This window comes from Aeromonas sp. SG16, assembly GCF_024436135.1.
In the GTDB taxonomy this organism is placed as follows: domain Bacteria; phylum Pseudomonadota; class Gammaproteobacteria; order Enterobacterales; family Aeromonadaceae; genus Aeromonas; species Aeromonas jandaei.
Map to the genome: position 1 here is coordinate 168,117 of NZ_JANFNW010000004.1, position 56,008 is coordinate 224,124.

50 protein-coding genes and 1 tRNA gene are annotated in these 56,008 nt (G+C 60.0%); 21 read left to right on the forward strand and 30 right to left on the reverse strand.

Annotated elements, in window-relative coordinates; genetic code table 11:
• Positions 1 to 90: 90 nt before the first annotated feature.
• Positions 91 to 166, forward strand: a tRNA-Val gene (locus NOM67_RS12575).
• Between the two features lie 275 nt (positions 167 to 441).
• Here the strand turns inward: NOM67_RS12575 and NOM67_RS12580 are convergent.
• On the reverse strand, positions 442 to 1,755 hold the full coding sequence (locus tag NOM67_RS12580; protein ID WP_255937525.1) for a sodium-dependent transporter: 1,314 nt from the start codon (positions 1,753 to 1,755) through the stop codon (positions 442 to 444).
• A gap of 416 nt (positions 1,756 to 2,171) precedes the next feature.
• Between NOM67_RS12580 and NOM67_RS12585 the strand changes: the two genes are divergently transcribed.
• A complete protein-coding gene (locus NOM67_RS12585; protein WP_255937527.1) occupies positions 2,172 to 2,891 on the forward strand; it encodes an ABC transporter substrate-binding protein in 720 nt (239 codons plus the stop codon).
• Between the two features lie 3 nt (positions 2,892 to 2,894).
• On the opposite strand, the gene NOM67_RS12590 is transcribed toward NOM67_RS12585, so the two are convergent.
• Positions 2,895 to 4,208, reverse strand: coding sequence for a sodium-dependent transporter (locus NOM67_RS12590; RefSeq protein ID WP_255937530.1), 1,314 nt, complete (start codon positions 4,206 to 4,208; stop codon positions 2,895 to 2,897).
• A gap of 211 nt (positions 4,209 to 4,419) precedes the next feature.
• Entirely contained in the window at positions 4,420 to 5,259 is an 840-nt protein-coding gene (locus tag NOM67_RS12595; protein WP_042030776.1) for an isopenicillin N synthase family oxygenase, read from the reverse strand.
• 207 nt (positions 5,260 to 5,466) lie between these two features.
• On the opposite strand from NOM67_RS12595, the gene NOM67_RS12600 reads away from it, so the two are divergent.
• On the forward strand, positions 5,467 to 6,030 hold the full coding sequence (locus NOM67_RS12600) for a DUF2799 domain-containing protein (protein WP_255937533.1): 564 nt from the start codon (positions 5,467 to 5,469) through the stop codon (positions 6,028 to 6,030).
• Positions 6,031 to 6,081: 51 nt separating this feature from the next.
• Here the strand turns inward: NOM67_RS12600 and NOM67_RS12605 are convergent, their stop codons facing one another.
• Together NOM67_RS12605 and NOM67_RS12610 are read right to left on the reverse strand one after the other, a co-directional pair.
• Positions 6,082 to 6,900 (reverse strand): Cof-type HAD-IIB family hydrolase, encoded by an 819-nt coding sequence (locus tag NOM67_RS12605; protein WP_139394914.1) that lies wholly within the window; start codon positions 6,898 to 6,900, stop codon positions 6,082 to 6,084.
• Positions 6,901 to 7,009: 109 nt separating this feature from the next.
• Positions 7,010 to 8,239 (reverse strand): MFS transporter, encoded by a 1,230-nt coding sequence (locus NOM67_RS12610; protein WP_255937537.1) that lies wholly within the window; start codon positions 8,237 to 8,239, stop codon positions 7,010 to 7,012.
• 106 nt (positions 8,240 to 8,345) lie between these two features.
• Between NOM67_RS12610 and NOM67_RS12615 the strand changes: the two genes are divergently transcribed.
• On the forward strand, positions 8,346 to 8,969 hold the full coding sequence (locus NOM67_RS12615) for a metalloregulator ArsR/SmtB family transcription factor (protein ID WP_255937539.1): 624 nt from the start codon (positions 8,346 to 8,348) through the stop codon (positions 8,967 to 8,969).
• Between the two features lie 318 nt (positions 8,970 to 9,287).
• Positions 9,288 to 9,764, forward strand: coding sequence for an Lrp/AsnC family transcriptional regulator (locus tag NOM67_RS12620; protein ID WP_005304871.1), 477 nt, complete (start codon positions 9,288 to 9,290; stop codon positions 9,762 to 9,764).
• Positions 9,765 to 9,826: 62 nt separating this feature from the next.
• On the opposite strand, the gene NOM67_RS12625 is transcribed toward NOM67_RS12620, so the two are convergent.
• A complete protein-coding gene (locus NOM67_RS12625; RefSeq protein ID WP_041210257.1) occupies positions 9,827 to 10,144 on the reverse strand; it encodes a hypothetical protein in 318 nt (105 codons plus the stop codon).
• Positions 10,145 to 10,449: 305 nt separating this feature from the next.
• On the opposite strand from NOM67_RS12625, the gene NOM67_RS12630 reads away from it, so the two are divergent.
• Positions 10,450 to 10,905 carry an NUDIX hydrolase gene (locus NOM67_RS12630; RefSeq protein WP_255937542.1) on the forward strand — a complete coding sequence of 152 codons (456 nt, stop codon included), beginning with the start codon at positions 10,450 to 10,452 and terminating at the stop codon, positions 10,903 to 10,905.
• 72 nt (positions 10,906 to 10,977) lie between these two features.
• The gene (chrA, locus tag NOM67_RS12635) at positions 10,978 to 12,126 is read left to right on the forward strand and encodes a chromate efflux transporter (RefSeq protein WP_255937545.1); all 1,149 of its coding nucleotides are present in this window, start codon (positions 10,978 to 10,980) and stop codon (positions 12,124 to 12,126) included.
• Between the two features lie 316 nt (positions 12,127 to 12,442).
• Here chrA and msrB read toward each other — a convergent pair whose 3' ends face one another.
• The 4 genes from msrB to malQ all read right to left on the reverse strand — a co-directional run bounded on the left by msrB (position 12,443) and on the right by malQ (position 19,503).
• Complete coding sequence (gene msrB, locus NOM67_RS12640; protein WP_255937548.1) at positions 12,443 to 12,829, reverse strand: peptide-methionine (R)-S-oxide reductase MsrB; 387 nt, start codon at positions 12,827 to 12,829, stop codon at positions 12,443 to 12,445.
• 68 nt (positions 12,830 to 12,897) lie between these two features.
• Entirely contained in the window at positions 12,898 to 15,054 is a 2,157-nt protein-coding gene (glgX, locus tag NOM67_RS12645; protein ID WP_255937550.1) for a glycogen debranching protein GlgX, read from the reverse strand.
• Positions 15,054 to 17,231, reverse strand: a complete 2,178-nt coding sequence (gene glgB, locus NOM67_RS12650) for a 1,4-alpha-glucan branching protein GlgB (protein ID WP_255937552.1) — start codon at positions 17,229 to 17,231, stop codon at positions 15,054 to 15,056. The genes glgX and glgB overlap by 1 nt, the downstream gene beginning before the upstream one ends.
• A gap of 82 nt (positions 17,232 to 17,313) precedes the next feature.
• Positions 17,314 to 19,503, reverse strand: coding sequence for a 4-alpha-glucanotransferase (gene malQ, locus NOM67_RS12655; protein WP_255937554.1), 2,190 nt, complete (start codon positions 19,501 to 19,503; stop codon positions 17,314 to 17,316).
• 347 nt (positions 19,504 to 19,850) lie between these two features.
• On the opposite strand from malQ, the gene gap reads away from it, so the two are divergent.
• Both gap and NOM67_RS12665 read left to right on the forward strand, forming a co-directional pair.
• Positions 19,851 to 20,846, forward strand: a complete 996-nt coding sequence (gap, locus tag NOM67_RS12660; protein WP_033113224.1) for a type I glyceraldehyde-3-phosphate dehydrogenase — start codon at positions 19,851 to 19,853, stop codon at positions 20,844 to 20,846.
• An 85-nt stretch (positions 20,847 to 20,931) separates the two neighbouring features.
• Positions 20,932 to 21,798 (forward strand): D-hexose-6-phosphate mutarotase, encoded by an 867-nt coding sequence (locus NOM67_RS12665; protein WP_255937558.1) that lies wholly within the window; start codon positions 20,932 to 20,934, stop codon positions 21,796 to 21,798.
• Positions 21,799 to 21,868: 70 nt separating this feature from the next.
• On the opposite strand, the gene nadA is transcribed toward NOM67_RS12665, so the two are convergent.
• Positions 21,869 to 22,942, reverse strand: a complete 1,074-nt coding sequence (gene nadA / locus NOM67_RS12670) for a quinolinate synthase NadA (RefSeq protein ID WP_255937561.1) — start codon at positions 22,940 to 22,942, stop codon at positions 21,869 to 21,871.
• A gap of 142 nt (positions 22,943 to 23,084) precedes the next feature.
• Here nadA and NOM67_RS12675 point away from each other — a divergent pair, with 142 nt between their 5' ends.
• Positions 23,085 to 25,190 carry a methyl-accepting chemotaxis protein gene (locus NOM67_RS12675; protein ID WP_104016395.1) on the forward strand — a complete coding sequence of 702 codons (2,106 nt, stop codon included), beginning with the start codon at positions 23,085 to 23,087 and terminating at the stop codon, positions 25,188 to 25,190.
• 63 nt (positions 25,191 to 25,253) lie between these two features.
• Here NOM67_RS12675 and NOM67_RS12680 read toward each other — a convergent pair whose 3' ends face one another.
• Positions 25,254 to 25,709, reverse strand: coding sequence for an NfeD family protein (locus NOM67_RS12680; RefSeq protein ID WP_198505759.1), 456 nt, complete (start codon positions 25,707 to 25,709; stop codon positions 25,254 to 25,256).
• A complete protein-coding gene (locus NOM67_RS12685) occupies positions 25,706 to 26,626 on the reverse strand; it encodes an SPFH domain-containing protein (protein WP_203977851.1) in 921 nt (306 codons plus the stop codon). Before NOM67_RS12685 ends, NOM67_RS12680 begins: the two co-directional genes overlap by 4 nt.
• A gap of 198 nt (positions 26,627 to 26,824) precedes the next feature.
• Between NOM67_RS12685 and cysG the strand changes: the two genes are divergently transcribed.
• The 4 genes from cysG (at position 26,825) to cysC (ending at position 31,466) form a co-directional block, all read left to right on the forward strand.
• The gene (gene cysG / locus NOM67_RS12690) at positions 26,825 to 28,261 is read left to right on the forward strand and encodes a siroheme synthase CysG (RefSeq protein WP_255937570.1); all 1,437 of its coding nucleotides are present in this window, start codon (positions 26,825 to 26,827) and stop codon (positions 28,259 to 28,261) included.
• A 66-nt stretch (positions 28,262 to 28,327) separates the two neighbouring features.
• On the forward strand, positions 28,328 to 29,266 hold the full coding sequence (gene cysD / locus NOM67_RS12695; RefSeq protein WP_255937729.1) for a sulfate adenylyltransferase subunit CysD: 939 nt from the start codon (positions 28,328 to 28,330) through the stop codon (positions 29,264 to 29,266).
• A gap of 12 nt (positions 29,267 to 29,278) precedes the next feature.
• Complete coding sequence (gene cysN, locus NOM67_RS12700; protein ID WP_255937573.1) at positions 29,279 to 30,706, forward strand: sulfate adenylyltransferase subunit CysN; 1,428 nt, start codon at positions 29,279 to 29,281, stop codon at positions 30,704 to 30,706.
• Positions 30,707 to 30,875: 169 nt separating this feature from the next.
• Positions 30,876 to 31,466, forward strand: coding sequence for an adenylyl-sulfate kinase (gene cysC / locus NOM67_RS12705; protein WP_255937575.1), 591 nt, complete (start codon positions 30,876 to 30,878; stop codon positions 31,464 to 31,466).
• A 422-nt stretch (positions 31,467 to 31,888) separates the two neighbouring features.
• Here cysC and NOM67_RS12710 read toward each other — a convergent pair whose 3' ends face one another.
• The 11 genes from NOM67_RS12710 to NOM67_RS12760 all read right to left on the reverse strand — a co-directional run bounded on the left by NOM67_RS12710 (position 31,889) and on the right by NOM67_RS12760 (position 42,605).
• Positions 31,889 to 33,607, reverse strand: a complete 1,719-nt coding sequence (locus tag NOM67_RS12710; protein WP_255937577.1) for a DUF262 domain-containing protein — start codon at positions 33,605 to 33,607, stop codon at positions 31,889 to 31,891.
• Positions 33,608 to 33,677: 70 nt separating this feature from the next.
• Complete coding sequence (locus NOM67_RS12715; protein WP_255937580.1) at positions 33,678 to 34,373, reverse strand: hypothetical protein; 696 nt, start codon at positions 34,371 to 34,373, stop codon at positions 33,678 to 33,680.
• Between the two features lie 321 nt (positions 34,374 to 34,694).
• Entirely contained in the window at positions 34,695 to 36,323 is a 1,629-nt protein-coding gene (locus tag NOM67_RS12720; RefSeq protein WP_255937583.1) for a PAS domain-containing methyl-accepting chemotaxis protein, read from the reverse strand.
• A gap of 270 nt (positions 36,324 to 36,593) precedes the next feature.
• On the reverse strand, positions 36,594 to 37,466 hold the full coding sequence (locus NOM67_RS12725; RefSeq protein ID WP_033113048.1) for a TIGR03899 family protein: 873 nt from the start codon (positions 37,464 to 37,466) through the stop codon (positions 36,594 to 36,596).
• 104 nt (positions 37,467 to 37,570) lie between these two features.
• Entirely contained in the window at positions 37,571 to 38,050 is a 480-nt protein-coding gene (locus NOM67_RS12730; protein WP_124241686.1) for a DUF3299 domain-containing protein, read from the reverse strand.
• Positions 38,051 to 38,081: 31 nt separating this feature from the next.
• Positions 38,082 to 39,329, reverse strand: coding sequence for an ABC transporter permease (locus NOM67_RS12735; RefSeq protein WP_201909092.1), 1,248 nt, complete (start codon positions 39,327 to 39,329; stop codon positions 38,082 to 38,084).
• Positions 39,323 to 40,012, reverse strand: a complete 690-nt coding sequence (locus NOM67_RS12740; protein ID WP_041210239.1) for an ABC transporter ATP-binding protein — start codon at positions 40,010 to 40,012, stop codon at positions 39,323 to 39,325. Before NOM67_RS12740 ends, NOM67_RS12735 begins: the two co-directional genes overlap by 7 nt.
• A gap of 4 nt (positions 40,013 to 40,016) precedes the next feature.
• Positions 40,017 to 40,601 (reverse strand): DUF2796 domain-containing protein, encoded by a 585-nt coding sequence (locus NOM67_RS12745; RefSeq protein WP_255937593.1) that lies wholly within the window; start codon positions 40,599 to 40,601, stop codon positions 40,017 to 40,019.
• A gap of 30 nt (positions 40,602 to 40,631) precedes the next feature.
• Positions 40,632 to 40,931 (reverse strand): DUF2607 family protein, encoded by a 300-nt coding sequence (locus tag NOM67_RS12750; RefSeq protein ID WP_182926207.1) that lies wholly within the window; start codon positions 40,929 to 40,931, stop codon positions 40,632 to 40,634.
• Positions 40,932 to 40,974: 43 nt separating this feature from the next.
• Positions 40,975 to 41,517: a YtfJ family protein gene (locus tag NOM67_RS12755; RefSeq protein WP_255937598.1), complete on the reverse strand. Its 543-nt coding sequence runs from the start codon at positions 41,515 to 41,517 to the stop codon at positions 40,975 to 40,977.
• Between the two features lie 209 nt (positions 41,518 to 41,726).
• Positions 41,727 to 42,605, reverse strand: coding sequence for a hypothetical protein (locus tag NOM67_RS12760; protein ID WP_255937600.1), 879 nt, complete (start codon positions 42,603 to 42,605; stop codon positions 41,727 to 41,729).
• A gap of 138 nt (positions 42,606 to 42,743) precedes the next feature.
• Between NOM67_RS12760 and NOM67_RS12765 the strand changes: the two genes are divergently transcribed.
• Entirely contained in the window at positions 42,744 to 43,094 is a 351-nt protein-coding gene (locus NOM67_RS12765) for a hypothetical protein (protein WP_033113056.1), read from the forward strand.
• A gap of 27 nt (positions 43,095 to 43,121) precedes the next feature.
• On the opposite strand, the gene ppa is transcribed toward NOM67_RS12765, so the two are convergent.
• From ppa to NOM67_RS12780, 3 genes are all read right to left on the reverse strand, one after another.
• Complete coding sequence (gene ppa / locus NOM67_RS12770; RefSeq protein WP_005335667.1) at positions 43,122 to 43,652, reverse strand: inorganic diphosphatase; 531 nt, start codon at positions 43,650 to 43,652, stop codon at positions 43,122 to 43,124.
• A 197-nt stretch (positions 43,653 to 43,849) separates the two neighbouring features.
• On the reverse strand, positions 43,850 to 45,430 hold the full coding sequence (locus tag NOM67_RS12775; protein WP_139396191.1) for a DUF3369 domain-containing protein: 1,581 nt from the start codon (positions 45,428 to 45,430) through the stop codon (positions 43,850 to 43,852).
• A gap of 107 nt (positions 45,431 to 45,537) precedes the next feature.
• Positions 45,538 to 46,419 (reverse strand): LysR family transcriptional regulator, encoded by an 882-nt coding sequence (locus NOM67_RS12780; protein ID WP_255937602.1) that lies wholly within the window; start codon positions 46,417 to 46,419, stop codon positions 45,538 to 45,540.
• 159 nt (positions 46,420 to 46,578) lie between these two features.
• Between NOM67_RS12780 and NOM67_RS12785 the strand changes: the two genes are divergently transcribed.
• Both NOM67_RS12785 and NOM67_RS12790 read left to right on the forward strand, forming a co-directional pair.
• On the forward strand, positions 46,579 to 46,983 hold the full coding sequence (locus tag NOM67_RS12785; RefSeq protein WP_255937603.1) for an SMR family transporter: 405 nt from the start codon (positions 46,579 to 46,581) through the stop codon (positions 46,981 to 46,983).
• Entirely contained in the window at positions 46,971 to 47,291 is a 321-nt protein-coding gene (locus NOM67_RS12790) for an SMR family transporter (protein WP_156853567.1), read from the forward strand. The genes NOM67_RS12785 and NOM67_RS12790 overlap by 13 nt, the downstream gene beginning before the upstream one ends.
• Before the next feature lie 69 nt (positions 47,292 to 47,360).
• Here NOM67_RS12790 and NOM67_RS12795 read toward each other — a convergent pair whose 3' ends face one another.
• The 3 genes from NOM67_RS12795 to hrpB form a co-directional block, all read right to left on the reverse strand.
• A complete protein-coding gene (locus NOM67_RS12795) occupies positions 47,361 to 47,762 on the reverse strand; it encodes a VOC family protein (RefSeq protein ID WP_156853566.1) in 402 nt (133 codons plus the stop codon).
• 59 nt (positions 47,763 to 47,821) lie between these two features.
• Entirely contained in the window at positions 47,822 to 50,140 is a 2,319-nt protein-coding gene (gene mrcB / locus NOM67_RS12800; protein WP_255937604.1) for a penicillin-binding protein 1B, read from the reverse strand.
• A 73-nt stretch (positions 50,141 to 50,213) separates the two neighbouring features.
• Positions 50,214 to 52,661, reverse strand: a complete 2,448-nt coding sequence (gene hrpB, locus NOM67_RS12805; RefSeq protein WP_255937605.1) for an ATP-dependent helicase HrpB — start codon at positions 52,659 to 52,661, stop codon at positions 50,214 to 50,216.
• A gap of 179 nt (positions 52,662 to 52,840) precedes the next feature.
• On the opposite strand from hrpB, the gene thpR reads away from it, so the two are divergent.
• The 4 genes from thpR (at position 52,841) to gluQRS (ending at position 55,755) form a co-directional block, all read left to right on the forward strand.
• A complete protein-coding gene (gene thpR / locus NOM67_RS12810; protein WP_255937731.1) occupies positions 52,841 to 53,413 on the forward strand; it encodes an RNA 2',3'-cyclic phosphodiesterase in 573 nt (190 codons plus the stop codon).
• Positions 53,410 to 54,153 carry a DNA/RNA nuclease SfsA gene (gene sfsA / locus NOM67_RS12815; RefSeq protein WP_255937606.1) on the forward strand — a complete coding sequence of 248 codons (744 nt, stop codon included), beginning with the start codon at positions 53,410 to 53,412 and terminating at the stop codon, positions 54,151 to 54,153. The genes thpR and sfsA overlap by 4 nt, the downstream gene beginning before the upstream one ends.
• A 119-nt stretch (positions 54,154 to 54,272) precedes the next feature.
• Complete coding sequence (dksA, locus tag NOM67_RS12820; protein ID WP_005335644.1) at positions 54,273 to 54,722, forward strand: RNA polymerase-binding protein DksA; 450 nt, start codon at positions 54,273 to 54,275, stop codon at positions 54,720 to 54,722.
• Positions 54,723 to 54,846: 124 nt separating this feature from the next.
• Complete coding sequence (gluQRS, locus tag NOM67_RS12825; protein ID WP_255937733.1) at positions 54,847 to 55,755, forward strand: tRNA glutamyl-Q(34) synthetase GluQRS; 909 nt, start codon at positions 54,847 to 54,849, stop codon at positions 55,753 to 55,755.
• Positions 55,756 to 56,008: the final 253 nt, after the last annotated feature.

Sequence of the window (56,008 nt, forward strand, 5' to 3'; positions counted from 1 at the left end):
TCGTTAGCTCAGTCGGTAGAGCAGTTGACTTTTAATCAATTGGTCGCTGGTTCGAATCCAGCACGACCCACCATCATTTCAAGAATCCCAGGTCGTTTAGCTCAGCTGGGAGAGCACCTCCCTTACAAGGAGGGGGTCACTGGTTCGATCCCAGTAACGACCACCATATTCGCAAGCGAGGCTGAGATATCAGCTGCGGTTGCAGAGAAAGTCCCCACTCAGATGGGGTTTTTTTTTGCCTGAAATTCAGTGATCAGCATTTTCTATTGCTCGATCTCTTAACTTGTCCCGTCTGCTCCCGTCTTATCCAAGCGCCCTTTTCCACTCCAGCTCTTAGTTTGCTGATGCCTGCTCATCTTATTGCCGCTTCTTGACTGCCGCCTCTGGCGAGCGGCAAGAAAAAGGGCAGGCCAGAGCCTGCCCTCATCGCGATGATCGACGTTACATAATCCCGCGGATCAGGATCCCGCTGATCAGCAGCGGCGCCACCACGCGCCAGCACCAGAGCAGCGCAAGGCGCAAGGTGGGTGACAGGCTTGCAGGCAGAATGGCATCACCCAGTCGCCAGCCCAGCAGCAGGGTCAGTACCAGACCAAACAGCGGCATCATCAGGTTGGAGGTGAGGTAGTCGAGTAGCTCGAAAATGGTCTTGCCAAACAGGGTCAGATCGCTCCAGGGGCCGAACGACAGGCTGACCGGAATGCCGGAAGCCATGATGAGCAGGGTCAGCACCCGACAGGCGCCACGGCGCGACCAGCCCCACTCCTCGGTGGTGAAGCGCACCAGATGCTCCAGCATGGAGATGGAGGAGGAGAGAGCGGCGACCAGCAGCAGCAGGAAGAAGACGACGCCGAGCCCCTGACCGAACGGCAGATGGCTGAAGACGGCGGGCATGGTCATAAAGGTGAGCCCTGGCCCGGCAGTCGGGTCGATGCCGGTGGAGGCCAGCGCCGGGAAGATCATCAGCCCAGCCAGTACCGAGATCAGGCTGGCCAGGGTAACGACCCAGACGCCGGAGCGCACCACGCCGTCGCTATTGGGCAGGTAGGCGCCATAGGTGGTGTGTACCCCGAGCCCGATGGAGAGGGAGAAGAAGGCCAGTCCCAGCGCATCCAGCACGCTCTGGCCGGTCAGCATGGAGAAGTCCGGCAGCAGCAGCTGGCGCACACCCGCCATGGAGCCGGGCATGGAGAGGCCAACCCCCACCAGCAGCAACATCATGATGAAGAGCGCTGGCATCATCCAGCGCAGCGCCCGCTCCACCCCTTTCTGAATGCCGCCCTGCACGAACCACCAGGTGAGCCCGGCAAAGATCAGATGGGTCAGCACCGGCCACCAGGGGTTGCTGACATAGCCGTTGAACAGGGCGGTGAGGGCGCTCCCTTCGCTCAGGTTGAGCTTGCCAGCCATCGCCAGCGCGGCGTAACCCACGGTCCAGCCGCCCACCACGCTGTAGAAGCTGTAGATAAAGAAGCCGCATGCGATCCCCATATACCCCATCCAGCGCCAGTTCGGCCCCACCAGCTTGCTGAAGGCGCCGAGCACCCCGCGCTGGCTATGGCTACCGAGCAGGGTCTCGCCGACCTGTACCGCTACCCCCAGGGTGAAGCTGAACAGCAGAAACACCAGCAGGAAGGCGCCGCCGCCATTGGTGGCGGTCACATACGGAAACTTCCAGATGGCTCCAAGGCCAATCGCTGTACCTGCTGCGGCCAACACATGACCAAGACGGGAAGACCACTGAACCTGGCTCATACAACCTCCGGGTAACACGACATCGAAGCAATACTCCTCTGTAGCAATAAACGACAGACAGCAAAAAGGCCGCCCGAGGCGACCTTTGCAATGAACATTCAGAAAACTGTGCGTGCAAGGTCACCTCTCTTGCGAGATAAAAAATCGACCAAACAGCACGAGGATGGCAGACATGGGTGACAGCCTGAATAGTGAATGAGGGGACAGCCTAAACCATGGAAAGAAAAATTGACACATAAAATAAAATTTTTTTGATGGCGATGGGCTGCATTCATGATTCACCGCAGAGGCGGGGCTGGTGTGCCCTATCTTTTATCCCCTTTCACCCGTTACTGGGCGATAATCCAGCTAGCTTCTTGTGGAACTTGCGGTCATCAGCTGACTTTGCAGGTGCCAAACATGAAACAGGATGTCGTATGAGATGGATGGTTTTGCCCTGGCTGTTGTTGAGTCTGAGCTTGTCGGCCCAGCCGGGATTAACGCTGCTAAGTCATGATCTCCCCCCCTTTACCGAGTCCCGCGACGGCAAGCTCGACGGTCTGGCCATTCGACTGGTGCAGCAGGTGCAGCATGAGCTGGGTAGTGACTATCCCGTCCGGCTTTATCCGCTCAAGCGCGCGCTGGCGCTGACTCAGGTCGAGCCGGGTTACGCGCTCTTTGTGGTGCAGCGGATCCCGGAGCGGGAGGCGCTGTTCAAATGGGTGGGCCCGCTTTTTATCAACCGGGTCTTAATCTATCAGGCTCCGGGCAGTGCCCGGCCGCTGACCGAACTGGCCCAGCTGCGTCAACTGCCGAGAGTCGGGGTGGTGCTTGGCAATGCGGATGATGTGCGGCTGACCCACGAGGGCTACACCAATCTGGTGCGCTACAAGACGGTGACAGAGGCCATCGAGCGGCTGATGCTGGGCAAGATAGATGCCTTGCCGATGGCGGAGAGAGTCATGGATGCCACCCTCGACAAGATGGGGTTATCCCGTCACAGCGTGGCCAGCAGTGGCGTGCTGCTCCATGAGGCTGGCCTCTACATCGCCTTCTCCAGAGCCACTGACGATGGTGAGATAGTCCGTTGGCAACGAGCCCTGGACAAGGTGAGAGCCATAGATGGGCGAGCCGGTGAGCCCACCCATCATCATTGATCCTCAGATAAGACCGCGAACCAGGATCCCGCCGATCAGCAGCGGAGCAATCCAGCGCCAGCAGTTCATCAGCAGGTGATGCCAGTGGGCAGAGAGCCCTTGCGGCAGCGCCTTGCGCCCCAGTTTCCAGCCCAGCAGCAGCGTCAGCATCAGGCCGAACAGCGGCATCATCAGGTTGGAGGTGATGAAGTCGAGCAGTTCAAAGATGGTTTTGCCAAACAGGGTGACATGTTGCAGCGGGCCAAACGACAGGCTGACCGGAATGCCGCACACCATGACGAACAGGGTGATGGCGCTGCAGGCGTTACGACGCGACCAGCCCCAGGTTTCGCACAGGAAGCACTGCAGGTGCTCCAGCAGCGAAATGGCGGAGGAGAGCGCGGCAAAGACCAGCAGGGAGAAGAAGATCACCGCCAGGCCCTGACCGAAGGGCAACAGCTGGAACACCGCCGGCATGGTCATGAAGGTGAGGCCCGGGCCCGCAGCAGGATCGATACCGGTCGATGCCAGTACTGGGAAGATCATCAAGCCTGCCAGTACCGCCACCATGCTGGCCAGCAGCACCACCCAGAGGCTGGAGCGACCAACCCCTTCACTGGAGGGCAGGTAGGCGCCGTAGGTGGTATGAATGCCCAGACCGATGGAGAGAGAGAAGAAGGCCAGCCCCATGGCGTCGAGCACGCCGGACATCCCCAGCTTGCTGAAGTCGGGCATCAGGAAGTGGCGTACCCCCGCCATGGCGTTGGGCAGGGTGAGGCCAAAGGCGACCAGCATCAGGATCATCACGAACAGGGCCGGCATCATCCAGCGCAGAGTGCGTTCCACCCCTTTCTGGATCCCGCCCTGCACCACCATCCAGGTCAGTGCGGCAAACAGCAGATGAGTGAGAATGGGCCAGACGTCACCGCTGACATAGTCATTGAAGCGGGCGGTGAGGGCCGCCGCATCCCCATGATTGAGCTGGCCGGCAGCGGCCATGCCGGTATAACCCAGGGTCCAGCCGCCCACCACGCTGTAGAAGCAGAAGATCAGCAGGGTGCTCAGCACCCCCATCACACCGACCCAGCTCCAGCGCTTGCCGAGCAGCTCGCCAAACGCACCCGCAACGCCGCGACGACTCATGCTGCCAAGCAGGGTCTCGCCCATCAGCACCGCAACCCCCAGGGTGAAGCTGAACAGCAGAAAGACCAGCAAAAAGGCACCACCGCCGTTGACGGCAGTGACATAGGGAAACTTCCAGATTGCGCCGATACCGACGGCGGAGCCGGCGGCGGCGAGAACATAGCCGAGGCGGGAGGACCATTGGGACTGCATCATTTGAACTCCAATCGAGGGCCCATGGCTGGGCCAGAATGGCGCTCATATTACGGAAAGGGGTCCGCAATCACTACGCAGCTTGTCAGCCGTAAATACGATTTATTGGCACGATTGCCTAATAAAATTCGCTTATTTGCGTGATTATGCCAACAAATAAAAACCGGAGCATTTTTGCTCCGGTTTTGGGGTGATGCCAGACTGGCAGGGCAGGTCAGATGACGCCCAGCTCGCGCAGCCGCTCCATCAGGTAGCTGTGGGCGGTATGACGCTCGGAGAGCACCACCTCGGGCCGCGGATGGAGGAACAGTGGCAGGGAGATGCGTGACTTGCTGGCGCTGCCGCCGGTCGGGTTGATGACGCGGTGGGTGGTGGAGGGGTAGTAGCCGCGGGAGGCCTCCTGCAGCATGTCACCGATGTTGATGATGAGGGTGCCAAAGTCGCACGGCACATCCATCCACTCGCCGTCGGAACCCTTCACCTGCAGACCGGGCTCGTTGGCGGCGGGCAGAATGGTGAGCAGGTTGATATCCTCGTGGGCGGCGGCGCGGATGGCACCCGGCTCCTCGGTGCCGTTAAACGGCGGATAGTGCAGCACCCGCAGCAGGGTCTTCTGGCTATCGTCGATCATCGAGGAGAGGGGGCAGCTGTAGTTGGCGGCGATATCGGCCGGGGTATGCTGTTCGACCCAGCCCAGCAGCTCGGCGGCCAGACCATTGGCCAGACGATAGTACTCCATCGCCTGCTCTTTCAGCTCTGCCGGCATCTGGCCCCAGGGGTAGATGTGGAAGTACTCCTTGATGTCTTTCTGGCTATGGCCCTTGGCCACCTCGGACACCGATGGCGGGAAGTAGCCATCCTGGGTTTCGCGGTTGAACAGAAAATCCTGTTTCTGCTCGCTCATGAAGAAGCGATACCAGTTGTCGTAGATGGATTGCACCAGCTCTTTCGGGATGGGGTGGTTGGTCAACACGCCAAAGCCGGTAGTACGCAGGGATTCGGTGAAGCGTTGGGCCGCATCGGGTGAGCGGTAATCGACGGTCAGGACTTTCATTGTTTTTGTTGCGCGCCAGTTAAAAGATGGCGCAGTTTACCCTGCAAGCCGTAACAAGGAAAGGGACGCGGTCTCCAGCTGCCGCCCCGTGCCTGATAGTGATAAAAACATCAGATAAAAGAGGCGGATAGTGGCGAGAGTGGCTCCCTTGTCCTGCCTGCCCATCCTCACTAGAATGCCAGCCACTGTCTTTTCCGGAGTCTGTCCATGTCCTCGAAGATCCTGTTGCTCACCCTGCCACTGCTGCTGGCCGGATGCAGCTCCCTGTCGGAAGATGAGTGCCGCACCATGAGCTGGTACAACCTTGGCTATCAGGATGGTGAGCAGGGCAAGACCCGCAATCAGGCGCGGGACTACGTCTCCACCTGCGGCGAGTATGGCCTCAAGGTGGACGAGGCGGAGTGGAAACGGGGTTACAACAAGGGGCTGGAGCTCTACTGCATCCCCGAGCTGGCCTACAGCAAGGGCAAGGAGGGGCAGGAGTATCGCGGTGTCTGTCCCAATGACGCCAGCTTCCTCAAGCAGTACCAGCGCGGCTATGAAGAGTACAAGCTGGCGACCCGGCTGCGGGAGATCAGCGACGAGTTGGAGCGCACCGAGCGGGATATCGACGATCTCGAGCGCAGCATCCGCAACGAGACCAACAGCGAGCAGCGCGACTACTACCGCGCCAAGCGCAATCGTGCCATTCGCCACTATGAATCCCTGCGCCGCGAATATGACCGGCTACGCTACCCGGATCGGGTGATCCAGTTCTCCTTCGGCAACTAAGCCATCTCTTGTGGCCAGCCATCTCGGCTGGCCATCTTGCATCCTGTCCGCTCAGGGCAGAACCCAGCGCTGCAGCGCCAGCGCAATGCCATCCTCGTTGTGATCGGCGGTGACCTGATCGGCATGGTGCTGGATCTGCGGCGCCGCATTGCCCATCGCTACCGCCAGCCCCACCTGCTCGAACATGCTGATGTCGTTGTTGTTGTCACCGAACGCCACCACCTGCTCCATCGCAATGCCCTCACTGGCGGCCCACTGGGCCAGCCGGTTGCCCTTGCTGCAGCCGGGCTGCACCAGCTCCACCGCGTAGGGGGCAGCCCAGTCGCGGGTGAAGGGGATAAGGTCGCGCTCTTCGTCCATAAAGCGGTGCAGGCGTGCCGGATCCTGATTGAACAGCTCCAGCTTCCAGACCGGGTTGTCGAGCCAGCCTGCCAGCTCCTCGACCGGATGGATGGCGATCTTGAGGTGGTCCGGCTGATTGGCCGACCAGTGGCGGATGCGGGTGACATGCTCCTCGCAGCCGATGTAGCCGATCCCCTCGCTCAGGTGGAACAGGGCGCCCATCTGCTGCGCTTCGACTTGTGCCAGCAAGGCGTTGAGCGGGGTGCTTGCCAGCGGATCGCCAGCCAGAATGCGATCTGTCGTCGGGTCGTAGAGACAGGCGCCGTTGCTGCAGATGATGGGGGTATCGAGCGCCAGCTCGTGGTGAAAGGGGCGCGCCGTCATGAAGTGGCGCCCGGTGACCAGCAGCACCTTGATGCCGTGGGCGCGGGCCTGCGCCAGTGCCGCCCGGGTGGCCGACGAGATCTTGTGATCCCGGGTCAGCAGGGTGCCATCCATATCGAGGGCGATGGCCTTGTACTCACTCATAACTCCTCCAGCATCGAACAAACCAGCAAGAGCCTTACCGTCCCAGACCCGGCGCCCCGATGCAAGTCTTGCCGCATGGCGGAGCGCCGAACTGTGATCTTTTGCCGGCTCAGGCGCAGCTGGCCAACTGCTGGCGGCGGTCGGCACGCTGGCGCAGCAGATAGAAACCGGCGGCGCTGGCAAGGGCGCACAGGGTGGCGAGGTAGAAGGGCCACTCGCTCCCTGCCAGCAGCACCAGACTACCGAGCACGACCGCCAGGATCTCGCTGCCCACCGCGAGGGCGCGGTAGAGCCCCATCGCCTGTCCCTGCTGCTCGGCATGGCTGCGGTTGGAGACCGCCACCGAGGTGGCCAGCTCCCCCAGACTCATGCCGATGCCGGCCGGAATGAAGGTGAGCGCCAGTCCCCACCAGTGGCTCGGCAGGATAAAGAGCAGCATGCCGGTCGCCATCACCAGATGGCCGACGATGCCGAGAGAGCTGCCGCGCCAGTGGCGGGCAATCCGTGAGCCGAGCCAGGAGCCTGCCATCATCGGCAGGCTCACCAGCACCGCCGCCTGCGCCAGCTGGGCCGGATCCCAGGCCAGCCGCTCCACCAGCCAGATATTGAAGTAGGTGAAGTAGAGCTGCACCGCGCCATAGCTGACCAGAGTGAGGGCGAAGTAGGGGAGCAGGGCCGGTTGCAGCAACAGCTGGCGGCTGGAGAGCGTCGGTGCCTGCCGGGCGGCTGCCACCGGTGGACGATGGGGCACCAGCCAGAGCACCAGCAGCAGGTTGAGCAGGGTCATCGCGACGGCCAGCCAGGCCGCCAGACTGTAATCCCCCGAGATCACCGCGGCGTAGCCCCCGATCACCGGTCCCACCACCCAGCCCAGATTCATGCCGATATTGATCCAGGCGAAGCTGCGCGCCTTGTGCTCCTTGCCGGCGAGATCCGCCGCCATCGCCTGCACGATGGCGATGTTGCCGTTGCACAGCCCCTCCACCACCCGGCTGAGCAGCAGCAGGGGGAGGGAGCGCCAGGCGATGCCGAGTGCCATCAGGGCATAGCCGGTCAGCACGCCAGCCAGCGAGAGCAGCAGCAGTGGCTTGCGGCCGTAGCGGTCGGAGAGCCGCCCGAGCCAGGGGCTGCCCACCAGCTGGAACAGGGGATAGAGCCCCATGATGAACCCCAGCCACACCTTGCGGCTCCAGTCGGAGGCTTCCGGCGTCAGCATCCCCTGCGCCGGATCCAGCAGCAAGGGGGCCAATACCGGGGAGGGGAGGCTGAAGCCGGCGACCGCCAGCGTGACCGTCATCACCAGCACCCAGAGGGGGTTTTTGTGCTGTTGTTTCGCCATGTTGCACCCATTAAGTAAAGTAATTGGTTTATTTATGCTGAGTGATAATCGGCATTAAGTAAAGTGAATTGTTGATTTAATAAAGGGGGCTCCCCATAATGGGGTCATGAACGCAAGCACCGACAAGATCCTGTTTCTGCTCAAGAGCCATGGCCCGCAGAGCGCCGCCGCGCTAGGGGAGCAGTTGCAGATGACCTCCATGGGCGCCCGCCAGCATCTGCTCGCACTGGAGCAGGAGGGGTGGGTCACATTCAGCGACGAGGCGCGCGGACGCGGTCGTCCCGTGCGGCTGTGGCAGCTGACCGAGCGGGCCTGGCAGCGCTTCCCCGATACCCATAGCGACCTGACCGTGCAGCTGATCGACAACGTGCGCGAGCTGTTTGGCGAGGAGGGGATGGAGCGGCTGATCCTGCAGCGGGAGCAGCAGATGCTGGCTCGCTATCAGCAGACGCTGGGCAACAAGGGGTTGTCCGGTCGGCTGGAGGCGCTCAGGGAGCTGCGCAGCCGCGAAGGCTACATGGCGGAGATCCGCCGTGAGGAGGATGGCAGCTGGCTGTTGTGGGAGAGTCACTGCCCCATCTGTGCGGCGGCGCGCAGCTGCCGCGGTTTTTGTCGCAGCGAGCTGGCGCTGTTTCGCCAGCTGCTGGCACCGGCGACGGTGGAGCGGGAGCAGTATCTGCTGGATGGCGCGCACCGGTGTCTCTATCGCATCACGCCGACCGCGCTCTGATGGCGCCGTTGGCAACCCTCCAAAAACAACAAAGCAGGCGCCGGGATGCCTGCTTTGTTGCCTTCGGGGGAGTGGATGCTCTCGTTCCAGCCCGTCGTTGCCCGATAAGGTGAGACGGCTGATGGGGCTCTTGACCCGGTAAGGTCCTTCGCCACAGAGACCCGGTCAGGTATCTGTCTTGCCACCGGAAGATGTAACCATAGTACCCCTCCCGTGCCAGTGAGTGGTTGCAAAGTAGCCACTTATTTCGGTTGTTTTTGCAATAGTTCACCCTTAACCTAGGAAAAGTGGATTAGTCATTGCAACGAGGAAGGGGTAATGCTGAAACTGGATCGCATAGACAGACACATTCTGGAACTGATGCAGGAGAATGGCCGCATCAGCAATCTCGAACTGGCCGAGCTGGTGGGGCTCTCGCCGTCACCCTGCTCCCGTCGGGTCAAGGCGCTGGAGGATGCCGGTCTCATCGACACCCACGTCACCCTGCTCAATGCCCGCCAGCTTGGTCTCACCCTCACCGCCTACATTCATATCTCCATGGACCGCCACACGCCGGAGCGGTTCGAAAACTTCGACCGTGCCATCAGCGAGTTGCCCGAAGTGCTCGAGTGTGACCTCATCACCGGCAATGATGCCGACTACCAGCTCAAGGTGGTCGTGCGCGACATGGAGCACTACCAGCACTTCCTGCTGGACAAGCTGACCCATATTCCGGGAGTGACCGGGGTGCGCTCCAGCTTCGTGCTGCGCCGCATCAAGCACAAGACGGCGCTGCCGCTCAACCACCTCGGCTAACGGCGGGGTGACCAAAGCAAAAGAGGAGGCCAATGCCTCCTCTTTGTTTAACCGGTTGCCGATCAGACGGCCACTTCGCGGACCTGCTCCACCTGCAGCAGCCAGCCGCTCTGATCCTGTTGCGGCGCACCGCTCACCCGCAGCCGTTCGCCGGCGGGCACCCAGGCCCCATCGGGCAGGGAGACCTGCAGACTCTCGCTGCCGTTGTCGAACAGCCAGCGATTTTCGCCAAGCGATTCAATCAGATAACCTTCCATCTCCACTCTGGATCCGGTTTGCCAGGATGGCGCAACGGAATCACGGCTCTCGATGAAATCCCCCTGAACACCAAAACTGGCTAGCCCCCACAGAATGGAGAGCCCGACCAATGATGACTCCATCTTGTCTCTCCTCTTTTGGAACTGTGGGGCCAGTATGGGAAGAGAAAACTGAGCGCTCTATGAACAAAACCGCAAAGTGGAACCGGGATCGCTAAAAAATCGATATCCGGTACCACTTTCGTCATTTTATGGCGCAGAGATCACACTCTCTGGCTGCTTGCTCCGTGGCTGCGGTCGTTGTTGGCGTATCTCTCTGCGGGCCGTTTTTGCGGTTGATGGCGTGCAGCGCCTCCGGCAGGCTTGTCCTGCCCGTTTATCCGGCCTAAGGTAGGCCGTTTTCATTGCGCCATCGAGGAGGCTTGCTCATGTCCACCCCCTATCCCCGCGTCGGTGTCGGCGTCATCCTGACCAACCGCGACGGTCTGGTGCTGCTTGGCAAGCGCAAGGGGAGCCACGCCCCCTACTGGTCCATCCCGGGCGGTCATCTCGAGCTGGGTGAGAGCTTCGAATCGGCGGCGATCCGCGAAGTGGCCGAGGAGACGGGGCTGGCGATCAGCGCGCCCGAGGTGGTGGCGGTGACCAACAATCTGGAGACCTGGCGCGAGAGCGGCCTGCACTATATCTCGGTGACCCTGTACGTCCGGGCCGAGGGCGAGCCGCAACTGCTGGAGCCGGAGAAGTGCGAGGGGTGGGTCTGGTGCGATCCGCGCGCGCTGCCCGAGCCCCACTTCGATGCCAGCCGTCAGTCGATCGCCTGCTGGCTGGCGGGGCGCTGCTATCTGCCGGGTGATGTGCCAATGGTGTCGGGCGGATCAGTCTGATTGTCATAAAAAGATCATCGCGCTGTCATATTATCTCCCCTCCATCGGCATGAAAGGGACGGGAGCAGCAGCGTGGGCGAGGTCTTTTGGCGGTTTTTGTGGTTGGGATGCGTCAGTTTTGGCGGCCCGGCCGCCCATATCGGGTATTTCCAGCGCACCTTTGTCCAGCGCCTGGGCTGGCTGGAGCAAAGCGAGTTTGCCCGCCTGCTGGCGCTCTGCCAGCTGCTGCCGGGGCCAGCTTCCAGCCAGTTGGGCTTTGCCATCGGCCGCCACCGTGCCGGCCTTGGCGGGGCGCTGGCCGCCTTTGTCGGTTTCACCCTTCCCTCTTTTATCCTGCTGCTGGCGGCCGCCCTCGGGGTGGCGCTGGTGGGCAGCAACCTCTGGCTGGCGAGCGCCCTGCACGGTCTCAAGTTGCTGGCGCTGATCGTGGTGGCCGATGCCGTGCTCGCCATGAGTCGCCAGTTCTGCAACAACCGCTTGGCTCAGGGGATCATGGTGGCGACCGCCGCCGCGCTCTGGTGGCTGCCCGGCCTGCTGACCCAGCTGGGAATGCTGGCGTTCGCCGCGCTGCTCTCGGCCCGCTTCCAGAGTGGGGAGGGGACACAAGATGGCGCAGAGTCACAAGCTGCCACCACCAGCCAGCCAAACTGGCTGCTTCTGCTGCTCTTTGCCGCCCTCTTTTTTGGCCTGCCGCTGCTGGGTGGCCCCCTCGGTCAGCTGGTGGCCGACTTCTATCGGGCGGGCGCGCTGGTCTTTGGCGGTGGCCACGTGGTGCTGCCGCTGCTGGCCGAGAGTGTGGGCCACACCCTCAGCGAGCAGCAGTTCCTGACCGGTTACAGTCTGGCCCAGCTGGTGCCGGGCCCCATGTTTACCCTTGCCACCTACCTTGGCGCCCAGCTGTTGCCCGAGACGCCGCTGCTCGGGGCCTTGGCGGCGACGCTGGCGCTCTTTGCGCCCGGCTTTCTGCTGCTCTGGGCGGTGGGCCCTTGCTGGCAGCAGTGGCTGGCGCGGCCCCGTCTGGCGGAGGCGGTCGCTGGCATCAATGCCGCCGTGGTGGGGCTCTTGCTGGCCGCGCTCTACCAGCCGGTGTGGCAGAGCGCCGTGCTGGCGCCCACCGATCTGGTGCTGGCCGTTATCGGCTTTTATCTGCTGCGGGTGGTGAAACTGCCGGTGCCGGCTATCGCAGGGTTGCTGGTGCTGGCAGCCCTGTTGCAGGCGTGACAGGGATTTTCCCTGCTGCGTTTTTCAGGGGATGCCGCCTGCCGTTTTGCTGTTAATCGCCCATAGCGGATCGGACGCAGGCCTGCGGCGGTTGCCGACATGCCGCGAAAGGCGAGGGAGGTTGTGACTGGCTTGGTATAAGGAAAAATTGGGTCATGCAGCCAAAATCCATAAATCAAATTTATAGTGTTGGTTTGGCGGTGCGGCAGGCTCCGGGGCGGTGATCGCCGCTTGCAGAGGGCTCCGTCCGATCCTGTCAGGCAGATAAAAAACGGCGCCTCCATGATGGAGGCGCCGTTTCTGTATCTGGTCGGGCTCAGGCGTCCGGCTCGAAGTCGAGGCTCAGGCTGTTGACGCAGTAGCGCTGGCCGGTCTCAGTCGGGCCGTCGGGGAAGACGTGCCCGAGGTGGGAGCCGCACTGGCTGCAGGTGATCTCCACCCGCTTCATGCCGTGGCTGTTGTCCTCGGTGTAGGTCACGGTTCCCTCGATGGCGCTGTCGAACGAGGGCCAGCCGCAGCCGGAGTCAAACTTCGCATCCGAGTGGAACAGCACGCTCTTGCAGCAGACGCAGAGGTAGTCGCCACTCTTGCGATTGTGGAGCAGGGCGCCGCTGTAGGGGCGCTCGGTGCCCTTCTCCCAGCAGACATGAAACTGCTCGGCGCTCAGCTTGCTGCGCCACTGTTCCGGGTTGTTACTGCTCATACCGACTCCTTGCCATCAATAACGGAGCCCAGCATAGCGGCTCCGTAAAGCTGACTCCAGCATGCCTGTTATGGTTTGCCCGGATCTGTGATCGGGGTTTCAGCCATGTCCGCACTGGATGCCGGCAGTAGCGCCTGCTCCGGCGGCTGGGCATCCTCTGCCGTGCAGCTCAGTGCCACCCGCTCCAGCAGCTTGAGGGAGTGGGCGCGGCCGACCGCCACCTGCCGCTTGATATCGTCTGGCAGGAACGGCAGCCCGTCGTTGGTGGCGGTGTCGATGGTCTGGATCCACTCCAGCCCCTCTCCCGGCGGTGGCAGGCGGAACTGGATGTCGTAGTCGCTGGCGTTGAACAGCACGTACCAGCGCTCGCCGACGCAGTTGATCATGCCGATATCCATGGCAAACGCCTGCCCCATGGGGGCGTGCCAATCCTGATCGGTGAGCTGGTGGCCATCCGGGTGATACCAGTTGACCTGATGGCAGTTGGTGGCGGTGCCGTGCCAGCTGTCATCGCTCAGTTGCAGGTTGGAGAAGACGGTGGACTCCGCCCGCAGCGCCATCATCTGCTGGGTGAAGGTGAACAGCCGCTCATCCTCCGGCCGCCACTGCCAGTTGACCCAGCTGATCTGGTTGTCCTGACAGTAGGCGTTGTTGTTGCCAAGCTGGCTGCGCCCCATTTCGTCGCCGGCGAGGAAGTGCGGGGTACCTTGCGACAGCAGCAGGGTGGCGATCAGGTTGCGCTTCTGCTGCTGGCGCAGGTTGTTGATGCGCGGATCCAGGGTCGGCCCCTCGACGCCGTGATTGCTGGAGAGGTTGTTGCCGTGGCCGTCGCGGTTATCCTCACCGTTGGCCTGATTGTGGCGCTGGTTGTAGGAGACCAGATCCTCCAGGGTGAAGCCGTCGTGATAGCAGAGGTAGTTGACGCTGGTGTGGGGCGAGCGCCAGTTCTTCGGGAAGAGATCCCGCGAGCCGACCAGCCGGGTGGCGAAGTCGCCCATCTTGCCCGCATCGCCCCGCCAGAAGGAGCGCACCGTGTCGCGATAGCGGTCGTTGATCTCCAGCCACTGGCTCGGAAACTGGCCGAGGCGATAGCCGAAGGGGCCGATATCCCAGGGTTCGGCGATGAGCTTGACCTGTGACAGCACGGGGTCGGCCATCACCGCCTTGAAAAAGGCGCCCATGGGGTCGAACTCGCCAGCTTCCCGCGCCAGGGTCACCGCCAGATCGAAGCGGAAGCCATCCACCTGCATCTCGGTCACCCAGTAGCGCAGGGCATCGAGCACCAGTCGCAGGGTGTTGGGGTGATCCAGATTGACGCTGTTGCCACAGCCGGTGACGTTGGCGTGACGGGTGTAATCGGGGCCGTGGGAGCCCGCCTCGAAGGCGTAGTAACCGGCGTTGTCAAAGCCCTTGAAGGAGAGCATGGGGCCGTCGAAGCCCGACTCGGCGGTGTGGTTGTAGACCACATCCAGAATCACCTCGAGCCCGGCCCGGTGCAGTTCGCGTACCATGGTCTTGAACTCGGTGACGGCATCGTCTTGTCTGGTGCCGTAACGGGGCTCGGGGGCGAAAAAAGCGATGGGGTTGTAGCCCCAGTAGTTGGTCAGTCCCAGCTCTTCCAGCCGGGGCTCCGACATGAAGGCGGCCACCGGCATCAGCTGCAGCGAGGTGATGCCGAGGGACTTCATGTGCTCGATCATCAGCGGGTGGCTGATGCCAAGATAGGTGCCCTGCAGCTCCTTGGGGATCCCCGGGTGCTGGCGGGTAAAGCCCTTGACGTGGGCCTCGTAGAGAATGGTGCGCGAGTGGCAGATGGCCGGTTTGCTCACCCCCTGCCAGTCAAAGGCGTCATCCACCACCAGCGACTTGGCGATCATGGCGGCGCTGTCACCCTGATAGAGGGCGTTGTCCCAGTAGGTGGGGCGGCTCACCGCCCGGGCATAAGGGTCGATCAGCAGCTTTTGCGGGTCGAACAGCATCCCCTCCTGGGGGATGCCATAAACCCGGTAGCCGTAGCGCTGGCCTGCTTGAACGCCGCTTACATAGCCAAAGCGATACTGGCCGCGGCGGCCGGGCAGCTCGAGGCGCGCCAGCTCCTGCTCCTGTTCGTCGAACAGACAGAGTTCCACCTTGTCCGACTGGGGAGCCCAGACGCAGAAGTTGCAACCGTTCTCGTCAAGACGGGCCCCCAGCGGGTAGCCCGACCCTTTTTCCATTACCAGCATCAGGACTCCTGTTTGATGAACAAGGTCGCCAGTGGCGGCAGATCCAGCACTATGCTGTGTGCCATCCCCTGCCAGGGGGTCGGCTCGGCCGCGAAGACCAGACCCACATCATAGTTGCTGCCCCAGTAATACTCGCTGTCGGTATTGAGCACCACCCGATAGTGGCCTGCCGCCGGTACGCCAATCCGGTATTCGATGCGCGGCACCGGGGTGAAGTTGCACGCCACCATGATGGCCTGTTTGCCCTCTTTGTCGGCCCGCAGCCAGGCAAAGATGCTGTTGTCGGCATCGTTGTGATCCAGCCAGCGGAAGCCGTTCTGCTCATAGTCAGCCTGATACAAGGCAGGCTCATGACGGTAGAGGTGGTTGAGATCGTGGATCAACCGCTGCTGGCCGCCGTGCTTGGGATATTGCAGCAGGTGCCAGGGCAGCTGGGCATCGTGGTTCCACTCGTTGCTCTGGGCGATTTCGGTGCCCATGAAGTTGAGCTTCTTGCCCGGGTGGCCGTACATAAAGCCCATGTAGGCGCGCAGGTTGGCGGCCTGCTGCCACTCGTCGCCCGGCATCTTGTAGAGCATGGAGTGCTTGCCGTGTACCACCTCGTCGTGAGAGAGCGACAGGATGAAGTTCTCGTCATAGTGGTAAACCATGGAGAAGGTCATGTCGTTGTGGTGGTAGCGACGGTGGATCGGCTCTTTCTGCATGTAGGTGAGGGTGTCGTGCATCCAGCCCATATTCCACTTGAAGCCAAAACCCAGGCCACCGAGGAAGGTGGGACGGGAGACGCCGGCAAAGGCGGTGGACTCCTCGGCGATGGTCATGGCGTGGGGGTACTTGCGATAGACCTCCTCGTTGGTCCACTTGAGCAGGCTGATCGCCTCGTAGTTGTGGTTGCCGCCATCGACGTTCGGTACCCACTCGCCGGCGTTGCGTGAATAGTCCAGATAGAGCATGGAGGCGACTGCATCGACCCGCAGGCCGTCGATATGGAACTTGTCGAGCCAGAACAGGGCGCTCGCCACCAGGAACTGGCGCACGGTATTGCGGCCGAAGTCGTAGATGTAGGAGTTCCAGTCCGGGTGCCAGCCACGGCGTGGATCCTCGTACTCGTAGAGCGGGGTGCCGTCGAAGCGGGCCAGCCCGTGGGCATCGGACGGGAAGTGGGCGGGTACCCAGTCCAGAATGATGCCGATGCCGGCCTGGTGGCACTGGTCAACGAAGTATTTGAAATCATCCGCAGTGCCGTAGCGGCTGGTGGGGGAGAACATGCCCACCGGCTGGTAGCCCCAGGAGCCGCTGAAGGGGTGCTCGGAGACCGGCAGCAGCTCGATGTGGGTGTACTCCATCTCCTTGATGTAGGCAACCAGCTCCACCGCCAGCTCGCGCCAGCTCAGGCTGTCGCCATTGGGGTGACGCTTCCAGGAGCCAACGTGCAGCTCATAGATGGAGAGCGGCTGCTCGCGCTTGTCGTTGAGCTGGCTCTCGCGCCAGGCAGCATCATGCCATTCATACTGTTTGTGGTCATAAACCACGGAGGCGAACGAGGGGTACTGTTCGCAGTAGAAGCCAACCGGATCGCTCTTGTGCGGCAGCCGGTTGCCCATGGGGTCCTTGAGCTCGAACTTGTAGCGATCGCCGGCCTTGAGGCCAGGCACAAACAGCACCCAGTGACCGCACTGACTGCGCTCCATCGGGTGGCGACGGCCATCCCAGAAGTTGAAATCGCCGATCAGGCTCACCGAGGTGGCGCTCGGCGCATAGACCGCAAAACGGACCCCTTCCACCTGCTGACCAAGATGCTCCACGGTGCGCAGCTGGGCGCCAAGGGTGTGGTAGAGGTTTTCCGGCTGGGCGGTCAGTTCGGCAAGACCAGACCAGGCGGCATCCTGAAACTGGTAGGGATCGATGAGTTCGGCAGTCGCTTCTGCGTAACTGACGAGCAACTGGTAGGGGAAGGCGTTCTTGCGGCGGGTGAAAACAGTTTCAAAAAGACCCGATTCATCGGTGGGCGCCAGGGTGGCAACAACTTTGCCCGACTTGAGATCCTTGACGCGAACTTCAACTGCATCAGGCAACCAGGCAGTCAGTTTGAGGCCGGGCCCATCCGGATTGGCCTGCAGGCCTAAGTGTGAGAAGGGATCGGAACAGCGGGCAGCAACCAAACGTTCAACGAGCATCGAGATTTCCTTTCATGACAGAGCATCCGCTCCGGCCTGGGCCGGAGCGGATTTAGGTGAGTCGGCTGTAGCGGACAACCGCTCAACGACTGGCCTCATCACGGGCGCGGCTCATCTTGCCGGCCAGTGCCTTGAGTGCCTCATTGGCAAAAATATCTTCCAGGTCGGCGGAGAGCTTGCGGCGCCAGTTGGGGTATTCGTAACTGGTGCCCGGTACGTTGACCGGCTTGTCCATCTCCAGCCAGTCTTCCAGCTGGGTACTGAACAGGGCGCAGCTGCCACGGGACATGTGGATCTGCAGACCGTGGTTGAGTTCGGTATTCATACCGACCCAGTTCACGTCATGGCTGATGCTCTCGGGGATGACACCGTGGCCATGCAGGCTGTCGAGGATCCGCTGTTTGGCCTGGTGGCGATCAGCATACAGACTCTTCAGCACATCTTCATCTGGATACAAACCCAGTTGGCGGCCCAGCGCCAGATCATCGCAGTGCCAGAAGCCCTTGAGGGTTGGCATGTCGTGGGTGGTCAGGGCAGACATCGCCTGCTCGGCATAGTGAGCCGGAGAGATGAAGCCGCCATCGGCCTTGGAGCGCTCGAAGAAGAACACCTTGTAGGAGTGGACGCCGTTCTCTTTCAGGGTCACGTCGATCCCCTCCGGCACGGTACCCAGATCTTCGCCGATCAGCAGGCACTGGTTGCGGTGGGATTCGAGGGCCAGGATGCCCAGCAGATCGTTGACCGGATAGTAGATGTAGGCGCCCTTGGCGGCCGACTCTCCGGGCGGTACCCACCACAGGCGCAGCAGCGCCATCACGTGGTCGATGCGCAGTGCGCCGCAGGAGCGCATGTTGGCACGGAACAGATCCACCATCGGCTGGTAGGCCGCTTCAAACAGCCTGTTCGGGTTCATCGGGGGCAGGCCCCAGTTCTGACCGAGCGGGCCGAGGATATCGGGCGGCGCACCGACCGAGGCTTTCGGGCAGTAGAGATCCTGGTTGGCCCAGATCTCGGTGGAGCCTTCGGAGACGCCCACTGCCAGATCGCGGTAGATCCCCATCACCATGCCGGCAGCCTTGGCACGGGCATCCGCTTGCGCCAGCTGCTCGTCGGCCAGGAATTGCAGGTAGAGGTAGAAGTTCACATCCTGCTGGTGTTCGGCCATCCATTTGGCAACGGCGGGATTGTGGTAGTTGCGGAACTGCTCCGGCCATACCGGCCAGCCCCAGGCATTCTCGCCCTTACCATAGAAATAGGCTTGCAGGGCATCAAACGCAGCCTGCTGTTGCAGGCTGTCGCCACCGGCGGCGACGAAGGCATCGAAGGCGGCCTGACGCTCGGCGCTCAGGGTGGCATCGTCGAACACCTGACGCAGCATGCCAATCTTGGTCTCGATGACGCCGGTGTAATCGACGTTCTCCTTGGCGCGCAGATCGGCCAGATGCTGCTGGAAGGCGGGACTCGCCACGTCAGCTTTCAGGCGCGCATTGCTCTGGAATTCGGGCACCGCTTCCACATTGATGTAGGCCACGTTGAGCCAGCGACGGGAAGAGGGGCTGTAGGGACTGGCGCTCTCCGGGTTGGCCGGATAGAGGGCGTGGATGGGGTTGAGGCCGACGAAGTGGGCACCCCAGTCGGCCGCTTTCTCGACCAGCTGGCCGAGATCGCTGAAATCGCCGATCCCCCAGTTGTGGCGACTGCGCAGGCAGTAGAGCTGCACGCTCGGGCCCCACACCTTGCGGCCATTGGCGATAGGCGCCTGTTTGTAGCACGCCTTGGGTGCAACGATGAGGCGCATGGTGGCCAGCGGCTCGTCGTTGCCATCTTCCAGCAACACCAGCTCGTGATAACCCAGTTCAGGGGCCATCTCCAGTGTCACGCGGTAGGCCTGGCACTCCATCTCTTCAAATTCGGCCACGCCAACCAGCTCGCCCTCGATGGGGGTGAACTGGCCGGAGAGCTCGCCGCCCTGCTCCAGCTTGAGCTGCCAGGTGAGGGCGTCATTGACGAATTCGATGGGGAGGCGGACTTCGAGCGTGACGGCGTCACCGGTGCGAACCACCATGACGGGATCCAGCGCCCGCAGCCAGTGCTGGCGATGCTCCTCTTCCAGCTGTTGCATCAGGGCTGATTCGTCATCGACGCGATAGCCCATGGCGCCCAGCATGGCGGCCTTGCTCTCTTCGGATACCTGAGCCGGCTGGCCCCAGGCATCGACATACTCGCTGGCAATGCCTTTTGCGGCAGCCAGCTGTTCAATCAGGGTGGTCATAGTTTGAGAATTCCCGCTGTGGATTCTATCTATACTATTTTGTTTGATTTTTATGGGGTGGTACTTGAACAGTGGCTCTATGGGCCATGCTAAACCGCGCACATTTTTACATATCCATCATCACGGTTGTGTGACGTGGCAGGCACTATTGTCGATCTCCGGGCGATGCAACAACTGACCTCTTTTTCGACAAAACGTGGTAATCAGTTACATAAACAGAAAATAAATTTCACAGTTTTTCATGATATAGCGCAATTTCAGACAGAATGTTGGTTGACTCACCAGAGAGTTCTAGTAAATTTACAAGCGGAATTTTCTTTGACTACTGAACAGTTAGGTAACTAAATATGACTATCAAAGTAGGTATTAACGGTTTTGGCCGTATCGGTCGTTTCGTATTCCGTCTGGCTTGCGAGCGTTCTGACATCGAAGTTGTTGGTATCAACGACCTGATCGATGTTGACTACATGGCTTACATGCTGAAGTACGACTCTACCCACGGTCGTTTCAAGGGTACCGTTGAAGTTAAAGACGGCAACCTGGTTGTAAACGGCAAAACCGTACGTGTTACCGCTGAGCGTGACCCGGCCAACCTGCGTTGGAACGAAATCGGTGTTGACGTTGTTGCCGAAGCTACCGGTCTGTTCCTGACCGACGAGACTGCTCGCAAGCACATCGCTGCCGGTGCCAAGAAAGTTGTTCTGACTGGCCCGTCCAAAGACGCGACCCCGATGTTCGTAATGGGCGTTAACCACGCTACCTATGCTGGCCAGGACATCGTTTCCAACGCTTCCTGCACCACCAACTGCCTGGCTCCGATCGCCAAAGTACTGAACGACACCTTCGGTATCGAATCCGGTCTGATGACCACCGTTCACGCTACCACTGCTACCCAGAAGACCGTTGATGGTCCGTCTGCCAAAGACTGGCGCGGTGGCCGCGGCGCGGCTCAGAACATCATCCCGTCCTCTACCGGTGCTGCCAAGGCTGTTGGCGTAGTTATCCCGGAACTGAAAGGCCTGCTGACCGGTATGGCTTTCCGTGTTCCGACTCCGGACGTGTCTGTTGTTGACCTGACCGTTAACCTGAAGAAAGCTGCCACCTACGCAGAAATCTGCGAAGCGATGAAAGCTGCTTCCGAAGGCTCCATGAAGGGCGTTCTGGGCTACACCGAAGACGAAGTTGTATCTACCGACTTCCTGGGTGAGCGTCAGACCTCCGTATTCGACGCCAAAGCTGGTATCCAGCTGACCGACAAGTTCGTTAAAGTTGTATCCTGGTACGACAACGAAATGGGCTACTCCAGCAAAGTTCTGGACCTGATCGCTCACATCACCAAGTAATTTGGGATGCGCAATCGCGTAGCTTGAAAAAGGCGGCCATGGGCCGCCTTTTTGTTTTCCGGTTTCCCTGATGACAGGAGTCCTCATGCAATCCATTCGTCCCCTGACAGCCAGCTGCCAGCTCGCCAACAATGCAGCCGGCCTGCCCGTTCTCACCGTCAACAACGACTATGCCAAGGCCGAGATCAGCCTGTTCGGTGGCCATGTGCTCACCTATCAGCGCCATGGCGAGCCAGCCTCCATCTGGTTGAGCGACAAGGCGGTGCTGGATGGCAGCAAGCCGATCCGTGGCGGTATTCCGCTCTGCTGGCCCTGGTTTGGCCCGGCGCCGGCCCGTGTCGGTAGCGGCAAGCCCTCCCACGGCTTTGCCCGCACCACCCTCTGGATGCTGGACGGGGTCTCCGACCATGCCGACGGCACGCTTGTCCATCTCTCTCTGCGCGACAGCGACGCCACCCGTGCCCTGTGGGATCACGCCTTCGAACTGGAGCTGGATGTGCTGGTTGGCAAGGAGCTTTCGCTGGTGCTGACCACTCGCAATACCGGCAGCCAGCCGCTGGTCTATAGCGGGGCGCTGCACACCTATTTGCAGATCAGCGCACCGGAGGCGGTGAGCGTCACCGGTCTTGGCGAGCCCTATGCCGACAAGCTGACCGGTTTGAATGGCCAGCAGCAGGGTGCATTGACCCTGAACGGGCCGCTGGATCGGGTCTACTGGCAGCCTGAGGCGTTGGTACGCGTACAGGATGGCGATCGCGAGATCCGGGTGGTAAGTGGCAACCATGACAGCACAGTGGTCTGGACCCCCTGGCTGGAAGGGGCTACGGCCATGGCTGACATGAGCGATGATGGCTATCGCACCATGCTCTGCGTCGAAGCCGCCATTGCTGGCGACGCGGGGGTGACCGTGGCGCCGGATGAAGAGCACTGCTTCTCTACCGTGATCATCTGAGCAGGATGAGATTCCGCTAAATAAAGAGGGCTCCCGCGGGAGCCCTCTTTGCATCTCGTTATCCCGGCAATCAGGCGTTGCCCTGGGTTTTCAATTTGAGTTCGGCAGCGAAGTTGAGCATGCGGTCGAGCGGGATGAGGGCCTTAACCCGCAGCGCTTCATCGACATGGATCTCGTGGCGCTCGGCACCATCGGTGAGCGCTTCCTTGATCGCCACCAGACCGTTCATCGCCATCCAGGGGCAGTGGGCACAGCTGCGGCAGGTGGCACCATCGCCACCGGTCGGCGCTTCCACCATCTCTTTCTCCGGACAAGCCTGCTGCATCTTGTAGAAGATGCCCCGGTCGGTCGCCACGATCAGCTTCTGCTGGGGTAGCTCTTTGGCTGCCTTGATCAGCTGGCTGGTGGAGCCGACCGCATCGGCCAGTTCGATCACCGAAGCGGGGGATTCCGGATGAACCAGCACGGCAGCGTCCGGGTTCTGCTCTTTCAGCTCGCGCAGGGCGCGGGCCTTGAACTCGTCGTGGACGATGCAGTGGCCCTGCCAGCGCAGCATCTGGGCGCCGGTCTTCTTCTCGATATAGGCACCCAGATGGCGATCCGGGCCCCAGATGATCTTGTGACCCAGACTGTCGAGGTGTTCGACGATCTCGAGCGCGATGCTGGAGGTAACGACCCAGTCAGCCCGCGCTTTGACGGCGGCCGAGGTATTGGCATAGACCACCACGGTATGATCCGGGTTGGCATCGCAGAACGCGGAGAACTGCTCGATGGGGCAGCCCAGATCAAGCGAGCATTCGGCCTCCAGCGTCGGCATCAGTACCCGCTTGTGGGGGCTCAGGATCTTGGAGGTTTCGCCCATAAAGCGCACCCCGGCGACGATCAGGGTCTGCGCCTCGTGATCGCGGCCAAAACGGGCCATCTCCAGCGAGTCACCAACAAAACCGCCGGTGGCTTCGGCCAGCGCCTGGATCTCGGGATCCGTGTAGTAGTGGGCTACCAGCACCGCCTTGCGCTCCTTGAGCAGTGCCTTGATCTCAGTCGTCAGGGCGGCTCTCTGCTCGGCACTCAGGGGCTGCGGTTTGGTCGGAAAGGGGTAGTCCATTTCGACTACCGGTGGGATACTGCTCAGTGCATTGCTCATTTGCGACTGTTCCATCAACGCTCGGGAAGGCAAAAATTATAACCAGAAGCCGGCTGCAAACCCATCAACAAATCGGGTGAGTGGCAAGTAGGGGAATATACTCAACTTATTCGTTGTTACTCTTGCCATAAGGAGTTGCCGCATGAAGCAACGTTCGCTCAAGTTCAAGCTCTTGTGTCTGACTATGGGGCTCTTTCTGCTCACCGGGTTGGCCATGACCTTGTTGCAATCGGCCTCTTTCAGTTCTCTTCGTACCATGGTGATGACCCAGACCAGCGATGCGCTGGAGCAGGAGGTCTCCCACAGCCTGCAATATCAGGCTGAGCGCTATGCCATCCAGATCTCCTCTCTGATGCAGAACTCCTACCAGGTCCCCCTGACGGTCACTGCCCAGATTGAAGCGGCCATGGCTAAACCGGAACAACGTCTCTCGCGGCCACAGGTGGAGTCGCTGCTCGGCAGCAGCTTGCAGCAGGCGAGCGGGATCAGCTCCATCTATGCCCAGTTTGAACCGAACGGCTACGATGGCGAGGATGCCAACTGGGTGGCCGGAGCCAGCCACTCGGTGGCGGGCAAGGGGAGCCTGGAGGTTTATTTCACCAAGGGGCAGGGGGGCGCCGTTACCCAGCAGCCGATCGATGCGGCTGCCAGCGAGGCCAAATTCGATACATCCGTCAACGAATTCGGCATCCGCAATAGCGAGTGGTATCTCTGTGGCCGCGATACCCGCCAGCCCTGCCTGATGGAGCCCTACCTCTACGAGATAAGCCCGGGCAACAAGATGCTGATGACCAGCCTGACCGTGCCCGTTCTCCACGACGGCAAATTTGTCGGTCTGACCGGGGTCGACATGAACCTGCCCATCTTCCAGCAACTGGCTGAAACGCTGGGCAAGAGCCTTTATGACAACAAGGCAGATGTCACCATCGTCAGCAAGATGGGGCTGATTGTGGGCAGCAACCGCTACGCCAACAAACTGGGTCGCCCGCTCAAGGAGGTGGGCCTTGCCCTGCCGACCGGCCAGCCGGTCAGCAGTGACAGCGACTTTATCCTCGAGCAACCGATCCGGGTCGATGTCGCCAATGCCCAGTGGTGGCTGATGATCAAGGTGCCCAAGGCGCTGGCGCTGAGCAAGGCGCGCAGCATTAGCAGCGATCTGGGCGCCCTGCTGCAGGATGCCCAGCAGCAGCAGGTGATGGCCATGGGAGTCATCACGCTGCTGGTGCTTGGCCTGCTGATTTGGTTCATCCAGACCATTACTGCGCCGCTGGCTCTGATCAGCCGTCATGTATCCCATCTCTCCAGCAACGAGGGGGACCTGACCCAGAAGATCGAGATTGATACCCACGCAGAACTGATAGAGCTGGGAAGTCATCTCAACGCCTTCCTTGGCAAGCTGCGCGGCATGGTTCAGAGCAGCAAGGAGATAGGCCAGCAGGTCAATGATCAGGCCAGAGGCATGAAGCAGACTGCCAACACCATGCGCCAGAGTCTGGATGAACAGCATCTGGAGCTGGAGAGTGTGGTCAGTGCCATGCACGAGATGAGCACTACCGCGGTCAGCGTCGCAGGGTATGCCGAGCAGGCAGCCGAGGAGTCGGAGGCTGCGACCCATCACATCAACAGTGCCCAGCAGACCTTGAGCAATGCGCGGCAGGAGATCCATACCCTGGTTGAGGATATGCACGAGGCTGACAAGGCGGTGGCACTGGTGGCCCAGCGCAGCGCCAATATCAGCCGGATCCTCGATGTGATCCGGGCCATCGCCGAGCAGACCAACCTGCTGGCTCTGAACGCCGCCATCGAGGCGGCCCGGGCTGGCGACATGGGGCGCGGTTTTGCCGTGGTGGCGGACGAGGTGCGAGCGCTGGCGACCAAGACCAGGGCGTCAACCGACGAGATAGGTCAGTTGATTGGTAGCTTGCAGGCCGAGGTGAACAGTAGCCAGCGCCTGATGAATACCGGCATCGAGCGCTCCAGCTCTACCGTGCAGGGAACCGAGCAGGCATTCGAGGCGCTCAATCTGGTCGTCTCCCAGATCCAGCAGATCCACGACCATATCAGTCAGGTCGCTACGGCTGCTGAGCAGCAGAGCGCCGTCAGCGACGATATCAACCAGAACCTGATGCGTATCGGCGACACCGCCAACGTGATTGGTCAGGAGGCCAATGCCAGTCATCAGCTCAGCGAAACGCTGGAGCAAGCGGCAACGGCACTGGCCAGCCAGCTGGATCGGCTGCGCACCTGATGGTGATGCAAACAAAAGCCCGCGATATCGCGGGCTTTTTTATGGCTTGTGGCTTGCGGGCGGTCAGGAGAGCGGTTCAACCAGCAGGATATGGGAGTCGGCTCCCACCACCCTGACTTGGGTGCCTGCCGGCAGTGGCTGGCTGCAGCGCACCGTCCAGACCGTATCATCCAGATGCACCCGGCTGGTGCCCTGCACGACATCATCGATCAGGGTCAGCTCACGGCCCAGATAGCTCTGCATCCGCTCGTTGATGGGGGCGGCAGCATCGTTGCCGGAGCGATCCCGGTTGTGCTGCCAGCGCCACCAGACCCAGGTGGTGAGCAGGGATTGCAGGGCGAACAGCAGCAGTTGCGCCTGCCAGCCGAAGGGCCAGACCAGCAGCAGCAGGCCCACCTCCAGCGCGGCGATGCCGGTCCAGAGCAGAAAACCCACCGACCCCAGCACCTCTATGGCCAGCAGCACGAAGCCGAGCCCCAGCCAGTGCCAGTGGGTCAGCCCCTCGAACAGGGTGATCATGACTTGCCGCCCTTGCCATCCTTGAACAGCTCGGCCATGCCGGCCACGGCGCCAATCAGGCTACCCGCTTCCAGCGGCATCATCACCACCTTGCTGTTGGGACCTTCACCGATGCGCGCCAGCGCTTCGGTATATTTCTGGGCCACGAAGTAGTTGATGGCCTGCAGATCCCCTTCGGCGATAGCCTTGGAGACCATGTGGGTCGCCTTGGCTTCCGCTTCGGCAGCCCGCTCGCGCGCTTCGGCGGCGAGGAAGGCGGCCTGACGCTCCCCCTCGGCTTTGAGGATCTGGGACTGTTTCTCCCCCTCGGCTTTCAGGATCTTGGACTGGCGCACCCCTTCGGCTTCCAGCACTTCGGCCCGTTTCTGGCGCTCGGCCTTCATCTGGGCGTTCATCGCTTCGACCAGTGCCTGCGGCGGGCGCACATCTTTAATCTCGATGCGGGTTACCTTGATGCCCCAGGGGGCGGTGGCGGCATCCATGGTGCGCAGCAGCTTCTCGTTGATTGTGTCGCGCTGGGAGAGCATCTCGTCAAGCTCCATGGCGCCGAGCACAGTACGCATGTTGGTCATGGTGAGGTTGCGGATGGCGCTGGTGAGATCGTTGACCTCGTAACCCGCTTTGCGGGCATCCACCACCTGCACAAAGCTGATGGCGTCGATGGTGACGTTGGCGTTGTCGCGTGAGATCACCTCTTGTGCCGGGATGTCCAGCACCTGCTCCATCATGATGATCTTGTGGCCGACCCGATCCACATAGGGGATCAACAGGTTGAGGCCCGGGGTCAGAGTGCGGGTGTAGCGGCCGAAGCGCTCGACAGTCCAGTTGAAGCCCTGTGGCACTATCTTGATGCCAGCACTCAGGGTTGCGATGACCAGAAATACAAAAATCCCTAGCACAATCAATGATTCGTTCATCATTAAGCTCCTTATGAAACACAGTCCATAGCCTAGGGTTTGCCCTTTGGCACTACAAGCGACTTTCGCTCTCTTTAGTCAGTAAATGGCTTTGCTAATTACCAAAGTGTCTTAAAAAGCATTTTTTATTATTTTGAGGGATAAGTGGCCCTGCCTATAGTCGCCCCATATTAGTCGTATTCCGAGGGATGGGTCGAAATGGATTATTTGCCGATGTTTGCCAAGTTGGACGGGCGCCCGGTGCTGCTGGTGGGCGGGGGCGAAGTGGCCCTGCGCAAGGCGCGCCTGCTGCTGGCGGCCGGTGCCAGACTGACCATCGTCTCCCCGGAGCTTGAACCCGAATTCACGGAATTTTCCGGTCGTTTTACCCATCTTGCCGAGCGCTTCACTCCGGCCCATCTGGCAGGCCAGATTTTGGTGGTGGCGGCGACCGACAACCTCGAAGTCAACGCCCTCGTTTATCAGAGTGCCAACCAGCTGGGTCTGTTCGTCAACGTGGTGGATGACCCCAAGCGTTCCAGCTTTATCTTCCCCTCGATCATCGATCGTTCGCCGCTGATGGTGGCTGTCTCCAGCGGGGGCAAGGCGCCGGTGCTGGTGCGCTTGCTGCGCGAGCGGTTGGAGAGCCTGCTGCCGCGCCATCTTGGCGGGCTGACCGAGCTCTCCGGCCGGGTGCGTGACAAGGCCAAGCGGGTGCTCTCCTCGATTTCCGATCGTCGCCGCTTCTGGGAGCGCGCCTTTGCCTCCAACACCCTCGCCAGCCTGATTGAAAAAGAGGATTGGCAAGGTGCCGAGCAGTGGCTGAGCGATGGCCTCGACCAGGCGAAAAGCGAAGTGGGGGAAGTGGTGCTGGTTGGCGCGGGCCCCGGCGATCCGGGCCTCTTGACCCTCAAGGCGCTGCAACAAATTCAACAGGCTGAAGTGGTGCTCTACGACCAGCTGGTCTCCGCCGAGATCCTCGATCTGGTGCGCCGCGATGCCACTCTGGTGTCGGTCGGCAAGAAGGCGGGCGCCCACAGCGTGCCGCAGGAGGAGACCAATCGCCTGCTGGTGGACTACGCCAAGGCGGGCAACCGGGTGGTGCGGCTGAAAGGGGGGGATCCCTTTATGTTTGGCCGTGGCGGCGAGGAGCTGGAAGTGCTGGCCGATGAAGGCATCCCCTTCTCGGTGGTGCCCGGCATCACGGCTGCTGCCGGTGCCACCGCCTATGCCGGTATTCCACTCACCCACCGTGATTACGCCCAGAGCGCCGTCTTTATTACCGGCCACTGTCAGAAAGAGGGCAAGGAGCCCGACTGGCAGCAGCTCGCCGCTACCAGTCAGACCCTGGTCATCTACATGGGGCTGATGCGCTCCGAGCATATCCAGCAGCAGCTGGTGGATCACGGCCGAAGCCAAGCCACCCCCATCGCCATCATCGAGCGCGGCACCACCGCCCGCCAGCGGGTGCTGACCGGCACCTTGGTCGATTTGGCCGAGCTGGCCAAACAGGCGGTGAGCCCGTCGCTTATCGTCATCGGCGAGGTAGTAGCCCTGCGCGAGCGGCTCGCCTGGTTTGGGGAGCAGAGTGGCAAGCAGCAGCGTGCTAACCCGGATCTCGATGGTTGCGACCTCAAGCTGGTGCAGTTGGCTTGAGCCAGAAAGAGCTATTTGATGCGGCTGCCGGTGCGGCCGCGCACTGAACCACCCCGCGCCCTGACCATGCGCGTTAGTAATGACCAGAGGACCAACATGGATCGTGAAAGATTGACCCACTTGCAGCAGCTGGAAGCCGAGAGCATCCATATCATCCGCGAGGTGGCTGCCGAATTTGAAAACCCGGTGATGATGTACTCCATCGGCAAGGACTCCTCCGTCATGCTGCATCTGGCCCGCAAGGCCTTCTATCCGGGCAAGATCCCCTTCCCCTTGCTCCACGTCGACACCGACTGGAAGTTCAAGGAGATGATCACCTTCCGCGACGAGACCGCCAAAAAGTACGGGCTGGATCTTATCGTCCACAAGAACCCGGAAGGGCTCGCCATGGGCATCAACCCCTTCGTGCACGGCAGCGGCAAGCACACCGACATCATGAAGACCGAGGGGCTCAAGCAGGCACTCAATAAATACGGCTTCGACGCCGCCTTCGGTGGCGCCCGCCGCGACGAGGAGAAGTCCCGCGCCAAGGAGCGGGTCTACTCCTTCCGTGACAAGTCCCACCGCTGGGATCCGAAGAACCAGCGCCCCGAGCTGTGGCGGGTCTACAACAGCCAGGTCAACAAGGGGGAGAGCATCCGGGTGTTCCCGCTCTCCAACTGGACCGAGCTCGATATCTGGCAATACATCTATCTGGAGAATATCGACATAGTGCCGCTCTACTTTGCGGCCCATCGCCCGGTGGTGGAGCGCAACGGTATCAAGATCATGGTGGATGACGATCGCATGCCGCTGACCGCCGAGGATGAGGTGAAGCAGGAGCTGGTGCGCTTCCGCACTCTCGGCTGCTACCCGCTGACCGGGGCCATCGAATCCGCTGCTACTACCTTGCCGGAAATTATTGAAGAGATGCTGCTCACCACCTCGAGCGAGCGGCAAGGGCGGCTGATTGACCACGATCAGGCCGGCTCCATGGAGCAGAAGAAGCGTCAGGGATATTTCTAAGGAGTCGTCAGCATGAACAGCCATATTCAGACCGCCATCACCGAACAGGGCATTGAAGCCTATCTGCACGCCCAGCAGCACAAGAGTCTGCTGCGTTTTCTCACCTGCGGCAGCGTGGATGACGGCAAGAGCACCCTTATCGGTCGCCTGCTGCACGACTCCCAGCAGATTTATGAAGATCAGCTCAAAGCGCTGGAGTCCGACAGCCAGAAGCTCGGCACCACCGGCGAGAAGCTGGACCTGGCGCTGCTGGTAGACGGCCTGCAAGCGGAGCGCGAGCAGGGCATCACCATCGACGTGGCCTACCGCTATTTCTCCACTGCCAAGCGCAAATTTATCATCTCGGATACCCCGGGCCACGAGCAGTACACCCGCAACATGGCCACCGGCGCCTCCACCTGTGATCTGGCCATCATTCTGATCGACGCCCGCAAAGGGGTACTGGATCAGACCCGTCGTCACAGCTTTATCGCGAGCCTGCTCGGCATCAAGCAGTTCGTGGTGGCGGTCAACAAGATGGATCTGGTGGAGTTCAGTCAGGAGGTGTTCGAGCGCATCAGTGCCGACTACCGCGAGTTCGCCAAGAAGCTCAGCGTCGATACCATCCATATCGTGCCGGTCTCGGCGCTGGACGGTGACAACGTGGTCAACCAGAGCGACAAGCTGGCCTGGTATCAGGGCGAAACCCTGCTCTCCCTGCTGGAGTCTGCCGAGGTGGAGCGCGAGCTGGAGCGCCACCCGGTGCGCCTGCCAGTGCAGTACGTGAACCGCCCCAACCTCGATTTTCGCGGCTTCGCGGGGACGCTCGCCTCCGGCATCCTGCGGGTGGGCGACAAGCTGGCGGTGTTGCCGTCCGGCAAGGAGAGCACAGTCACCCGTATCGTCACCTTCGATGGCGATCTGGAGTACGCCCTGCCGGGTCAGGCCATCACGGTCACCTTCGCCGACGAGATCGACATCAGCCGTGGCGACCTGCTGGTGGATGCCGCCAACCGTCCGCAAGTGACCCAGAACCTGCTGGCCCATATCGTCTGGATGGGGGAGGAGTCCCTGCAACCGGGCCGGGTCTACGACGTCAAGCTGGCCACCAAGAAGAGTCGCGGTCAGGTGGAGGCTATCCGCCACCGCATCGAGATCAACAAGCTCGACGAGCTGCCCGCAAGCGAGCTCAAGCTCAACGAGATCGGCCTGTGCGAGTTGAGCTTCACCGATCCGGTGGCGTTCGACCCGTATCAGGAGATCCGCGATACCGGCAGCTTTATCCTGATTGACCGGCTGAGCAACGTCACCGTCGGCGCCGGCATGATAGTGGAAGGCTTGGCCTCCAAGGCGGTAAAAGGACACTACAGCGAGTTCGAAATCGAGCTAAACGCGCTGGTGCGCAAGCACTTCCCCCACTGGCAGGCGCTGGCCATCGGCAACGACAGCGACAAGCAATAGCGCCTGGTGCCTCTCCCAAGGGAGAGGCAAATATTCCCTCTCCCTTGGGAGAGGGTTAGGGTGAGGGGCCTGATCCCGCCGAGGAAAAGAGGGGGCTGGGAGTGTTCCCTCTCCCTTTGGGAGAGGGTCAGGGTGAGGGGCGGGATTGCGCCGAAAAGAAGGAGTCTGGATGAATAACGTTGTATGGCACTCGCATGCGGTGAACAAGGCCAGCCGGGCCGAGGCCAAGGGGCAACGACCGCTGGTGATCTGGTTTACCGGGCTGTCGGGGGCGGGCAAATCGACTCTGGCGGGGGCGCTGGAGCAGGCGCTGGCCGCTGAGGGCAAGCACACCTATCTGCTCGATGGCGACAATGTGCGCCACGGCCTGTGCGGCGATCTCGGTTTCGATGATGCCGCGCGGCAGGAGAATATCCGCCGGGTCGGCGAGGTGGCAAAGCTGATGGTGGATGCGGGCATGATCGTGCTCACCGCCTTTATCTCGCCGTTTCGTGCCGAGCGCGAGCTGGTGCGCAGTCTCCTGGGAGAAGGGGAGTTTGTCGAGGTGTTTGTCGATGCACCGCTCGCCATCTGTGAAGAGCGCGACCCCAAGGGGCTCTACAAAAAAGCGCGTGCGGGGGAAATTCGCAATTTCACCGGTATCGACTCCGCCTATGAGGCACCGGAACAGCCGGAAATCCATTTGCTTAACACCGGCAAGCCGGTCGCTGCGCTGGTGGATGAGCTGCTGACCGCCCTGCGGCAGGGGAACTACCTGTAGCTGGATCGGAAGAACGTACAACAAGCGCCCGGCGGCCCTTAAGCTGGTCACCACAGGCGCTGATGAGCTGACGGCAGCCACTATAAGCAAAAGTTGGGTCATTATCGGAAAACCCATAAATTCAACTTATAGTGGCACCGGCAAGCCTTGAGCCACCCCAAGGCGGTCGATAGCAACCCCGCAAAGGGATCTTCCGATCCTTGCTTATATCGCGGCGGGGTTATTCGCGATTGTCCGAATACGCTGCGCTATTCGAACCTACGGGCTAAAGCTGCGGGGGTTAATCGGCTGATATCGATGTGCGTCACCGAGCATTGATAGCAGGGGGGGCGTTTGCCCCCTCCTATTATTTTCCAACTATTTTCTTTTCGTCTACGGGCCTCTGTTTTCAAGGGCGTGACCTAGAATGAAAAATTTGCTTGCTATGCCAATATATCCTTGAGTTTTTCTGTAAGAATATCTGAACGCTTTGTTATAAACTCATTGAAGTTTGATAATTTTAAACTGACATCAGGGATATGGTGGTTTTCTAAGAACTCTTTTTTAGGTTTTGATTCTAATTCTTTAGTGATCCATGATTCTAAGTCATCATTGTTCTTTGACATATTTTCATTGGCATCCAGCATTTGCAGGTTCTTTATAGAATTGTAAGTTTGCCAGCCGAATTTGTTTTTATCATCTTCATTTAACTCATTATACTTTGATGCGGGATGTAAGTGATCTTTATGAAAGTCGTTGTTTTTATAATCCAGTTGTGGAAAGAGAAGTGCTAATAAAGAAAATGCATATCTATCATCTTTTTGAGTCAATAGTAACTCTTCAATAAATTCAATGCTGATGCCTGTATCCTTACGGATTTCTTTATTTATTTCTTTTGCGGGGAATTCAACAATAGATTCTGACATTGGTGCAGTGACGACATTATCCGTGAAAGCCCTACGAATCTGATTTAAAACACTATCTGAAGTGCCACCGAATAGTTTTTTGACAAGCGAGACATGAAGCCATTTTTTAATTGTTTTTCTGTCGTTAGAATATTCGCTTTTAGTATGAAAATCTTTATATATCTTGCGGTGGTATATGTAGTATATTATTGGGATTAGTGCATTTTTTGACGTTAGTGTGGAATCCGTAAAGCCAAGTGATTTTGTAAAGTCGAAAGAAGATAAAATCGCATCACGAATATTATCCCATTCCTTTTCAAAATCTTCTGCATTTGATTTTGAAAAGTTTGTTACTTTAAATTTTATATCTTTGCTATGAAGGTAAAGAAATACTTTAAGAATAAAGTCTTTTGATATTGAAAATCCTTTATCACGAACAGTATCAACCAACCCGTGTATTTCTTTTCGTGCATCCTTTCTCAACCAGTTTGCAACGGCAATAGACATTATTAAATCAGAGAAATTTAAAGGTTCTCCACCACTATTTATTCTTATGAAAATATTTAGGGCCTTATCTATCTCCTGTTCTGTCTCTAGAAAAAAGTTAACAATTTGTTTAGAGTGAATCACATTTTTAAGGGTAGAGAGACTTCTATATGAAAACTCATTTTTTTTAAGCCCATACCGATCTAGGTATTGATTGAACTCAAAGTCATCAGAGAGACCGTAAATCTCTGATACACGAAACCACTTACTCTCATTAGCTGAATATTCTGAATCAGTAAGGAACTTAAATTCATATATCCTGCCATCTTCTTCATTCTCAAGAGGCATTGTTATGTTTAAATATAACCTTCTAGTCGGATAAACTCTTTCTGAATTCTCCTCTTTTAATCTTGGTATCCGATAAGCATAGCTACCTCTCAATCCTATATAGAGAGAGGTCAAACGTTGCTGACCATCCAATACGGCTGTAAAGTCATTATGACCAACAGTGTTGAATTCCTCATTATGAGTTTTATAGCGTTGCTTATATTCCTTTAAGAATTGATAAAATTTGAAATCTTGCTTGGTCTTACCCTCTACTCGCCAAAATAAAAAAGAGCTGATAGGGTAGTTTCTCATTATAGAGTCAAACAACCACTCTATCTTTTCATGATTCCATTCAAACTCCCGTTGAATAGACGGTAATAAGTAGCGGTTTTGCTCAATATTATTAATGGCTTCTGCAATAGTGATTGGTGTTTGGAAGGACATATTCACCCCATGTAAAGGTTTCAGGATATAATGCAGTGCTACAATGAGGATATCGTAGCGCAATGACTAATTATGTTGGTTGCACGCATGCTCGTAAAGCATCTGCAATATCTCTCCTATTCATCGTTATATAGTAACCATCTCGGTCAATCAATTCGTAATCCATGGAGCCACACCAACGATTAATTCTCCCATAGCCTGGAGCTCGTGGCATTATTCCATCTTTGCCAGGAGCACAGTGTTTGGCTAGATTCATGCGGAAAATCTCTATCATTCGATAAATGGGTTCAAGATTCCCCCACGTTTCTTCTATTTTATTTCTGTAAGTCGAGTCATCTTTAAATCTTAATAATTGCTTCTTTCTAGTTTCTATAGTTAAATTAATAGGGTCATCATAAGAGAATCCACTAATTTTGGGTTCAATTCCACCATTGTCGAATAGCTTGCGAAATTGAAACCGACGGTCTCTCCACATTCTCAGAACTTCATATAAACCATAAATCCACATTTGAGAAATTGCCGATACGGCCATAGCCGATTCAGTTGGTGTTTTATCGAGATTAAACCATTCTCGTAAGAGCGCGTATTCATATTCAGTTATAACTGAGTCGACTACACCGATATTTATCGCCTGCATTCCAAGATAGAGGTCATCTTCAAAAAACGGGAGCCGCTTGATGCCATCTGTAATGATGTTGAAATTTAATTCGTTCCATCCAATATAGGGAATGTTGTCATGAACTTCGTAATCGTGATGATCGTCCATCATCTCTCCTTGTGGCCTAATGATGGTTATCTCGTCTGTTGGGCTTGGTTCATGGCTGACTTCAACGAGAGGTTGCCAGGCGGATATGTTACCGAACGGGGCTGGGGTGAAAAGCGCCAGCGGGCCATTTCCTGAGCAAGATCAACAAATTAATCGGTTACGGGTGGCGATATGTTCGCTCAAGAGCAGTCGCCCATCAGCGCAGGGGAAATCGGAAGGGGAAAGCGGGAGTGTCGCCAGCTTGTTGGCAGACATTAAAAAACCACATGGGCCCAAGGGCCCATGTGGTTTTTCTGCGGTGATTGCTTGTTTTTATCTGGCTTAGCGAACCGGCACCACGCGGGCGGCTGGCATCTCGTAGCGGCTCTGGGTTGCCGGAGCCCCTTTCTGGAACTGGCGTACCAGACGGTTGAGCTCGCTCAGCTGGGTCACCAGCTGGGTGATGCCGTGGACGGCGTGCTGGCTGCCGACGCTGGAGTCATCGGCCAGGGTCTTGATGCTGAGCACGTTGCGGTTGATCTCGTCGGTGACGTGGGACTGTTCCAGCACCGCCTGGGCAATCTGGCCGCTGCCGGAGGCAACCTGCTGCAGCATGTTGTTGATTTGCTGCAGGATGGTGCCGGTGACCGATGCCTTCTGCTGGCAGCTCTCGGCCAGTTGGCAACCCTTCTCCATCGCCTGCTCTGCTTCGCCGGAGCTGTTCTGCAGTTCGGTGATCATCTTCTGGATTTCGCTGGTAGAGGATTGGGTCTTGATGGCGAGCGAGCGGATCTCGTCGGCGACCACCGAGAAGCCGCGACCCGCTTCACCGGCCCGGGCGGCTTCGATGGCGGCATTGAGGGCCAGCAGGTTGGTCTGGTTGGCGATGTTGTTGATCACATCGAGGATGCCGTCGATATCGCGGCAGTGACCGACCAGCGCGCTGATGACCGTTTTTGAGGTGGTCAGTTCGCTGTTCATGCCGGCGACGGCGGCGACGGTTTCGGTGACGCTGTCGTTGCCGCTCTTGAACAGATCGGCGGTCTCGTCCAGCAGGCTGGAGGAGTCGCTGGAGCTTTGCGATACCTCGCGAATGGACTCGGACATCTCGGTGATGGCGGTCGCTACCTGATTGGTCTCGGCCTGTTGCTGCTGCAGGTTTTCGGTGATGGATTCGGCGTTGCGCAGATCCCCCTCGGCAGCTTGCAGGATCCGGCTGCAGGTCTGCTGGGTGCGGGCCAGCACGGCGTTGAACTCGGCCTGATTCATCACCATCGAGAGCTCGATGGCGGCGATGTTGTCCACCTTGTTGGTGTAGAGCAGCTGCATCAGCGGGTTGTCGAAACGGCTGCGGGCCATTTTGTTGAGCTTGCCGAGGCGACGGGAGAGGGCGTTGAGGGTGATGGCGGCCACGGCCAGCGGAATGGCGGCCAGTGTCAGTTGCCAGCCCACGGTATGGGTGTAGCCAAAGCTGAGGATGGCGACCAGGCTCAGCAGCAGGCAGAGGTTGATGGCCAGAGTGTGGGAGAAGGTCGGCAGTTTCAGCGCCAGCGGCAGCTTGTCATTGCGCAGGTCGGCATAGATCTTCTCGGCCCGCTGTTTGATCTCTTCACTCGGTGCAGAGCGTACCGACTGGTACTCGACGACCCGGCCATTGCCATCCTTGATGGGGGTGACAAAGGCGCTGACCCAGTAGTGGTCGCCATTTTTGCAGCGGTTCTTCACCGGCCCCATCCAGACTTTGCCCTCTTTGATATGGTTCCACAGATCGGCAAAGGCCTGTTTCGGCATGTCCGGGTGGCGCACCAGATTGTGGTGTTGTCCCACCAGTTCGTCGGGAGTGAAGCCTGCAATCTCGCAGAACTCGTCGTTGGCGTAGGTGATACGACTCTCCAAATCCGTGGTGGAGATGAGGCTCTGGTGTTCCGGATAGAGGCGTTCGCGCTGGGTAACCGGTTGATTGACTCTCATGGCGTTGCTCCCGAACTGTGGTGGCTAAAGTTTGATCTACATCAAGAGTGTGTGCAAAGGATGGGCCATGCGCTGTCTTTAATGATTTTTATGTCATTAAAGGGCTGGTGAGCGTGGTAGTAGGGGTTTTGTTTTGCAAGTTGCAAAAAATGGGGGCGGTGAGGGGAGAGCGATCTGCATTTTGCACATCATTTTGAAGATGAGAGCAATGCAGATCGCCCTATTCGCAATAAGGGAGGGCTTGCCTCCCCGGGGTATTCAGGAACGGGTTCAGGGATGGCTTGCGGGAGTGGGCTCGGTGGTGGAGGGGGGCGGCTCGCTCGGTTGTTGCTGCACCTCTATCTGCATCCCCTGCACCAGCACTGTTTTCAGATCCTGCAGGTACTCATCCAGCGGGGCATCGGTGAGCAGCTGGGCCAGCTCGTTACCCACCGGTGTGAGCCGGTAGTAGAGCAGGGTGATGTTGTTCTGCTTGCGCTGCAGCCGCCAGCGCTGGTTGCCAAACTCCAGCTCCACCCCATCAGCGGGCAGCGGGCCGGACTCCAGCTCGCCCTTGTGCAGCAGACCCAGCTCGAACAGCTGCAGCAGGGCACTGTAGGGGAGACGATATTTGCCGAGCCCCAGCCGGGTTGCCTTGGCGCGGCTCAGCAGGCTGGCGCCCTTGTGCAGCCCCAGCAGCAGGCGCTGCTCGTCACTGCCCGCATAGTGGCAGGTGAGGGAGCAGATACGCTGAAACAGCTGGGCTTCGCGCTGGGTCATCTCCTTCAGGGTGGAGAGTGCCCTAATGGAGAAACGACCCGGGGTGGCAACCTCCAGCGCGAAGATCCGTCCCCACAGCTGCTGCATCGGCACCATGCTGATATCTTCCGCCAGTTGCAGGAAGCGGGTCAGCCAGTCGCTGTCCATCTCGCCGCCAGCGGCGGTCTCTTCACAATGACGGGAGGCCATCACCATGATGGCTTCCAGATTGCGCTGGCGGGCGGCCTGATCCGCCAGATGGCGAAAGGTGGCGCGCTGTTCGAAGGTGCTGTCGCTGTTGCGGGTGAGCATGCCGTCGATGCCGCGGCTGCGTGCCAGACGCAGAGTCTGCTCCTGACTGCTCAGGATCGAACTCTCTTTCTTGGGGGGGGGCAGATCGGCCATGCTGACTCCATTCGCACAGGTGCAGGAGGTGAATGTTACTCCAAGCCAGGTTTGAAGATAACAAAGCGGCCTCCGTGGAGGCCGCTTTTTTTGCAAAGGGAGGATTACTCCTCGTAAACGCTCACCTCCACCGCATCCATGGCGTAGGAGGCGGTGGCCATTTCGTGGCTGGAGCTGATGGTGCGCATCTTGCCCTTGACCCAGATGGCGTCCCACAGGTCATCCACCGGCGCTCCCTTGGGGTAGCTCACATAGACCACCTGATTGGTGGGCGGGGGCGGGACGTGGATGCAGGCGCCAAAGTAGGGAACCAGCAGGAAGGCGGTGATCTTCTTGGCATCCCCCTCCAGCGGTACCACGAAGCCCGGCAGCCGCACATTCTGCTCATTCAGCTTCTTGTTCACGCCACCCACAGGTTGCGGCACCGAGGCAAAGTTGCCGTCATGGTTGATCGGCGGGGGCGGCTGGATCTTCTCCCCCTGCGGGATGAGCACGTCCCAGTCGATGGTCTTGTAATCGTCTGCGGCCATGGCGGGCAGCGCCAGCAGGCTGGCGAGCAGCGCCACTATTTTCCACTTCATCATCTGTCCTTCTGTTTCTCTTTTGGGCGTCTCGCTAGACGCGAATACTCATGCCATCGCTCAGGCTGTAGCGGTAAGCGCGGGCGGCGGGGAGCAGGCCGATCACCATGCCCGCCAGCCACACCAGCCCCAGCAACTGCCACTCGTAGGCGCTTGGCAGTCCCAGACTCAGTTGCAGGCCATAGTGGCTGAGCAGCCAGGGGGTAGCAAGCCCCTGCCCGAGGTAGAGCACCGCCACCCCGAACGCGATGCCAACCGTGGTCAGCGCCATCGCTTCCAGCGCCAGCAGCAGGAACAGGTGGGCGGGGCCGGCACCGAGGGAGCGCAAGATGGCGAGCTCGCGGCGCCGTTCGTTAAGCCCGGCGAGCAAGGTGGTCAGCATGCCGATAAGGCCCGCCACCACCACAAAACCGGCGATGACCGACAGGGCGGTTTCCGCCACGCTCATCAGGCTCCACAGCTCCTGCAGGGCGGCGCCCGGCAGGATCGCCATCAGCGGCTCTCTGGGATAGGTGTTGATGGTGCGTTGCAGCTGGAACGCCAGAATGCGGTTGCTCAACCCCACCATAAAGGCGGTGATGGTTTTCGGGGTGAGATCCTGCGCCAGCGCCTGCTCGGGGGTGACGTTCTTGCTGTGGCGGCCGGTATCCCACCCGAGATGGATCGCCTCGATCCCCGCCAGCGGCACATGGATGGTGCGATCGATGGGCGTGCCGGTCGGCGCCAGAATGCCCACCACCTTGAACGGCAGGTTGTCGTGCTGGCTGAACGAGGTGTTGCCGGCGCCGTGGGCGATGACGATGGACTGGCCAAGGTGATAGCCGAGCTTCTCGGCTACCTGGGCGCCGAGTACCGCTTCAAACGGCGTGTCGAACGGTCGCCCCTCGCGCAACTGCAGCGACTGTTGCTGGCCGTACTTCAGGTGGGTGAAGTAGTCGCCGTTGGTGCCGAGCACCCGAAATCCCTTGTGGGAGTCGCCGAGGGAGAGCGGGATGGTCCAGGCGATGCCGGGGCGCTGCTTGATGGCCTGGTAGGAGTCCCAGCCCACGTTGTTGGTCGGGTTGCCGATGCGAAACACCGAGTAGAGCAGCAGATTCACCTGACCGGAGCGGGCGCCGACGATGAGATCGGTGCCCGAGACGGTATTGGCAAAACTGTCGCGCGCCTGATTGCGCACCCGCTCCACCCCGAGCAGCAGGGTGACGCTGATGGCGATGGCCAGCAGAGTAAGCCCGGCGGTGAGGCGGCGGGCCCAGAGACTTTGCAGGGCGAGAGTCAGCATGATGCCCTCCGGTTGAGCTGTTGCAGGTTCTCCACCCGCGGGAAGAGCGGTTCGAGATGAGGGTCGTGGCTGACGAAGATGAGGGTCGAACCCTGCTTGTCACACTCCTCGAACAACAGCTTGATAAAGGCGGCCCGGTTGTCGGTGTCGAGGGCCGAGGTGGGCTCGTCGGCGATCACCAGCGGTGGCGAGCCAATGAGAGCGCGTGCCGCAGCGACCCGCTGCTGCTGACCGATGCTGAGGGCGTGCACGGGGCGATGCAGCGCTTCGTCCGGCAGTTGCAGCTCTGCCAGCAGGCGGCGCGCCTCCTGTTGTGGCGAGGCTTGCAGCCGGCTTCGCTTCTCGGGGGAGAAGGTGAGCGCGGCGGTGACGTTATCCAGCACCGAGAGAAACGGCAGCAGGTTGAACTGCTGGAAGATGTAACCGAGATTGGCCGCCCGGAAGTGGTCACGGGCGCGGCCAGAGAGCTGGGCCAGTGGCTGGCCCAGCACCTCCAGGGTGCCGTGGTTGGCGGTCTGGATCCCGGCCAGCAGGCCGAGCAGCGTCGATTTGCCGGAGCCCGACGGCCCCTTGATAAAGACCCGCTCGCCCTTTGCAATGGTCAGGGTGGGCAGGTCGAGTACAACCTCGTGACCCGGCCAGGCAAAGGCCAGATCGCGGATCTCAACCACGGCGTTTTTCATGGCGTTACCAGCTCAGCTTGTTGGCGGACGGGGTCAGTTCGGCTGCGGTCTGGCCGGTGGGCAGGATCCCCTGCACGCTCAGCTTCTCAAGGCTCGGATAGACGCTGAACAGGGTCGCTTCAAGACCGGTGAGTTTGGCCGGGGTAGCGCAGGTGTAGGTATACATGGCGCCCATATCGGCGTGACCCGCTTCGTCATGATCATGGTGGTGCTCATGCTCGCCGCTGGCAGCCTTGTCATGGTCATGGTCATGGTCATGGTCGTGATCTTCTTTGGCGGCCTGCAGCTCCTGTTGGGTCAGCTTGCAGCCGGCGGCCGGGTCGAAGCGGAACATGGCGTCAGGCTGCTGGAGGCGGGCGATGGCCCTGGCATATTGCGCCTTCTCTTCATCGCTCTTGGCCGCGTGTTCAAAGCCCACCAGATCGGCGGCAGGGGCTTGCAGCTCGATCATCAGCTGGTCGCCATCGACCACCAGATTCAGGTGGCCGTGGCCGTGTTCGTGGGCGCCGTGGCTGTGACTTTCGTGTTCATCGTGATTGGCGTGCGCGGCAAAGGTGGCTACCGCCAGCAACAGGGTAACTGCTTTCATCTTGAATCCTTTTAATAACAAAAAGAGAACTTAAACAAAGGGATAGATAAAAGCGGAGAGCGGTGGCGCACGGATTGCGTAGCTGTGGGGCGGAGTGGCATCTGCCGAATGTTGCATGAGCGCAACAACAGGTGTGTCGGCTGTTTTATCAGCGTAACAATATGGGGTAGGGGTGATCGCCTGTTTGCCATCCAGATGGAGGGCGCAAACCAGGCAGTGGTGGTTGTCGTGACCGGGCAGGGCGGAGTCAAGCTGATGCCGGGCGAGCAGGGGTTGCAGCAACAACCAGCCCAGCAGCAGGATCCAGATTTTCAGCTTGATACGACCCATAGACCCTTATGGAAAGGGCGCCATCAGCGCCCTTTCACTCTGATTAGAGATGGGACTTGATGAGCCCCATCACGGTTGTGATGTTGTTGGCATCGAGCTGGCCATCTTTGGCAAACAGCACCTTGCCCTCTTTATCCAGCAGGATGATGGCTGAACTCTCCGGCGCCAGATCCCAGGCGTTGCGCGCCATACCCTTGGCATCCAGCACCAGTGCGGACCAGGGGAACTCTTTCTTGGTATCTTCGGCGCTGCTCTTCACAAAGCCGGAAGTACCCCAGATAGCGTCATTGCTGTTGATGATGGTGACGGTCTGGTACTTGTCATGGGGCAGATGAGCCGCCTTGATCGCCTCGATCATCGGTGCATTCAGCTCTTTGGCACTGGTGCGACCGGCGATGTGCTGGATCAGGAAGACCTTGCCGGTGAGCGTCTTGCTCTGCCACGGCTGGTAGCTGATCTCCTTGCCGCTGAGTACCAGCTCACCCTTGTCGCTGATATTGACCAGCGGAACCGGGTTCGCTTCCTTGATGTTGCTGGCGAAGGCGAGGCAGGGCAGCAGCGCCAAAGTAAGTACGAGATGTTTCATCCTGATGACACTCCATTTGTTATGTTATAACGAGTTTCAGATTGAGGGAATGGGCGAGCTTCATCCTAAACTGATCGGATCTGTTTAAAAAGTGTTAAATAGAATCGCAATTCGGAAGTGCCACCACCCCGTCGGTTTGATGAGGTGGGCTAGGATGGCATGACATCGATAAAAATCAATGAATTGGCAGCTGGTCTGAGCTCTAGGGTTCAGTAGAGCGGCTGGCTGACGAGGGGGATCCTGGCCAGCGCCATCTGCTGCACCATCAGCGGAGATCCGGTCAGCAATACCTGACGCTGGTTGTTGATCATCAGGGTATCGCCCTTGAGGCCGCTGTCGGCGGTGATGGCGAGCCAGGCAGGCGAGACGCTGCCGATGCTGATATCGGGATAGATGATGCTGAGCACATATTGCGGTGCCAGCTCTGCCAGCAGGCTTGCCATCAGCAGCGCCTTCTCGTCGCTGTCGGCCTTGTTCTCCTGCAGTGCCTGCAGCGGAGGGGCGAAGTGATCCATCTGCTCGGGCTGGGTCGGGATGGCGTTCAGCCACTCCTGTAGCAGACTGACGCTGGTGGCGAGATCCTTGGCGGCAAACTGGCGGGCCAGCGGCTTGAGGGAGTCCTTGAAGTGGTAGAAGAGCCGCGAGTAGTCGGGCCGCACGCAGGGTAGCTTGCGATTGGAGGGATGCACGCAGGGCACCACCATCATCTGGTAGAAGGCATCATCCTGATACTGCTGGTACGCCTGCCAGAAGAGCTGCGACTCCATGCTGTCGTCGTGCAGGGTGAAGGCCTGCTCCAGCGAGCGAAACTTGGTGGCGGTCTCGGGGCTGTACTGATTGATGAGATTGATGCTGTTGTAGAGCCTGGGTCCTATGTAGGCGTACAGGGTCTCCAGCGGCTTGGTGAGGGAGGCATCGAGCAGCTGCATCTCGTGCTGGCTCGCTGCCAGGGTCTGATCATCTGTGGTCAGCTGAAAGTGCTGGTGCTGACCGCTCGGCGATTGCCACTGCCAGCTCATCTGGATCTCGCTGGCATGAGCGGTGGTAGAGAGGGTCAAAGCGAGCAACAGCGCAGCGATTGGCTTCATGGCGGTGTTTCCTGCCGGGGATGATAATTAACAACTAGGTGAGACGGGGCCAGTTTGGCGATGTTTCGTTTTGTGAACCGGATAACAGACTGATGTGGCTTTAAATTTAATTGTGAAAAAAAGTCACAAGGAGGGGTTATGAAGCTGTGGCTCTTGGGATGGCTGGTGGCGATGAGCCTGCCAGCAGTGGCGGGGCCTGTCATCGTCAGCAAGGGAGATGACGGTATCGATGCCTTTGCCCTGCGCGACAAGCTGGCGCGCGAACATGAGTGGCAGGAGTGGTTGCGCTTCCAGCAGGCCATCAAGTGGCTGGAGGTGCTGCCGGTCAATTGCGAGCTGGTGAGTCAGAAGGAAGGGGGGTATCGCTGTGGGAGCGATTACTACCGTCCCTACCAGCAGCAAGATGGCCGTGAAATATATATTCAGGGGGATCCTGCTGGCGAAACACCCCCAAATTTGCCGCAACAACCCACTAAAAAGGCGCCATAAGGCGCCTTTTTCATCCGCGGGTTGCGCTTACTTGGCAGCGTAACGCTCGGCAGAGGTTTTGATCTCGGCTTCGGCAGCGGCCTTGTCGCCCCAACCTTCAACCTTGACCCATTTGCCTGCTTCCAGCTCTTTGTAGCGCTCGAAGAAGTGCTGGATCTGTGCTTTCAGCAGTTCCGGCAGATCGTTCACATCCTGGATGTGGTCGTACTGCTTGGTCAGCTTGGAGTGCGGTACGGCAACGATCTTGGCATCTTCGCCAGATTCGTCGGTCATCTTCAGCACGCCAACCGGGCGGCAGCGGATGACGGAGCCTGCCAGCAGCGGGTAGGGGGTCGGAACCAGTACGTCGACGGGGTCACCATCCAGAGAGAGGGTCGCGTTCACATAGCCGTAGTTGCACGGATAGAACATGGGGGTGGACATGAAGCGATCCACGAAAATCGCGCCGCTATCCTTGTCGACTTCGTATTTGATCGGGTCGGCATTCTGCGGGATTTCGATGATGACGTAGATATCGTCGGGCAGGCTCTTGCCGGCCGGTACCAGGTTCAGGCTCATGATATTTCCTTGGTTTTAATATCGGGTTTGCAGGCCGACATTATAGCGATGTGATGTTAAATGACCATATTTCAGCGGATATCGCCGCCAAAGAGAGGGGATGTTTGTCGCGGGGGGATAGTAGGTGTGTGCCAAATGCAACAAATCGGCTGTTTTTATGCCATACCGGTGAGTTGCGTGACCGGTATGGCATGGATTCAGAGCGAGTAGGGAAGCCGAGATTCGTTGACCAGTCGGGCGAGAGCGGCCACGACATGGGGGTCAAACTGGGTGCCGGAGCGCGACTGGATGTACTCCATGGTTTGCTCCAACGTCCAGGGCTCCTTGTAGGGGCGTTTGCTGAGCAGGGCATCGAACACATCGACCACCGCCACAATCCGCGCCGAGAGCGGGATCTGCTGGCCAGCCAGCCGTTCGGGGTAACCCTTGCCGTCAAAATGCTCGTGGTGGCCACGGGCAATTTCAGCACCGAGCGACAGGTAGCTAGTGCCCTCCACCATTTCGCCCGCCTTGTGCAGTATGTTGGCGCCGATGCCGGCATGCTGCTCCATGATGGCCCGCTCGTCGGGATCGAAACGCCCCGGCTTGTGCAGGATATGATCCGGCGTGCCCACCTTGCCCACATCGTGCAGGATGGAGGCCATGCCGATCATCTCGACAAACTCGGGGGTGAGCTGCTCGGGGTAGGCGGCCATCTGCTGCAGCTCTTCCACCAGAGCATCGGAGAGCTTCTGGACCCGCAAGACGTGTTCGCCGGTGTCCGAGTCGCGGAACTCTGCCAGCGCAGCCAGCGCCACTACGGTCGCCTCCTGAGCGCGCAGCAGCTGGTTGTAGAGATAGAGGTTGTCATAGGCGGCGGAGATACGTTGGCAGAACACATCCAGCAGGTCGCACTCTAAGGGATCGAGGGGCTGGGTGGGGGTAAAGCTCAGTACGAACTCCCGGCCATTCTGGGCAGCGATATAGAGCGAGTCCTGCGGGTGTTCAAAGCGGTTACAGCGGGCCGCCAGCGCCTTGGTCACCGACTCGTTGAGGGTCGGGAAGTCGGTGAGACTCCCCTGACTCAGCAGGGTTTCATAGTCACCGGTAGCCGCCAGGATCTCCAGTTTTTGCTCGCCCGGGCGGCGTTCGGCGCAGATGGCGCCCTCGGTACCGACGTCCAGAATAGCGCTGATCTGTTTGAGCACGCCGGAGGCAAATTCCTTGAGCGAATGGAGATGGTAGAGGTCTCCCGCCCCTTCCAGGATCTTGCCAAGACCCTGGCGGCTCTTGTCGATGGCACTCAGCGTTTCATACGAGCGCAAGGAGGCGATGACGGTGGTGTAGAGCTTTTGTACCGTCAGCTCGGTCTTGGTTTTGTAGTCATTGATGTCGTAATCGAGGATCACCCGCTGCTCTGGCGCCTGCCCGGGTTGGCCGGTCCGCAGCACGATGCGCACCAGCGAGTTGCGCATTTCGTTGCGGATCCTGTGCACCAGCCGCAGGCCCGCGTCTTCTGTCTCCATCACCACATCCAGCAGGATCAGGGCAATTTTGGGATTGGCCTCCAGCATGGTGGCGGCTTCGGTACCGCTGTAGGCATTGAGCAGTTCGAGCGGGCGGGATTTGTACTGAATATTGGAGAGGGCAAGCCGGGTGGCATGATGAATGTCGGGCTCATCATCCACGATCAGCACCTGCCAGGGGTTGAGTGCCTTGGGGGTTACGACTTCTTCGTCATCGAGTTCGATGATGTCGTCATCCAGCCAAATGTCGTCCTTGTCTTGGGCACTGCTCATATCGGTTACGCCTCCGGCGTTCAATGAGTATGTAAACAGTATGCACGATCATGCTCGGTAGACGCATCAGCTTAAATGCAGATCGTGAGCTTGCTCTGCCATTGCGCTTACTCGAATGGTTCCAGATATGTCTGGATTGAGCGCTTCAGCCAGGCCAGTGCTTTGCCGTGATAGGCGTTCTGCGCCAGATAGACCCCGTAATCCCGCCACTGCAGGCTGAACTTGTGTTTCAGGGTCAGTAGCGAACCATGCCTCAGCTGGCTCTGTATGAGGGGCGAGGGGAGCACGGCCCAGCCCAAGCCATCCAGCACCGAGTTGCGCATCAACTCGAAGCTGGAGAGACCGATATGCTTGCCGCCCACTGGCAGCAAACTTTTTAGCGAGAATTCATCTACATAGGAGAGCGTTATCTGGGTGTGGTCAGTCAGATCCTGCTGTACTACCCGTTTCAGCGCTGCCAGCGGGTGGTTGGGGGCAACCACCATCAGGGTGCGGATCGGGTTGAGCAGATCGATGTGGAGGCCGCTGCGCTCCTGATCTTCGGTAATGAGGCCGAAAGCGGCATCGACAAATCCCTCCTCAACCAGCGCGGGTAGCTCGGGAGGCGAGGTGAGCACCAGCGAGATGCTGGTGCCGGGAAACTGGTTATGCAGTCCAGCCAGCATCTCGCGCCATACCTGTTCGGGAATGGCGTCATCGCGGGCGATCCGCAGCGCCACTTCGGCGCCCGAAGCGTAGTGCTCGCATTTCTGTTGCAGGCTGTTGGCGGCCTGCAGCAGGCGGGTGCAGTCATCCAGCACCAACTCGCCGATTTCGGTCAGCCGACTCTGGTTGGCACCGCGTTCAAAAAGTTCGACGCCAAGCTCGACTTCAAGAGCCGCTATGGCGGTACTGACTGCGCTGCGGCTCTTGCCAAGGCGGCGGGCAGTGCTGGCGATGGAGCCACTATTGGCGGACTCGACAAAGAGTTCTATCTGATAAAGCTTCATGGTTTACGGCATATGACACAGTGATCCCATCTTCACCTTACCCTGCCCCCGACTGACAAGGCAAACGAGTAGCGTCGATATTGTCGACGCTCAGCGACTCCCGCCAAAGAGAGTGCCCGAGCTACCATCTCTCCCGTCGCAGCAACAAAAGGAAATTTTATGTTATTCAGTCGCATGCTTTTAGCTCGAATATTTTTGACGGGCGCCATAGTGACCGAGGTGGCAGGCACCTCGAGTATGGCGATGATCCCCGAGAACGATGCCGGATGGCTCAACTATTTGCCGATGTGGGTGCTGATTTCGCTCTCGTATCTGCTACTGGCCAAAGCCGCCAAAACAATCTCCATTGGTATTGCCTTTGCGTTGTGGGAGGGGCTGGGGATTGCGCTGATCACCGTCGTCTCCGTGATGTTCCTCGACTACAACCTGAGTGCTCAGGAGTTGATTGGTCTGGGGCTGGCGATAGTGGGTATTGTTATGGTGACCATGGGGGAGTGCCACGATGAGCCGACAACTGCTCACGATGACACCCGCAATGGCGAGGAGGTTGTATGCACCCGTTAATTATCGTTTTTGGCGCAGCTCTGCTGGATATCGGCGCCAACATGGCGATCAACCGCTCGGCCGGCTTTCGCTACAAGAGGTGGGGCTTCCTCGGCATCCTGCTGGTGCTGATGGCCTTTACCCTGCTCTCCGAAGCAGTCGGTGGTGGCAAGATCGACCTGGCCGTGGCCTACGCGACCTGGGGCGCCATCGGTATTCTCGGTACTGCGCTGGGTGGCTTGCTCATCTTCCGTGAGCGCCTCAAGCCCATCGGCTGGGCCGGCATGATGGTGATGGCACTGGCTGTCGCCATGCTGACCACCGCCTGATAAAACGCCAGCAATAAATAAAAAAGCCGCCCGGTTCGCCGGGCGGCTTTATGTTTGGCCGATTCAGACTCAGCGCGGCGCTTCGTAGAGCTCCAGCGGCAGGCCGTCGGGGTCTGCGAAAAAGGTGAAGCGCTTGCCGGTCAGCTCATCCACCCGCACCGGTTCCACTGCGACTTGGTGGGCATGCAGATGGGCAATGACGCGATCGAGGTCACCTACCCGAAAGGCCAAATGACGCAGGCCGCATGCCTCCGGCGTAGAGGGGCGCTTGGGGGTGATGGGGAAGCTGAACAGCTCCAGCTGGCTGCCATCCGGCAGGGCCAGATCCAGTTTCCACGACTGACGTGCCTCGCGCAGGGTCTCCGCAATGATGGGGAGCCCCAGCACCTCGTGATAGAAGTGGCGCGAGCGAGCGTAATCGCTGGCGATGATGGCAACGTGGTGGATGGCCTCAAACAGCGGCTGGTGCATGGTGACTCCTTGTAAGCGGGATGGCGAGACGGGCAGCCCGGGCTACCCGTCTCCTTCGGTCAGTTGAAGAATCCGCCGAACCAGTCGTCCAGCGCGCTGCGTGGCGTACCCGGGCTACTGCAGCTGGTCGGTGAGCCCATGGTCGAGACCTTGGCCGGCACCTGCAGGCTGCCCGGGCAGTCGCTGGTAACCCGGGTGCCACTGGTGCGAGAGAAGTTGGCCCAGGTAACCCCTTCCGGGATCTGCAGGCTCAGGCTGTTGACGCCGCGCTGGCTCATGTAGCCGGTAAAGAGTTGCAGGGCGCCGCTGGCACCGGTGAGACCCGCCGGGGTGTTGTCATCGCGGCCGACCCAGATGCTGACCAGCTCGTTGTTGTCGAGCCCGGTAAACCAGGAGTCGCGCAGCTCGTTGGTGGTGCCGGTCTTGGCCGCCATGGTGGCGCCCGGGAACTTGGCACCCAGCGAGCGTGCCGTCCCCTGACTCACCGTCTTGGTCATGGCGAACAGGGTGAGCCAGCTCGCCTGACTGTCGGTAACCCGTTTGGCGGTTTGATCATGCTGATAGAGCAGGCTGCCATCCCCTTTGACCACGGCGCGGATCGCCGACAGCGGCTGGGTCAGACCCTGATTGGCGATGGGCAGGTACATCTGGTTCACCTCCATCGGCGAGAGCGCAACGGCCCCCAGCACCAGCGACGGATAGGGCTGGATCTCCTGCTGCACCCCCAGCTTGTGCAGGGTGTCGACCACCTTCTCCAGCCCCACCTGCAGACCAAGATTGACGGTCGGCACGTTGAGGGAGCTGGCCAGCGCATCCATCAGCGGCACGCTCTGGCGGAACTTGCGATCGTAGTTCTGCGGTGTCCAGACCTGACCATCCTGACCGCGAATGCGGATCGGCTGATCTTTGAGCGGGGTCGCCAGTGTCAGGCCGTTGGAGAGGCCGGTCAGGTAGACCGCAGGTTTTACCAGCGAACCGATCTGGCGGCGGGCATCCAGCGCCCGGTTGAAACCGGCGTAGCGAGGATCGCGACCACCGACCAGCGCCACCACTTCCCCCTTGTGCCAGTCGGAGACCACCATGGCGGCCTCCAGCTTCTTCTTGCCGCGCAGTTTTTCAATGTCGGCAAGGCCAGAAGCGACCGCCTGTTCAGCGGCATGCTGGGCGATGGGGTCGAGGCTGGTGAAGATCTTGAGGCCGGACTGCTTGAGCAGATCCGGGCCGAAGCGGCTCTGGATCTCGCGCTTGAGCAGCCCCATGAAGGCCGGGGTGCGGCCGTAGCTCATCTGGCCGCGGGCGATGATGCCGAGCGGCTGCTTGCTGGCCAGATCATATTCGGCCTGGGTCAGGCTGCCGTGATCCATCAGCAGTTTCAGTACCAGATCGCGGCGCACCTTGGCCCGATCGGGGAAGCGCCAGGGATCGTAATAGGAGGGGCCTTTTACCAGACCGACCAGCAGGGCGACCTGATCGATATCCAGCTCGTTGACCGGAATGCCGAAGTAGAAGTAGGAGGCGAGGCCGAAGCCATAGACCCCTTGCGAGAAGTTTTGCCCCAGATAGACCTCGTTGAGGTAGGACTCCAGGATCTCGTCCTTGCTGTAGCGGTAGTCGATCAGCACCGCCATGTAGGCTTCCTGCAGTTTTCGCCACAGGCTGCGCTCACGGGTCAGGAAGAAGTTCTTGGCCAGCTGCTGGGTGAGGGTACTCCCCCCCTGCACGGTGCGGCCGGCGATCAGGTTGGCAAACATGGCGCGCATGATGGCGATGGGGGAGACGCCGCCATGCTGATAGAAGTCGCGATCTTCGGTGGTGAGCAGGGTCACCAGCAGGCTGTCCGGCACCTCGGCGAGGCGCACCAGCAGGCGATCTTCCCGATCTTCGGTGTTGAGGCGGTCGAGCAGCACCGGGTCCATCTGGGCGTAACCGAGCTGGCGCTGGTTCTCCAGCGACTGGATCCCCTCGAGGCGCGGGCCGTTGAAGGTGAGGCGCAGGCCGCGGGCACCATCGGTACCATCGTAGAAGGCAAATGGTCGGCGAATAAGCTCGATGCGGTTGCCGATGATGGTGTATTCACCCGGGGTATGGGGCTGGCGCACCTGCTTGTAGCTCAGCATGTTGAGCTCGCGCAGCATCTGGTCGCGCGACAGGCGCTGACCCGGATAGAGCTCCAGCGGACGGCTGTAGACCATCACCGGCAGCTGCCACTTCTCGCCGTCAAATCGCTCGCGCACCTGGGTATCGAGGTAGATGCCAAACACCACCATGAAGGCCGCTACCACCAGCGAGAGCTTGAAGCCAAACCAGAACAGCTTGCGCCAGATGGTACGCTTGGGTGGCGCTTTCTTGGGGGCGCGCTTGCGTCGTTGGGTTGCCATAAATCCTCTTTGCTTTCCTTTCTACTTGTTATGTCGCATTCGCGAACGTCCGATCGGGCCTGGCCAATCGAACCTAGATACCCATCTTCTTTTTGGTGACTCTGGTTGGCATCGCCTCCAGCGGATTGTCCGGCCAGTAGTGGCGGGGATAGCGCCCCTTCATCTCTTTTTTCACCTGCTCGTAGGAGCCAGCCCAGAAAGCGGCCAGATCGGCGGTGATCTGCAGCGGTCGCTGGGCGGGGGAGAGCAGCTCTACCACCAGCGCCACCCGGCCATCGGCCACGCAGGGGGTTGCCGCCTGACCGAACATCTCCTGAATTCGTACCGGGATCACCGGTGCCTGCCCCGGCTGATAACGGATCCGCACCCGGCTGCCGGTCGGTGCCGTGAAGTGGCCGGGCAGTGCCTCATCCAGCCGTTTGGGCAGTGGCCAGGGCAGAGATTGGCGCAGGATGTCGCTCATATCGAGCTTTTTCAACTGCTCCAGCCGGGTCATGCCGCTCACCGCCGGCAGCAGCCACTGTTCGAGGGTGGCCAGCAGGCTGTCGTCATCCATGGCTGGCCAATCCTCATCGGGCAACCAGTCGCGGGCGCAGCGCAGACGGGCCAGCAGCCCTTCGCTGCTCTCGTCCCACGGCAGCACATACAACCCCTTGCGGCGGATGCCTTGCAGCAGGCAGCGCCCCTTCTGCTCATCCGAAAGGTCCGTCAGCGGTCGCTGGCTCAGCACCAGCTCGCCGATCACCTGCTGGTGTTCGGCTCGCACCCGCTCCTCGCGCTCGTCCCAGTCGAACCACTGCCGCTCGCTTACCAGCTCCGGCAACAGACGCGCCAGCTCATCCAGCTCTATCGGTTCGGCGATAAAGATGCGGCTGCCGCGCTCGTTCTGGCCCATCTCCACCGCAATCAGCGCACTCTGGCCCTGACAGGGGTGACCCTCGATCAGATCGCAGCTCACCCCGCCGCTGAGCTGGTAACGGCTGCCGCTGCGCAGCTTGCCGATGCGATCCGGCCAGGCGAGGGCACAGAGCAGCCCGAGCCACTGTCCCTGTGGATTGGCCGGGCGAGCGCCGAGCCGTTCAAACCAGCGGGCTGCACTCTGGCGCAGGGCTCCCTGACGGCGGTGGAACAGCACCGAGAGGCGCTCCGATCCTCGCAGATCTTCTTCCAGCAACGCCACCAGATATGCGGCATCGGCGACAATCCCTGTCAGACCTTCAGCTTCCAGTTCGCGGGCGCGCAGCAGCATGCGGGCGAGCCGGGGATGGGTACCGAAGGCCGCCATGGCGCGGCCAGCCGGGGTAAGTTGTTGCTCACCCTCCGGCTTCATGGCGCCGAGGGCGACCAGCAGCCGCTGGGCGCTGGCGACGGCCGCGGCCGGCGGCATGTCGAGCAGCGGCAGATCTTCCACCTTTGCCCCCCACTGGGCGGCATCCAGCAGCAGACCGGTCAGCTCCTGAGTGAGGATGTCGGGCGGACTCTGCTCGGCGAGTCGCTCCTGCACCTCGTTGCTCCAGAGCCGGTAGCAGACACCGGGGCCAAGACGACCGGCACGGCCCGCCCGCTGGGTGGCGGAGGCTTTGGCGATGGGGCGGGTCTCCAGTCGGGTGACGCCGCTTTTCAGATCGAACGAGGCGCGCCGCTCCAGCCCGCTGTCGATAACGACAGAGACACCTTCGATGGTGAGGGAGGTCTCTGCCACATTGGTGGTGAGCACCAGCTTACGGCGACCCGCAGGTGGCGGCTCGATGGCCGCTTGCTGGGCGGCCATGTCGAGGCGGCCGTAGAGGGGGGCGAGGGTCACGTCATCCGGCAGCCGTCCTTCCAGCCACTGCGCCAGCCGCTCGATCTCTCCCTGTCCCGGCAGAAAGACCAGCAGGCTGCCATCTTGCCCGGCCAGCGCTTCGAGCACCACGGCGCCGACTTGCGGCTCCAGCCACTGCTGGCGATTGGCGGGGCGGTAGTGGTAGTCGATGGGAAAGCCGCGTCCTTCCGAGCGGATCACCGGCGCATTCGGCAGCAGCTTTTCCAGCGCCATGCCATCCAGAGTGGCGGACATCACCAGCAGCTTGAGGTCATCGCGCAATCCCTGCTGGCTCTCGATGGCGAAGGCCAGCGCGGTATCGGCGTGCAGGCTGCGTTCGTGGAACTCATCGAAGATGACCAGCGAGACGCCGCCGAGCTCGGGATCCTGCTGCAACATCCGGGTCAGCACCCCTTCGGTGACGATCTCGAGCCGGGTCGCGGAGCTGGTGCGGCTCTCGCCGCGTACCCGCAGACCGATGCGCTCGCCCACCTTCTCCCCGAGCTGGCGCGCCAGAAAAGTGGCGATATTGCGCGCAGCCAGCCGTCTTGGTTCCAGCATGATGATGCGGCCGGGCAGCCGGTTCTGACGTACCAGCTCCAGCGGCAGCAGGGTCGATTTGCCCGCGCCGGGGGGCGCCTGCAGGATCACGCTGTTGTGGCGGTCGAGGGCGGCAAAGAGTTCGGGCAGCACCGAAACGATGGGGAGTGGGGACAAAACGATCAACACCTTCTGTTGCAACCGGTAAAACGGCGCCTATTCTGCCACAGCCAGCACGGCCACCGTGAGCAGATGTAGGGGAGCAGATGGCCCTCGGCCCGGATGGCGAGACAGGAGGAGATGGCTGCCATAGAATGGGCCACCCTCTCTGTCTGGAAAAAGGCATCTTCACCCGAATGGCCAAACTCTTCTTTGCCCTGCCCGTCGGGGAGCTCGCTCCCGAACTCATCAGCTGGCGTGATCAACGCCCCTGGCCCGGTCAGCCGGTGCCACAAGCCAATCTGCACCTGACTCTCGCCTTCCTCGGTGAAGCGGACGAGGTGACCACCCGCCGCCTGATCGCCGCCGTTGAGCGCCAGCACTGTCCGCCGCTCACCATCAGGCTGGACGAGACCGGCTGGTTCAGCCGCGCCAAGGCTGGCTGGGTTGGCCCGAAGGAGTGGCCCAACGAGCTGACCGTGCTGGCGAAGGCGCTGCGTCGTCACGGCGAGAAGCTGGGGCTTGGCAATGGCGAACAGGGTTATCGCCCTCATGTCACCCTGTCGCGCAAGGCGGGCGAGGCGCCAGCCACCCTGCCGGCCCCCGATTTTCTGCTTAAGGCCGATCAATTTTGCCTCTATGAGTCGATCTCGACTCCGGACGGGGTGCGCTACCAGCCGCTCGCCTGCTGGCCGCTGCGGGCCAGAGCCAGGGATGAGGGGGCTCGGGATGAGTGGGACAACGAACAGGCGCGGAGGACGAACCCGTGATATTTGATCCGCCGCTGCAATCCGGGCAACTAATCGCCCGCTACAAGCGCTTTCTGACCGATGTCGAACTGGCCAATGGCGAGGTGATCACCATCCACTGCGCCAACACCGGCGCCATGACCGGCTGCGCCGACCCGGGTACCCGGGTCTGGTATTCGACCTCCGACAACCCCAAGCGCAAGCTGCCCCATAGCTGGGAGATCGCCGAGAGCCCGGCCGGCCACTTTATCTGCGTCAACACCGCGCGCGCCAACCAGATTGCCCGCGAGCTGATCGAGCAGGATGCCATCACACCGCTGTGCGGCTATGCCAGATTGCGCACCGAGGTGAAATATGGCGAAGAGAACAGTCGCATCGACCTCTTGCTGGAAGATGAGGAGAAGGGCAACTGTTACATCGAGGTAAAATCGGTCACCCTGCTCGATGAGCGGGAAGAGGCCTGCATGGGCTACTTCCCCGATGCGGTAACTGCCCGTGGCGCCAAGCATTTACGTGAATTGATGGCCATGAAAGCGGCCGGTCACAGAGCCGTGCTGCTATTTATGGTGTTGCACTCCGGAATAAGCCGGATGCGCCCTGCAGCGCACATAGATCCGCACTATAGTCTGCTAATTGAACAGGCAATTGCGGCGGGGGTTGAAATTTTATGCTATCGGCCCCATGTTGGGGTGCAAGGCATGGTGGCACAAGGATTTATCCCGTTTGAATCCAGCCACCTGTTACCCGAGGGGAGTTCATAAATATTGGAGTGGGTAACATTATTGGTACGGCTCGTTTGCTTACCCGTTACCCTTCTGCTATAGATGTCGCCCTCAATTTATGGATGGCACGGGTAGCGTGCTGAATTAGGAGACAGGGCATGCCAACAGGCGAAAACAGGAAATCTCTGGGCCCCCTGGCCATTGCGGGTGTCGCGCCTTACCAGGAAAAGCCGGGTGAGGAGTACATGAATGACCAACAGAAGGCGCATTTTCGCAAGATCCTGGGTGCCTGGCGCAACCAACTGATGCAGGAAGTTGACCGCACCGTTGATCACATGAAGGACGAGGCTGCCAACTTCCCGGATCCCGTGGATCGTGCCGCGCAGGAAGAGGAGTTCGCTCTCGAACTGCGTACCCGCGATCGTGAACGCAAGCTGATCAAGAAGATCGAGAAGACCTTGCAGCTGCTGGAAGATGACGACTTCGGTTACTGCGAGCACTGCGGTATCGAAATCGGTATCCGCCGTCTGGAAGCCCGTCCGACCGCCGACCTCTGTGTCGACTGCAAGACGCTGGCCGAGATCAAGGAAAAGCAGATGGCCGGTTGATACCGACCCGCTGCAATATGAAAAAGGGAGCTTGCGGGCTCCCTTTTTTATTGCGCATTTTTTATTGAGCTTTTGAGCGGGTCGTCCCAAAATGCGCCTCACTGAACTGCTTACCCGAACCGTCATGGCTGTGAATACCCCTTCCTCCCCCCAAATACGCCCCTATGTGGGCCGCTTTGCGCCGTCCCCTTCCGGCCCGCTCCACTTCGGTTCGCTGATTGCGGCCCTCGGCAGCTTTTTGCAGGCCAGAGCGCAGCAGGGGCGCTGGCTGGTGCGCATCGAGGATATCGATCCGCCGCGGGAGATGGCGGGGGCGGCCGACCTTATTCTCAAGACCCTTGAGGCATATGGTCTTGAGTGGGATGGCGAGGTGATGTTCCAGAGCGCGCGCCACGACCGCTATGACGAGATCATCGACCAGCTCTACCGGGCCGGCGATCTCTACTGGTGCCGCTGTACCCGGCGCGAAATCATGGCAAGCGGTGGCTTTTACAATGGCCACTGCCGCACCCTGGGGCTGACGGCAGAGGGCTCTGCCGCCCGCTTGCGCCAGCACCATCCGGTCTACCACTTCGATGATCGCTTGCAGGGCCATATCGCGGTGCCGGCGGCGCTCGCCGAGGAGGATTTCATCATCCGCCGCCGCGACGGGCTCTACGCCTACAACCTGGCTGTGGTGGTGGATGACATGGACAGCGGCATCACCGAGATAGTGCGCGGCGCCGACCTGCTGGAGCCGACGGTGCGCCAGATTGCCCTCTACCAGACCCTGGGGGCCGCGGTGCCGGACTGGGTGCATCTGCCGCTGGCGGTGCAGGCCGACGGCAACAAGCTCTCCAAGCAGAATCATGCGCCGGCGCTGGCGCTGGATGAGGTGCGCCCGGCCCTGTGGCAGGCGCTGCACTTTCTCGGTCAGTGCCCGCCGCCCGAGCTGATGGCAAGCCGGATCGACGAGATCATCGGCTGGGGCATCGCCCACTGGCAGCTGGCCCGGGTGCCCGCCAGCGAGAAGATCCCGTTGGTTGCCGGCTAAATCTGGCAGCCATAGCAAGGCGAAGTGCTGCGCGAGTAGACTTGAGCGGATCGGGCGCGGGCTTTCGAGAGCAGGCAAGAGAGAACAACGGACCCTGCGCCGCGGATCCGGTTAGGTATAAGGTTAAATTGGGTCATTTCCCGAAAAACCATAAATTAAATTTATAGTGACGGGGTTGGTGCCATAGCCGCCTTGTTGCCGTGCCGACAGGCGCTAAAAGGGCAATGGCCGGTTTGATGGCAGTGAATGGCCG

What these genes read in the sequence shown, in the direction of transcription:
- NOM67_RS12755 (WP_255937598.1), bottom strand. Translation starts at nt 41,517, where the DNA reads ATGAAACATCTCGTACTTACTTTGGCGCTGCTGCCCTGCCTCGCCTTC.
- msrB (WP_255937548.1), bottom strand. Translation starts at nt 12,829, where the DNA reads ATGAGCAGTAACAACCCGGAACAGTGGCGCAGCAAGCTGAGCGCCGAG.
- NOM67_RS12630 (WP_255937542.1), top strand. Translation starts at nt 10,450, where the DNA reads ATGTCCACCCCCTATCCCCGCGTCGGTGTCGGCGTCATCCTGACCAAC.
- thpR (WP_255937731.1), top strand. Translation starts at nt 52,841, where the DNA reads ATGGCCAAACTCTTCTTTGCCCTGCCCGTCGGGGAGCTCGCTCCCGAA.
- NOM67_RS12625 (WP_041210257.1), bottom strand. Translation starts at nt 10,144, where the DNA reads ATGGAGTCATCATTGGTCGGGCTCTCCATTCTGTGGGGGCTAGCCAGT.
- NOM67_RS12735 (WP_201909092.1), bottom strand. Translation starts at nt 39,329, where the DNA reads ATGCTGACTCTCGCCCTGCAAAGTCTCTGGGCCCGCCGCCTCACCGCC.
- glgB (WP_255937552.1), bottom strand. Translation starts at nt 17,231, where the DNA reads ATGCTCGTTGAACGTTTGGTTGCTGCCCGCTGTTCCGATCCCTTCTCA.
- NOM67_RS12585 (WP_255937527.1), top strand. Translation starts at nt 2,172, where the DNA reads ATGAGATGGATGGTTTTGCCCTGGCTGTTGTTGAGTCTGAGCTTGTCG.
- dksA (WP_005335644.1), top strand. Translation starts at nt 54,273, where the DNA reads ATGCCAACAGGCGAAAACAGGAAATCTCTGGGCCCCCTGGCCATTGCG.
- NOM67_RS12610 (WP_255937537.1), bottom strand. Translation starts at nt 8,239, where the DNA reads ATGGCGAAACAACAGCACAAAAACCCCCTCTGGGTGCTGGTGATGACG.
- mrcB (WP_255937604.1), bottom strand. Translation starts at nt 50,140, where the DNA reads ATGGCAACCCAACGACGCAAGCGCGCCCCCAAGAAAGCGCCACCCAAG.
- NOM67_RS12590 (WP_255937530.1), bottom strand. Translation starts at nt 4,208, where the DNA reads ATGATGCAGTCCCAATGGTCCTCCCGCCTCGGCTATGTTCTCGCCGCC.
- NOM67_RS12685 (WP_203977851.1), bottom strand. Translation starts at nt 26,626, where the DNA reads ATGAACGAATCATTGATTGTGCTAGGGATTTTTGTATTTCTGGTCATC.
- NOM67_RS12785 (WP_255937603.1), top strand. Translation starts at nt 46,579, where the DNA reads ATGTTATTCAGTCGCATGCTTTTAGCTCGAATATTTTTGACGGGCGCC.
- gap (WP_033113224.1), top strand. Translation starts at nt 19,851, where the DNA reads ATGACTATCAAAGTAGGTATTAACGGTTTTGGCCGTATCGGTCGTTTC.
- NOM67_RS12605 (WP_139394914.1), bottom strand. Translation starts at nt 6,900, where the DNA reads ATGAGTGAGTACAAGGCCATCGCCCTCGATATGGATGGCACCCTGCTG.
- malQ (WP_255937554.1), bottom strand. Translation starts at nt 19,503, where the DNA reads ATGACCACCCTGATTGAACAGCTGGCTGCCGCAAAAGGCATTGCCAGC.
- NOM67_RS12745 (WP_255937593.1), bottom strand. Translation starts at nt 40,601, where the DNA reads ATGAAAGCAGTTACCCTGTTGCTGGCGGTAGCCACCTTTGCCGCGCAC.
- cysN (WP_255937573.1), top strand. Translation starts at nt 29,279, where the DNA reads ATGAACAGCCATATTCAGACCGCCATCACCGAACAGGGCATTGAAGCC.
- NOM67_RS12720 (WP_255937583.1), bottom strand. Translation starts at nt 36,323, where the DNA reads ATGAGAGTCAATCAACCGGTTACCCAGCGCGAACGCCTCTATCCGGAA.
- NOM67_RS12680 (WP_198505759.1), bottom strand. Translation starts at nt 25,709, where the DNA reads ATGATCACCCTGTTCGAGGGGCTGACCCACTGGCACTGGCTGGGGCTC.
- NOM67_RS12715 (WP_255937580.1), bottom strand. Translation starts at nt 34,373, where the DNA reads ATGGACGATCATCACGATTACGAAGTTCATGACAACATTCCCTATATT.
- NOM67_RS12780 (WP_255937602.1), bottom strand. Translation starts at nt 46,419, where the DNA reads ATGAAGCTTTATCAGATAGAACTCTTTGTCGAGTCCGCCAATAGTGGC.
- glgX (WP_255937550.1), bottom strand. Translation starts at nt 15,054, where the DNA reads ATGCTGGTAATGGAAAAAGGGTCGGGCTACCCGCTGGGGGCCCGTCTT.
- NOM67_RS12775 (WP_139396191.1), bottom strand. Translation starts at nt 45,430, where the DNA reads ATGAGCAGTGCCCAAGACAAGGACGACATTTGGCTGGATGACGACATC.
- NOM67_RS12725 (WP_033113048.1), bottom strand. Translation starts at nt 37,466, where the DNA reads ATGGCCGATCTGCCCCCCCCCAAGAAAGAGAGTTCGATCCTGAGCAGT.
- cysD (WP_255937729.1), top strand. Translation starts at nt 28,328, where the DNA reads ATGCGCGTTAGTAATGACCAGAGGACCAACATGGATCGTGAAAGATTG.
- NOM67_RS12765 (WP_033113056.1), top strand. Translation starts at nt 42,744, where the DNA reads ATGAAGCTGTGGCTCTTGGGATGGCTGGTGGCGATGAGCCTGCCAGCA.
- NOM67_RS12760 (WP_255937600.1), bottom strand. Translation starts at nt 42,605, where the DNA reads ATGAAGCCAATCGCTGCGCTGTTGCTCGCTTTGACCCTCTCTACCACC.
- NOM67_RS12615 (WP_255937539.1), top strand. Translation starts at nt 8,346, where the DNA reads ATGAACGCAAGCACCGACAAGATCCTGTTTCTGCTCAAGAGCCATGGC.
- NOM67_RS12750 (WP_182926207.1), bottom strand. Translation starts at nt 40,931, where the DNA reads ATGGGTCGTATCAAGCTGAAAATCTGGATCCTGCTGCTGGGCTGGTTG.
- NOM67_RS12665 (WP_255937558.1), top strand. Translation starts at nt 20,932, where the DNA reads ATGCAATCCATTCGTCCCCTGACAGCCAGCTGCCAGCTCGCCAACAAT.
- ppa (WP_005335667.1), bottom strand. Translation starts at nt 43,652, where the DNA reads ATGAGCCTGAACCTGGTACCGGCCGGCAAGAGCCTGCCCGACGATATC.
- NOM67_RS12620 (WP_005304871.1), top strand. Translation starts at nt 9,288, where the DNA reads ATGCTGAAACTGGATCGCATAGACAGACACATTCTGGAACTGATGCAG.
- NOM67_RS12675 (WP_104016395.1), top strand. Translation starts at nt 23,085, where the DNA reads ATGAAGCAACGTTCGCTCAAGTTCAAGCTCTTGTGTCTGACTATGGGG.
- NOM67_RS12710 (WP_255937577.1), bottom strand. Translation starts at nt 33,607, where the DNA reads ATGTCCTTCCAAACACCAATCACTATTGCAGAAGCCATTAATAATATT.
- NOM67_RS12790 (WP_156853567.1), top strand. Translation starts at nt 46,971, where the DNA reads ATGCACCCGTTAATTATCGTTTTTGGCGCAGCTCTGCTGGATATCGGC.
- NOM67_RS12600 (WP_255937533.1), top strand. Translation starts at nt 5,467, where the DNA reads ATGTCCTCGAAGATCCTGTTGCTCACCCTGCCACTGCTGCTGGCCGGA.
- NOM67_RS12795 (WP_156853566.1), bottom strand. Translation starts at nt 47,762, where the DNA reads ATGCACCAGCCGCTGTTTGAGGCCATCCACCACGTTGCCATCATCGCC.
- NOM67_RS12740 (WP_041210239.1), bottom strand. Translation starts at nt 40,012, where the DNA reads ATGAAAAACGCCGTGGTTGAGATCCGCGATCTGGCCTTTGCCTGGCCG.
- cysC (WP_255937575.1), top strand. Translation starts at nt 30,876, where the DNA reads ATGAATAACGTTGTATGGCACTCGCATGCGGTGAACAAGGCCAGCCGG.
- NOM67_RS12595 (WP_042030776.1), bottom strand. Translation starts at nt 5,259, where the DNA reads ATGAAAGTCCTGACCGTCGATTACCGCTCACCCGATGCGGCCCAACGC.
- gluQRS (WP_255937733.1), top strand. Translation starts at nt 54,847, where the DNA reads ATGGCTGTGAATACCCCTTCCTCCCCCCAAATACGCCCCTATGTGGGC.
- nadA (WP_255937561.1), bottom strand. Translation starts at nt 22,942, where the DNA reads ATGAGCAATGCACTGAGCAGTATCCCACCGGTAGTCGAAATGGACTAC.
- cysG (WP_255937570.1), top strand. Translation starts at nt 26,825, where the DNA reads ATGGATTATTTGCCGATGTTTGCCAAGTTGGACGGGCGCCCGGTGCTG.
- NOM67_RS12730 (WP_124241686.1), bottom strand. Translation starts at nt 38,050, where the DNA reads ATGATGAAGTGGAAAATAGTGGCGCTGCTCGCCAGCCTGCTGGCGCTG.
- NOM67_RS12580 (WP_255937525.1), bottom strand. Translation starts at nt 1,755, where the DNA reads ATGAGCCAGGTTCAGTGGTCTTCCCGTCTTGGTCATGTGTTGGCCGCA.